We start from the raw sequence: 56,961 nt of genomic DNA on the forward strand, positions 1-56,961 counted from the left end.
TGGCGACAAATTCCTTGAGCAGCGGCGGTACGATCAACGTCCCGTAGTCGTCCATCACGCCAAGGCGAACCCGTCCGTCGGTGCCGTGCTCGCGCACCAGGCCGATCGCCTCAGCGTTGAGGCTCAATATCCGGCGGGCGTAGCCGAGCAGCCCCTCGCCGGCTGCGCTAAGGTCGACGCTGGATGTGCTGCGGTGAAACAGTTCAGCTTGCAGCCGCTCTTCCAGCCGCTTCACCTGCATGCTGACGGCGGATTGGGTCCGGTTCAGCGCCGAGGCGGCGCGGGTGAAGGAGCGATGGTCCGCCACCGCGACAAAGGCTTGCAGGAGATCAGGGTCCAGGATGGGTGCGCTCATAACAAGCCGTGATTTTATCGATCATATTTATTCCATTCCATGAATATCTCCTCGTCCCTAGATTGCGCAAGCGAAACACAGGGATCGAACGGGATGGGCGAAATCTGGGGGGTATTGGCCGCGGTGCTGTCGAGTGCGATCGGCGGAACCTCGATCGGAGCGACGCGGTTCCTGGTCGGCGCGATCGATCCATTGGCGATCGGTGCGTTCCGTTTTGGCATCGGCGTCCTCCTGCTGCTGCCGCTGGCACTGCTGCAACGTGGAAGCTGGCCGCCGCGGCGTGACTGGTTCGGCGTCGTCGGTCTCGGCCTGCTGTTCTTCGCGGCGTTTCCGATCCTGTTCAACGCCTCGCTGATCTTCACGACCGCGGCGCGGGGCGCGCTAGCGCTCTCGACCTTGCCGCTGCTGACCATGCTGGTCGGCGCAGCGCTCGGTGCCGAGCCACTCACCGCGCGCAAGGCCACAGGCGTGCTGATCACTATCCTGGGTGTCTCGATGGCCCTGCTCTCCGGCCTCGCCACTGCCCCGCCGGGCGCCTGGCGCGGCGATCTGCTGATGGTCGCGGCCGCACTGTGCATGGCGCTCTACAGCATCTGGTCGAAACCCTTCATCCGCCGCTCCGGCCCGATCCCCTTCACCACGCTCGCCATGGCGGCTGGTGCAGTGGTGCTGATCGCGGCCTCGCTGCTGCGCGGCAGTTTCGCGCCGGTCGCTGAGTTTGGCGCGCCGCAATGGTTCGGTGCGACCTATCTCGGCGCGTTCGGCGCGGCGCTCACCTTCTATCTCTGGGCTTTTGCGCTGGAGCGGACGACGCCGACCCGGGTGGCGATCTCGGTCACCGTCAATCCGATTGCGGCCTCGCTGGTCGGCGCGGTCCTGCTTGGCGAGCCGCTGAGCTGGAATCTGATGGCCGGCATCGTCACCGTGTTCGCCGGCATCTGGATCGCGACCACGCAGCGGCAACGGGCGCGCACGGCGGAGCCCGTCGTCGCGCCCGACGCGCGCTGACCCGCGGCAATGCTTGCCAGATCGACTTCAGCAAATCCGTGCTAGCCTGACCTCCGGTCCCAAGCGAATCCGAGGCGGCACCGCATTGAACATCTCCCTTTACGACATCTCCGTCTGGGTGCTGCCGCTGATCGTCGCCATCACCTTCCACGAGGCGGCGCACGGCTTCGTCGCGCACCGGCTCGGCGACGACACCGCCTGGAAGCTCGGCCGTGTCAGCTTCAACCCGCTGAAGCATATCGACCCGTTCGGCACGCTGATCCTGCCCGCGGTGCTGCTGTTCGCGCATTCGCCGTTCCTGTTCGGCTACGCCAAGCCGGTGCCGGTGAATTTCCGCAAGCTCAACCATCCCAAGCTCGACATGGTGTGGGTGGCGCTGGCCGGCCCGGTCACCAACATCATCCTGGCAACCGCGGCGGCGCTGGCATTCCACGCGCTGCCATTGGTTCCGGCAGATGCGGCAAAATGGACCGCGGACAATCTGAAAAACGCGTTCCTGATCAACATCGTGCTCGCGATCTTCAACATGATGCCGATCCCGCCGCTGGACGGCGGAAGGGTCGCGGTCGGGCTGCTGCCGCGGCCGCTGGCGATCCCGCTCGCCCGGCTGGAGCCCTACGGCATGCTGATCCTGATCGGGATGTTGATCCTGCTGCCCGTGATCGGCCGGCAGGTCGGCCTAAATCTTGATGTTATTTCAACGATACTGCGAACTCTGACCGGCTATGTAATCAACGCCCTTCTCCTTATTACCGGAAACACATAGCCTTGATTTGCGCATGACCCAATCAGAAACTCGGAACCCAATCTTCGGATGCGCGCGCAGGGACAGGAACGCTTCGAGGCCATGGTGATCAAAGCTGCCGATATGCTGATTGCACGACGCGCCGACACCCGCGCGCGGGCGGACTTTGCGACCTGGAAGATGATGGCCAAGCTAAACGGCGCTTCCGCTTTGCCGCCCGAGGCGCAGAATTTCCTGGCGATCTACAAGAAGCTGCTCGAACAGATGACCGACGCCGAGGCCAGCGAGGCGACCATCCAGGAGATGTACCGCACCTATTATGCGGAGATGGGCGGCGCCGGAAAGGCGCCCGAGGTTCCGGCGCGCACGCGCGAACCGGTCGCCGACACCGGCAACGTCACCGCGTTCCGCCGCCTGCCCGCCAAGAAGACGGTCTCGTCCGACCCGAACGCCAAGCGTCCGATGCCGGTGGCGCTGATCTTCGCCTGCCTCGTCGTGGTCTACGTCGCGATCCGCTACTACTGGAAATAGCGCCGCCCGCGCTTCATCCCAGCCCGATTCTTGATCGACGCGCGAACCCGCGGCATCGCGTCGCGCGGCATTGGCCATTCAATCGCCGCGCCGTGGAATATCGCGCGCGCTCGATCGAAGCAGCGCCCTAGGCGATGCGCCCGATGCCGGGCATAATGCGGAACTCAAAAAACAAAATCATACTGGAGGGAAGATGAAGCGTTCCATTGCAGCCCTGGTCGTGACCACGAGCCTCGTGTTCGCCGGAACGGCGTCGGCGCAGACGATGGACAAGGTCGCCAAGGTCGGCGCCCTCGGCGATCAGTCCGGTCTCTATCAGGATATCGGCGGTCCCGGCTCGACGGTCGCAGCGCAGATGGCGATCGAGGATTCCGGGCTGCTGGCCAAGGGCTGGAAGATCGATCTGATCTCGGCCGATCACCAGAACAAGCCCGATGTCGCGGTCAACATCGGCAAGCAGTGGATCGATGTCGAGAAGGTCGACGTGTTCGTCGATCTTGCGGCCTCCAATGTCGGGCTCGCGATCGCCAACCTCGCCAAGGAGAAGAACGTCGTCAATTTGAACTCGGGCTCCGCCTCGTCCGACCTCACGGGCGCGCAGTGCTCGCCGAACACGGTGCACTGGGTCTATGACACCTACATGCTCGCCAACGGCACCGGCAAGGCGCTGGTGAAATCCGGCGGCGACACCTGGTTCTTCCTCACCGCGGACTATGCGTTCGGCCAGGCACTGGAGCGCGACACCTCGAATGTCGTCACCGCGAATGGCGGCAAGGTGCTCGGCAGCGTCAAGCATCCGCTCAACAACGCGGACTTCTCGTCCTTCCTGCTGCAGGCGCAAAGCTCGAAGGCCAAGATCGTCGGCCTCGCCAATGCCGGCGGCGACACCACCAACGCGATCAAGCAGGCGGCTGAATTCGGCATCGTCTCGGGCGGCCAGCGGCTCGCCGGCATGCTGCTGTTCATCACCGACATCAACGCGCTCGGCCTCAACGTCGCGCAGGGGCTGAACTTCACCGAGACATTCTACTGGGACATGAACGACCAGACCCGCGCCTTCACCAAGCGCTTCATGGAGCGCTTCAAGAAGAACCCGCCGACCATGGTGCAGGCCGGCGTCTATTCGTCGCTGATCCACTATTTCAAGGCGCTGGAGGCGCTCGGCGGCAATCCGCATGACGGCCGCGCCGTGGTCGCCAAGATGAAGGAGCTGCCGACCGACGATCCGCTGTTCGGCAAGGGCTCGATCCGCGTCGACGGCCGCAAGATCCACCCCGCCTATCTGTTCGAGGTGAAGAAGCCTTCGGAGTCGAAATATCCGTGGGACTATTACAAGCTGATCGCGACGATCCCGGCGGATGAAGCCTGGCTGCCGCTCGAGAAGAGCGTCTGCCCGCTGGTGAAGAAGAGCTAAGTACCCGTCATTCCGGGGCTCGCCAACGGGTCCGCGCCAAGTGCGGTCCGATCGGCGAACCCGGAATGACGACGGCTACTTCTTGGGCTTGTTGAATGTGACGGGAAGCGTGAAGGAGAACTGGTCCTCGGTCAGTCCCGCCGGCGGCGCCGGCACCGGATCGGAGCGGTGGACCATCGAGACCGCAGCGTCGTCGAACGCGGCATCCCCGGACGTTTCCATCACGGCTACGGACAAGACCTTGCCGAGACGGTTGAGCACCAGGGCAAGCTTCACCTTGCCCTCCTTGGTCTTGCTGTTCTCCGGGAATTTCTTGTGCAGGTCGAGATAGGCGCTGATCTTCTTGCCCCATTTGGCCGTCAGCGCGAACTTGTCCTTGCCGATCCCGGGATTGGGCGCCTTGGTCGTCTCCGACTGACGCGAAGCGTCTTCCAGCTTGGTCGGCGATTGGTCTTGGTGCTGCTCGGCGGCCTCGCTCGTCTCGGTCTGAACCTTGGCGACCTGCGCCTCGTCCTCCTTCGGCTTCTTGCTGTTGTCTTCCGTGACGAGGCGATCGGCGTCCTCAGTTTCGGTCGGCTTGGCCTGCGGAAGGTCGGTCTCCTTGACCTCCGCCTTCTGCTGGGTCATTTCCGGCGACGCTTCCTGCGCTCGGTCCTCCGGTCCAGGGGGCGCCGGGTTATCCTCGTCGGTTGCGGAGGCAAGCTCGACGGCGTACTCCGCGCCGGCAGCGCCAAGCCCCTCATCGCCGTCGTCGCCGCGCAGATTCGTCAGCGCCAGCGCAGCGCCGCCGAGATGCAGCCCGACCGCCGTCACTGCGGCGATCACCCAGAGCCGCTTCGACGTCCGCAGATCGAGATCGGGGTTGGTGGACATCGCGGTTCGCCGTCAGGGTTTGGCCGGTTCGGCCTGCGCCGTCCCGGGCGCGCCCGGCACGCCCTCGAGCGTGACCAGCTTCACATGCGTGTAGCCGCCGGCACGCAGCAGCTCCATGACGCCCATCAGCTCGCCATAGGGCACCGTGCGATCGGCGCGCAGGAACACGTATTTGTCCCGGCTCATGTCGGGCACCGCATCGAGCGAATTGATCAGGTCGGCCCGCTTCACCGCGCTCTCCCCGATCGCCAGCGTCAGGTCCGGCTTGATGCTGAGATAGGTCGGCTTGTCCGGCTTCTTCTGCGGCGTCGCGCTGGAGGTCGGCAGATCGATCGGCAGGTCGACGGTCGAGAGCGGCGCCGCAACCATGAAGATGATCAGCAGCACCAGCATCACGTCGATGAACGGCGTGACGTTGATCTCGTGGGATTCCGCGAAATCGTCGTCGTCGTCGCTCTCGGAGATCGAGACTGCCATCGCCTACTCCGCCGCGGCGGCGCGCCCATGCGCGCTGCGCGGAACCTCGCCGGGAATGCTGCCATGGGTGCGATCGAGATCGCGCGACAGCAGCCGTCCCGCGGCGCCCGAAGCGCGGTTGACGAGCTCGAGATAGACCTTCGTGACGCGCGAGAAATGGTTGTAGATGATGACCGCGGGGATCGCCGCGACGAGGCCGATCGCGGTTGCGAGCAGCGCTTCGGCGATGCCCGGCGCCACAACGGCAAGGTTCGTCGTCTGCGACTTCGAAATGCCGATGAAGCTGTTCATGATGCCCCACACGGTGCCGAACAGACCGACGAACGGCGACGTTGCGCCGATGGTCGCAAGCAGGCCCGTGCCGATGCGGATCTTGCGGGCTTCGGCGCGCACGATCTCGGCAAAGCTCGACGCAGCGCGCTCCTTGATGCCGGCGTCGCTGGAGATGCCCGCCGACAGGCGCCCTTCACGCATTGCGGCGCCAATGAATGACGACAGCACAGTACCCTTGGCGCCGAGCGCGAACTGCGCTTCCGCCAGCGACCGCGATTCAGCGATCTTGGCGAGCGCGCTGCGCAGCTTGCTTTGCGCGACGGTCAGCTCGACCATCTTGGCAATGAACACCGTCCAGGTCACGAGCGATGCGAACGCAAGGCCGAGCATCACCGCTTTCACGATGATGTCGGCGTTCAAGAACATGTTCCACGGCGACAATTCGTGCAGGCCGGTGCTGGTCGATTTCAGCACCTTGCCATCGCCGCCCGCGGGCGCGGCCGGCGACGCATCGAGTGCCGCCGGTGTCGGAGCCGCGGCCGGGACCGGTGCGGCCTGTGCCTGCGGCGCGGCGGGCGCCGGCTGGGCTACCGGCGCGGCCTGGGCAGCCGCAGGCTGGGCGGTTGCAGGCTGCGCCGCCTGCGGTTGCGCCACGGGTGCGGGCTGAGGCCGGGTCACGGGTGCGGGCTGCGCGACAGGCGCCGTTTGCTGCTGCGCCGAGGACGGCGCGGCCAGCATCAGCATCGCCAGCGAGGCGATCATGGCGGATGCAGCGGGGAACTTGAATGTCATCATCAGTTACACTTCAGCCCAGTGACGGATCAGGTTGTGATAAATCCCGGTCAATTTGACCGTTTCAGGGTCATCGCGCCCCAGCCGCTCCACCAGAGCCTGGATCGCGGTATCGAGATCAAAGATCAGGCTGCGCGCGTGGGCATCCCGTACCATGCTCTGCAGCCAGAAAAAAGACGCTACCCGCACGCCCCGCGTGACCGGCGTGACCAGATGCAAGCTGGAAGCAGGATAAACCACCAGATCGCCCGCCGGCAGCTTGATTTCATGCGATCCGTAGAGATCCTCGATGACGAGCTCGCCGCCATCATAGTCTTCCGGCTCCGATAAAAACAGCGTGACCGACAGGTCGGTGCGGATCCGCAAGCCCGTCAGCCGGTCGCCCCGCACCGCATTGTCGACGTGCAGGCCGAAATGGTGCCCGTCGCTCGCGGCGTAGCGGTTGAACAAGGGTGGAAAGATTCTAAGTGGGATCGCGGCCGAGATGAACTGCGGGCTCGCCGACAGCGCGGTCAGGATCCGGTTGCCGAGTTGCCGCGCGACCTCGCTGTCGGGCGGCAGTTGCTCGTTGCGCTTGACCATCGCGGACGCAGCACCGGCGGTCGAGCGGCCGTCTTCCCATTCGGCTTGCTCCATGATGCGGCGGAAGTCCGCCACATCGGCCTTGCTCAATACGTTGGGAATACAGACCAGCATCTTGTGCCGCGAGGCCTCCGTCAGTAACGCGCAGAGATAACCAGATACGCGGCGCGTCCCGGCGCCTCGAGCACGAACGGTGCTGCGCTCTGGTACAGCGCGTCGTAGTAGCGCTTGTCGAAGATGTTGTTGACGAACAGCTTCATGGTCCAGTGCTTGTCGATCTTTGCCTCGGCAAACGCGTCGAAGCGCCAGTAGCTCGGGATCGAGGTGCCCTGGTTGGCGGCAAGGAAGGTGCCGCCATAGACCTTGGAGCGATACACCGCCTGCCCGCCCAGCTCCCACATGTCGGTGAGCTGGTACTTGGTCAGCATGCTGAACGACTGATGTGCCACGTTAGCGAGCGGCAAGCCGACGTTCGAGGTGTACAGAGTCGTGTTCGCAGGCGGAATATTCGATTTGGTCACTTCCGACTGCATGAGCACGAGGCCGCCGAACACGCTCCACTTGTCGGTGATCTTGCCGCCCACTCCGAGATCGATGCCGCGGATGCGATAAGCCGCGCCGGCGCTGATGCAGGAGACGCTTCCGGTCGTACCAGCTGGATAGGGACATGCGGCGGTTGCGGTCGCCGCGGTGACGTTCATGGATTCGCGCGCGTTTTCCTTCTCGGTCTGGAACAGCGCCGCCGTCACCAGCAAATGGCGATCGAACAACTCCCACTTGGTGCCGACTTCAATCGCCTTGTTCTTTTCCGGCCCGAATATCTGGCTTGGATTGCCATTGAGAACCGGCGCGAGACCACCATACTGAATGCTCGAGCCGTCAAACTCCGCGCCGACCGGGTTGGATGACGTGGCATAGGCGGCATAGACGCTCCCGTTCGGCAACGGCTTGAGTGTCAGACCGAGGTTGAAGTTCGGCATGCCATAGTCTTGCTGCTGCTGACCGAAGACGTTGGCGACACCATTGACCGTACCATAGCCGGTGGTCTTGATGTTGTAATCGTCATAGCGGACGCCGCCGTTGAGGATCACGAGATCGTTGTAGTTGGCGCTGTCCATGACATAGACACTCTTGGTGTCGATGGTGAGTTTGGTTGGCAGCCCGGACAGTCCCGACGGAATCGGGAACGGAATGTTGGTGTATTGCGGATTGAACACGCTGACGCCAGCGAGCGATCCGCCGCCGTTGAAACCGCCAGGCAGCGCTTCCGAGTTCAGACCAAGATACTTGTCGATCGAGGACCTTTCGTTGTCATACTCGAATCCGGCAAGCGCCGTGTGCTTGAAGCCGGCGCCGTCGTTGAACTTGTAGGTTGCCTCGGTCTGGTTGGCGAACACGTCCGTGACCTGGAAACGGCTCTGCGGATTCGTGGTCAGCGTCGAGGCCGAAAGCGGCGTGGCCAGCACCGGCGATTCCGGCAGCGTGCCGACGTAGTTCTGGGTCGAGCGCGATTCCCGGATCTTGTTGCTGATCACGAGGTCCGGCGTGACCTGCACCTCGGCGTTGATCGTGCCGATGTCCTGCCCGGTCCTGAAGAAGTCGCGGTTGACGAAGCCGTAGAAATTGTTGCGGTTGACGCCGAAATCCGGGAACGGGCCGCCGGCCGTGCTCGCGGTGCTCGGCCGGTAGTAGGGCACGCCGAAATCCGGGATACCGGTGAGCTCGGTGTGGATGTAGTTGCCGGTGATCTTCACCGCATCGACCGGCTTCCATGTTCCGGCGACGAACGCGCCATCGCGATTGTCGGTGACATAGCTGCGGCCGGCGACGCCGGCATCCTGGAACAGGCCGCCGGCGCGGATCGCCAGCGTCGGGCTGATCACCTGGTTGACATCGAGCGTCACCCGCTTGGTGCGATCGGTGCCGAACGAGGTGTCCATGTTGTAGAAGCTGTTCTCCGTCGTCGCCTGCTTGGTGACGATGTTGATCGCGCCGCCGGTTGTGCCGCGGCCTGCGAAGGACGAGCCCGGGCCGCGCAGGATCTCGACCTGCTCGGTGAAGAAGTTCTCGCGGACGCTGACGCCGGCGTCGCGCACACCGTCGATGAAGATGTCGTTGCGGGCGTCGAAGCCGCGGATGAAGAAGCGGTCGCCGAACGCGTTGCCGCCCTCGCCCGTGCCGAGCGTCACGCCGGCCGTCGACAGGATCGCCGACTTCAGCGAGGTCGCGTTCTTGTCCTCGAGCACGTCCTTGGTCAGCACCGTGACCGACTTCGGCGTGTTCAGGATCGGCTCGGGATACTTCCCGGATGCCTGGAGACGGTCGCCCTTGTACGGCGCGGCCGGATCCGCGTAGCGATCGCGGTCGGCGGGAAGACCGCCGGCATTGGGAAACGGCACCGGCGCCTGCTGGGCCTGCTGATTGCTGCGGCGCGCGGCGCGGCGCAGCGCGTTGCGGGCGCGAACCTGGTCCGATGTGGGCTTTGAGGAGACGGGCCGCGGGCGCGCGACCGGGGCATCGACATTCACCGGCGGCAGATTGGTCTGCTGCGCTTCGGCCCCCGAAAACGACGCCACCGCGATCAGGCTCGCGACGGCGGAGACCTTTGCGGCGGAATAACCCGTATCGTCAGCCGAACCGATCGCCGCTTCGAAGCGCAGCGATCTCGGCGCCTTCACATTGCTCATTGTCTTGCACGCCCCCAGAAAGCAAATTCGTCGCGAAATCACCTGCGATGAACTGTCTCCTCCGGTTATCGAGCGTGAGCTTTTTTATCAATGCGATCAGCACCACAGTTTGCTTGAATCGCCCCAGTTCAAAGGGATTCTAATCTACGGTTTGAAATCGTTCTAAACTCTAGTTTTTAAGCGTTCTAATGACCGTTCTAAATTGCTGCCGACAATCACTCGGCGCTTGGCGGCTTCATCAGCGAAAACAGCTCGTCGATGGTCCGCTGCGCGACCTGCCGCACCTGGTCGCTGTTCTCGAGGCCGGCGATATTGACGCCGTTGACGACCGCTTTGATCTCATCGCGGAAGTCGGTGAGAAAGCGCAGCGGATCACGCTGCTCGTTGGCGACGCGCGCGATCAATCCGGTGACCAGGATCTGGCAAGCCATCATGCGTCCGTTCAACTCATCCATCGCGGCCCTCATCCTTTCGCATCGTCGCTGCGCGATATGAACGACATCCCGCGGCGTTTCAACCGCGTCGCGCAAACCGCAAGCTGATGAAGGGATCGAGCGCAGGAGTGCGCGCGACGCGACGCGCGCTATTTCGCGGCGATGGGCTCGGCGCCCTCGCCGAGCGCCTTGATGCGATCCTTGACCTCGCGAAGCGTGGCGAGGCCACTCTCGACATGCTTGTCCGATACGTCACGCAGCACGTCGCCGGCGATCGCATCGCGCAGACTGTCAAGATCGTCGACGAGGCGGCGCCCGGTCCTGGTCAGGAATAGACGATTGGCGCGGCGATCCCTGGGGTCGGGACGGCGTTCGAGCAAGCCATGCTCGACAAGCCGGTCAAGCAGCCGCACCAGCGAGATCGGCTGCAATTCGAGCACATCGGCAAGATCGACCTGGGATAGTCCTTCCTGCTCGCGCAGGCGGAAGAGCACGATCCATTGGGCGCGCGTGGTGCCTCGCGCCTTGGCGCGATGATCGATATAATTGCGCAGCAGCCTGGAACTCTCGACGAGCTGCGCAATGAATTGGCGTTTGAGATCGAGCGACATAGGGGTCCTCGGTGCGTTTCACAGCCGGAATGTTTCTGCTCGTTTCTGACCTAAACCTTTCCAAATGTTTAGGATTCTCAAGCCTTGGTGTGTTTACACATTAAGTGCACGCATATTATATCCGCAAGCTCTGTGAACCGTTTCGATCACCCTTTATTGTTACGTCGAACCCAAGAGTCCGCATGTCAAAGTCACGCACCATCGGTTGGGTTTTAGTGATCGCTGCGGTTGGCGCGGCTGGTTATTTCGGCTGGCAAAAATACTCCGACAACAAGCTGGCGGCCGAGGCCGCGCAGAAGCGTGCCGCCCAGCAGCGCCCCGCCGTTCCGGTCAATATCTCGCCGGTCGAGAAGGCCGACTTCCCGGTCTACCTGACCGGTCTCGGCACGGTGCAGGCGTTCAACACCGTCCAGGTCCGCACACGGGTCGACGGCCAGATCACCAAGGTCGCTTTCAAGGAAGGCCAGTTCGTCAAGGCGGGCGACACGCTGGTTGAGATCGATCCGCGGCCCTATCAGGCGACGCTCGACCAGGCCAAGGCCAAGAAGGCCCAGGACGAGGCCAACCTCGCCAACGCCAATCTCGATCTGCAGCGCTACACCAAGCTCGGCGAGTTCGCGACGCGCCAGCAGCTCGACACCCAGCGCTCCACCGTGGCCCAGCTCACGGCGCAGATCACCGCCGACGACGCCGCGATCTTCAACGCGCAGACCCAGGTCGACTACGCCACCGTGAAGTCGCCGATCGACGGCATCGTCGGCCTGCGACTGGTCGATATCGGCAACATCGTCAACGCCTCGGCCCAGACCGGCATCGTGACGATCACCCAGATCGAGCCGATCACCGTGATCTTCACCGCGCCGGAAGACCAGCTGCCCGATATCAAGGCGGCATTGGCCGTGGCGCCGCCCAAGACCATTGCCCTGACCACCGACGGCAAACGGGTGCTGTCGACCGGAACCCTGGCGCTGATCAACAATCAGGTCGACACCACAAGCGGGACTGTCCGGCTGAAGGCGGTGTTTGATAACAAGGACCATGCGCTGTGGCCGGGCCAGTCGGTCTCGACCCGGCTCCTGGTCCGGACATTGAAGGATGCCACCGTCGTGCCGGATGACGCGGTGCAGCATGGCACCGAGGGCCTCTACGCGTATTCAGTCAATCAGGAGAACAAGGCCGAGCTTCGCAAGCTCAAGGTCAGCCAGTCGATCGACGGCAAATCGGTGATCGAAGAAGGCCTGTCGCCGGGACAGCAGGTGATCACCGCGGGCCAATACAAGGTCTCGCCGGGAACCCTGGTGACGACGGCGGTGGCGAGCTCGGACCAGTCCCAGTCGAAGGTTACGCAGGAATGAGCGACGGAATATCCGCACCATTCATTCGCTTCCCCATCGGCACCTCGCTGCTGATGGCCGGCATCCTGTTTGTCGGCCTCGTCGCCTACCCCCTGCTTCCAGTGGCGCCGCTGCCGCAAGTCGACTTCCCGACCATCCAGATCACCGCGTCGCTGCCGGGCGGCAGCCCGGAGACCATGGCAAGTTCGGTCGCCCAGCCGCTGGAGCGCCAGTTCGCGCAGATCCCCGGCATCGCGCAGATGACCTCGACGAGTTATCTCGGCACGGCATCGGTCACGATCCAGTTCGACCTCAACCGCTCGATCGACGGCGCCGCCAATGACGTGCAGGCCGCCATCAATGCCGCCAGCGGCCAGTTGCCGAAGAACCTTCCCTCGCCGCCGACCTATCGTAAGGTCAATCCGGCGGACGCGCCGATCATGCTGCTGTCGGCCACCTCGGACACGCTGCCGCTGACGACGGTCAGCGATTCCGTCGACGCGCAGCTTGCCCAGCAGATCAGCCAGATCTCCGGCGTTGCGCAGGTCATCATCGGCGGCCAGCAGAAGCCCTCGGTCCGCGTCCAGATCGACCCGGCCAAGCTGGTCGCGAAAGGCCTGTCGCTGGAGGATGTCCGCGCCGCGATCAACATCGCAACCGTCGACAGCCCGAAGGGCAATATCGACGGCGCCACCCGCGCCTACACCATCTATGCCAACGACCAGTTGCTCACGGCGGAGCCCTGGAACGACGTCATCATCGCGTACCGCAATGGCGGGCCCTTGCGGATCCGCGACATCGGCCAGGCCGTGACCGGGCCGGAGGACGCCAAGCAGGCCGCCTGGGCCAACGGCAAGCGCGGCGTGTTCCTCGTCGTCTTCAAACAGCCCGGCGCCAACGTCATCGACACCGTCGACAAGATCAAGGCGGCGCTGCCGCGGCTGGTCGCGGCCATTCCGCCGGCGGTCAAGATCGAGGTCATCTCCGACCGCACCACCACGATCCGCGCCGCGGTGGAGGACGTCCAGTTCACCCTCATGCTGACCATCTTCCTGGTCGTGATGGTGATCTTCGTCTTCCTGCGCAGCTTCTGGGCCACCGTGATCCCCGCCGTGACGGTGCCGCTGGCGCTGCTCGGCGCCTGCGCGCTGATGTGGATCTTCGGCTACACGCTCGACAATCTGTCGCTGATGGCGCTCACGATCGCGGTCGGCTTCGTGGTCGACGATGCCATCGTGATGCTGGAGAACATCAGCCGCTACATCGAGGAAGGCGAGCGGCCGATGGCGGCCGCCTTCAAGGGTTCCAAGGAAATCGGCTTCACTATCGTCTCGATCAGCATCTCGCTGGTCGCGGTGCTGATTCCGTTGCTGCTGATGGGCGGCATCATCGGCCGCCTGTTCCGCGAATTCGCTGTGGTGCTGGCGATGACCATCTTCGTCTCGATGTTCGTGTCGCTGACGCTGACCCCGATGATGGCTTCGCGCTTCCTGCGCGCCCACAACGAGGAGCGGCACGGCCGTCTCTACAAGCTCAGCGAGCGCGGCTTCGACGCCATGCTGCGCGGCTATCAGAGCGGGCTCGACCTTGCACTGCGCTGGAAGTTCACCACCCTGATGATCTTCTTCGCGACGCTCGCGCTGTCGATCTACATGTTCGTCATCATCCCGAAGGGCTTCTTCCCGCAGCAGGACGTCGGCCTGATCACCGCGACCTCGGAAGCCAACCAGGACATCTCGTTCGCCGAGATGAAGGGGAAGCAGGAGCAGCTCAGCAAGATCGTCATGCAGGATCCCGGCGTGGCGACGGTGGCGATGGCGATCGGCGGCAGCGGCCGGGCCGGCAACAACGGCAACATGTTCATCACGCTCAAGCCGCTGAACGAGCGCGATGCCAACGCGCAGCAGATCATCGCCCGGCTGCGGCCGAAGCTGGAGAAGGTGCTCGGTGCCCGGCTGTTCATGCAGGCCGCGCAGGACGTCCGCCTCGGCGGTCGCCCGACCCGAACCCAGTTCGAGTTCACCTTGCAGGATGCCAACCTTGCCGAGCTGAACGAATGGGCGCCGAAGATCCTCGGCAAGATGCAGACGCTGCCGCAGCTGCGCGACGTCGCCACCGACCAGCAGACCAACGGCACCACCGTCGAGCTGAAGATCAACCGCGACACCGCCTCGCGCTATGGCATCCAGCCGCAGCTGATCGACGACACGCTCTATGACGCGTTCGGCCAGCGCCAGGTGACGCAGTACTTCACCCAGCTCAACAGCTACCACGTCATTCTCGAGGTGCTGCCGGAGCTGCAGGGCTCGATCGATACGCTGAACAACATCTACATCAAGTCGCCGCTGACCGGCGAACAGGTGCCGCTGTCGACCTTTGCGAAGTGGACCACCGTGCCGGTGCGGCCGCTGTCGATCAGCCACCAGGGCCAGTTCCCGGCGATCACCATCTCGTTCAACCTGGCGCAGGGTGTCGCGCTCGGCCAGGCGACCGAGGCAGTGCAGAAGGCCATGATCGACCTCGGCGCACCGCCGACCCTGAGCTCGAGCTTCCAGGGCACCGCGCAGGCATTCCAGCAATCGCTGTCGAGCGTGCCGCTGCTGATCCTGGCGGCGCTCGTGGTCGTCTACCTGATCCTGGGTATTCTCTACGAGAGCTACATCCACCCGATCACCATTCTGTCGACGCTGCCCTCGGCCGGCGTCGGCGCGCTGGCGATCCTGATGGCCGCGGGCTTCGACTTCTCGCTGATCGCGCTGATCGGCATCATCCTGCTGATCGGCATCGTGAAGAAGAACGGCATCATGATGGTCGACTTCGCGATCGCCGCCGAGCGCGATCAGCACATGGAGCCGGTGGCGGCGATCCGTCAGGCCGCCCTGCTCCGCTTCCGCCCGATCATGATGACGACGATGGCCGCCATGCTCGGCGGCGTGCCGCTGATGCTCGGGACCGGCACCGGCTCCGAAATCCGCCAACCGCTCGGCTACGCTATGGTCGGCGGCCTGATCGTCAGCCAGGCGCTGACGCTGTTCACGACGCCGGTGGTTTATCTCTATCTCGACAGGCTCTCCAACGCGTTCGCGAACTGGGGCCGCTCGCCACGTGCCGGCCACGACGCCGACGATGGCGACGACCGATCGGTCAAGCAGGCCGCTGAGTGACTTGACATTTGCCGCCATACCGGCACATCCGAAAGATGTTCATTTCGGAGCCGGTATCGTGAGGATTGTCGCAAAGTCGTTTTTCGTCCTGCTCACCGTGTTCGGCGCAGCCGGCTTCGGCCACGCCCAGACGCCGAAGGGCAAGACTACGCCCGCGCCGGTTCCGGCAGCTGCTCCCGCCGCGCCGCAAGGTGATGCATCCGGCAACAATACCGGCTGGGTCGCGCGCTGCACCAGCGCGAGCCGCGACGCGCCGCTCGAATGCGCCATGGAGCAGACCGCTGTTCTCACCAAGACCGGCCAGCTCATCGTGCTGGTCAACATCCGCGTTCCCGGCGACACCCGCACGCCGGTTGCGCTGATCCAGCTTCCGCTCGGCCTGAACCTGCCGGTCGGCGCCAAGCTGCAGGTCGACGAAGGCAAAGCGGTCGACGTGCCGATCCAGACCTGCGAGGCGCGCGGCTGCTACATCAACGCGCCGATCGCGCCCGATGTCCTGACCCAGCTTAAATCGGGCAAGCAGCTCAAGGTGTCGTTCCAGAATCTCGGCAAGGAAACCATCAGCATCCCGATGCCGCTCGGCGACTTCGCGACGGTGTACGACAAGATCAAGTAGCGCAGCAAAGATCGCCGCCTGCGCTATCGCTCGCGCTTGTAGAGGAACGCGTTGTCCGCCTGCGGCATGCCGATCGTCTTGTAGAAGCTCATCGAGTCCGGCGCCGACAGCAACAGGCACATCGATTCAGGCCCGGCGTGGCGCCGCGTTTCCGCGATCAGGCGCTTGCCGATGCCGTGCCCCTGATACGCTCGATCGACCGCAAGGTCCGACAAATAGCAGCAATAGGCGAAATCGGTCAGCGCGCGCGAGACGCCGACGAGCCGGTGCGCCTTTCGCGCCGTCACGATCAGGTTGGCATTGGCGATCATGCGCGCCATCCGCTCGGTATCCGCCAGCGGACGCCGCTCGCCGAGCCCCGACTGGCGCAACACCTCGATGAACTCGTCGACGCCGATCGACGCTTCACGGGCATAAACAATCTCGTCCATCAGCTTAAACCTCTGTCGCAACAGGTCGCACCACGCGCGCGAGACCATGGTGGAATACGCTGCACCAATCCACCCTCGATGCTGTGGCGACGCAATCTGTGTCACGTCCGGCTCGCCATCGCGAGCAGACCGCAACGGGCAATCATCAGGATTTCAGAGGATGGTCGGGGCCATTGAGACAGATTGGCCGGGGAACCTGGACCCTCTAGGACTCTCAGTCAAGACGGCCGAAAACCTTTCTGCGCCAATTAGTTATTATTTTTGAGCAACTTGCGAGTTGGGCGCTATATTCGAGGTGTTACTACAACCCGTTACGAGCAGTCCCAGCATGTCACTTTCCACCAACGTCGTCCGCCGTCCAGGCAGCGCCATGTATTACGCGCGGATTGGCATTCCTCCTGACCTTCAGCGCTTCTATCCGTCCAAGGGCGGAAAGCAGGCCCACCGCCGGGAGCTATGGAGGTCGCTTGGGACGCGAGACCCCAAGGCAGCGCGGGACTTGGTCCTGCCGGTGCTCAGTGAGTGGCGACGGGAATTTGCCGCGCTGCGGGCGCGACGGGCACCCGGCGCGACGGACATTCAAGCTGGCGCCTGGGCGCACTATGAACGCGAGCTGACACTAGACGAGCGGCAGCGGGCCAATATGCCGACCACTGACAAGATCGAGGCCGCAAGACACCAGCCTCATCTACCCGGCTTCGATCTCCTCGTCATGCGCAACGCTGCAAGGAACGGTCGCGAGAACCGGGCCATCCAGCTTAGGACGTTGAGGGAGCATCTGGCATCCGGAGAGACGGCCCTGATCCATTGGGCGGCTGATGACCTGATCGAGCGCGAGAAGCTCCTGGTCGAGAAAGGCAGTCCGAAATACCGGGAGATTTGCAATCGGCTCCAGCGCGCCCAGGTCGAGGCGCTGGAACGTGCGGCTGAACGCGACGCCGGGGATTGGGCTGGCGTGCCGAAAGACCCGGACGTGAGACCCCCGGACCCGACGATGGGTAAGCAGTTCGCGGCGCCCGGCGAGACGATCATGGAGCTATACGACCGGTTCAAGGCCGAGCGCCTGGGCACGGCGCGGCCGGACACATGGAATCAGAACCGCAAGATAGTGAAGCTGTTCGCCGAGTATGTCGGCGAGACGTCCCACGTCTCGGTGATCACTCGAAAGACCGTTCGCAACTGGAAGCATGAATTGTCCGGCTGGCCTGTCAAGGCCGGCGAGATCGCAGCGTTCAAGGGCATGTCCTTCCGGAAGATCATCGAGGCCAACGCTTCGATCAAGAAGCCAACGATCAGCGACAAGACCAAAAACAAGTATCTGTCGGCGGTCGGCAGCTTTTCGACCTGGCTGCTGCAGAACGAATTCATCGAGGCCGACGTCATGGCCGGGATGTATTTGGTGCTCGACAAGCGGAAGAAAGTCCGCCTCCCCTTCACAGCGGATCAACTCAAGACGATCTTCAACTCTCCCCTCTTCACGACCTGCATGGGTGACGATCGCGAGCACGAACCCGGCAACGTCGCTATCCGTGACTGGCGCTATTGGATTGGCTGGATCGGTCTCTACACCGGCGCGCGGCTGGGCGAGATCGCGCAGATGGCGACCGCCGATCTATTCCAAATTCATGACGTTTGGGTGTTTCATATTACGGAAGATGGCGAGGTCGATGACGATGGATCGCCGGTCAAGTCTGCCAAGACCAGAGGGTCCCAGCGCGTGGTCCCGGTCCATAGCGAACTGATCAAGCTGGGTCTGCTCGAATATCACACTGCGATGATCGCTCGGGGCGAGAAGCAGCTCTTCCCGGAGATCAAGCCGGACACACGCGGTTTCTTCTCTGGCGTGCCCTCGACCTTCTTCAATGACTACTTCCGTGCCATCGGTGTGAAGGTCGATCGCAAGGTCAACTTCCACAGCTTCCGGCATGGTATTGCCGACGCCTTCCGTGCGGCCGGATACATGGACGAGCAGTTCAATGTGCTGCTGGGCCACACCAAGGCGACGACGACAGGTAAGTATGGCATCCTGCCCCAGGGCATCTTGAGCCAGCGCGTCGAGATGATCGAGGCGGTTAGGTTCGAGTTCTAAACGAGGCTTGAAATGGTGCTGGGTCAGCAGCCACGGGTGTGGCCGTATTTCGCAATTTTGATCGGCGGGACGATCCTGGTCCTGCTTCTTTTTTGGGTGCGCTGGATTCCAGAGTCGAGTGAGCGCGAACTGACACTGCAGAACAATTTCAAGTATTGCCTGCAGTCGTTCAATGACTGGGACCGCTGCGAACGCGAACGGCGTCGGCAAGAGGCGGAATGGGACCGATACCGCCATTAGTTACAGGTTCTCTTAATGATCAAAATTCCCGACCAGCCCGATCCGCCATCGAACGTCTTCGCGCTGGCGACGCCATACCATTTGCTGCACAAGCTCTATTGGGAGATCGAGCAACTTCGCTCGTCTCTCGCCTCGAAGCGAAGTTTAGCCGAAACACACGCACCGGCTTATCACGCCTTCAACTGTGCCGTGACTTGCTGGTATTTGACGGATTGGGTTTGGGAGTCGGCGGAGGACTACCAACGGGAGCTCATGTGCTCCACCTATGAAACCAAACTCAAGACAGTCGAAGACTTCCAGGCCGCTATGCGGACCCGGCATCGCTCGCTCTACGTCTGTTGGCAGATCGCCAACGGCTCTAAGCACTTTCGGCTTAGAAAAACTGATCCTCAAATTAAGACCGATCAGGTTTGGGAGTATCGCCCAGCTAGGGCTGGGAGAACGCGAGCCGGTCAGAAAGCCGGATCATACGTGTATCGTTTGAGCCTGACCGATGGTGACCAGCGACGTGAGGCGCTGGAGATTTTTGAGGACGCGGTCAACGTATGGGAGCGCGAGCTTGGTGCTTGGTTCTTTATCGAGGGACGTTACGTAGGTCCTGATTGAGCCAGCGCGTGGCAGTAATCGAGGCGATGGCGTTCGCGCTATGAATTTGCACCTGCTAGCGAGTCCGATTGCGAGTCCCACAGTCTCTTTTGAACTTCCTGTTCTAGAGCCTTTAGGAGATCGCCTCCTTCCTTGACGAACCTGCGTCTGGTCTCCCAAATATTGAAGTTGGCTCGATCCTGTAACCAAAGCTCATGCTCGACAAGCGCACCATGGGTTAGCTCCGAGAGAGCATCGAACTTTGACTTTAGCTCCTCGCGTATGAATATGCTGTTCTTTCGAAAATACTGGTAGAAATCGACGTATGTGTTCCTCGCCACCCATGCGTTATGATGATTGATTGCACGGGTGTAGTAGTCGGTCTTCTTAGGTTCGCTTTTAATCTTTTCTTTTTCCCAGTTGTCGAGTGGGGACTTGTCCAAGAACTCGGAGAGATGCTCCGGTATCATCCGATCTAGATCGGGATATTGCTGCAGGGCTGAGGCTACGGACTGCACGTGCCCATGCGCCATCACGAGCTTGCTCCATACTTCCGGCAGCACGTCAAACTCTCGCTGGTAAAGCTTGGCGGTGCGATCCATTAACGAATTGATCTTGAACCGCAGCTCCTCAAGCTCCCTTTGCTGCTTGTGCTTATAGTCCTCCAATCGCTCATTGAATCTTGCAGTGAGCCACTTCTCGCTAAAGAGCTTGAAGAGCCAATATGCTGCTCCAACCACAGCCAGCACAACCGCAGCGCCACCGCCGAACAGAGCCAGAAGTTTAGTCAAGGTTTCCGTCATGATTCGCATTCAACCTGTGCGCGACAGGAAGGACAACAAAAAAGGCGCGGTTTCCCGCGCCTCTTTGGTATCGAGTTGACGGATTATCCTCGCTTCTTCGCGGTCCCCAGCTTGATCGCCTTCGCAAGTTCGCCAAGCATCCATTGCGCGGTTCGCTCTGCCCCTCCGGGAAGCAATGCTGCTGGTGCGGTGACATACTGGTCGTGCTCGAGGTAGACTAAAGTGCCATCGAAATACCAATCCGATGACACCCCAGACTTCAAGCTAACCACTCCCTCGCGATCAGTCATGCCATCTGCTCCAGATCGGCTAACATCACTTGCGCCCAGATGCTAGTCGGCCAGATGTCGCCGTGCTCGCCTAGTGCGATCTTCACCTGGTCACTGGTCATCTTGCCGGTCACTGGGCATGGATCGAGGGCCGCGAGCCGCTCGGCCAGCGCCGGTCGGTCGCCCAACAGCGGTCCAGCCGCGCGGTGGATCAGACCAACATCGCACTGGCCCGCGACCGGGATCAGGCGATCGACCATGGTGGTGTAGAGAACGGTCGGAAGAAACTCTTCGGTCATTTCGGCCTCATGGTGGTGATGCAGTTCACACGCATGCCATACGCGGAATCTGATCCGCAAGACGCTTAAGGTGTCTAATCTCTAGTGTTCTATTGACAAGCGCACCAAGGCGCGACTTTTGCATTCCATCGAAATCGACGCCTCAATCCACTCCTTGAGAGTCAAGTCCGGATGTATGACCGGTCCAGAAAGTTATCGGACTAGAATTGGTGACCTTCATTTCAGTCTCAGGTTAAGAGGAAGAAAATGCGGTGCTTTAGCGCGTTCTTGGTTGGACTGATCTTTTTTTCCCCGGCCTTCGTCGCAAAGGCGGCTCAGAAGACCGCTTTGGTTGGCGTGCCCATTGGAGCAACTGAAGGTCAGTTTCTTCCTGAATTTGAGGAGGGCAAATTTGAGTGCTCTCATAAAACGGAATATGCAGTTGAATGTAAGCGAGGGAAGGACATTCCTACAACTGGGCAGGGTGAACACCTCTACTATCTTTTAACTAAGCGCTCTCAACCTCCGCATGTTTTTTCAGTTCAGTACAATTTCGACAAGATCGACCTTAAACCGACCGACCTTATTGATCTGATCAATAAAGCTTACGCTGTGAGTCCTCTATTCTATGACCCGAAGGCAGGCTGCTTGGCAGCAGCTCGATGCCATGTTTTCTGGGGGTTAGACGATGGCATCGGCTTGGCACTGAATTTAGATGGTCCCTCTGCAAACGGTATTTATCATTATGAATTGAAGCTTGCGCATATAGCCACGGTCGCACAAGAGATGGATGTCGAGAATCCATTTGATGCAGCTGCAAAGGAAATGGATCGACTGAAGAATGCTTTAGAGCCTACAAAAAAGGAATCGGATGAACTCAGGCAGCGTTAGCTTTTGATTCTATCGCAAATATGGTGCGAGCGTGTGGCTCAAAGTCCGCCGGGAGCCGGATTCTGGCAGAACGGGTCACGCAACTTTGTCCCGCGGAAACGGCGCGCTGATCCAAGGCCGGTAATCGTGATGTCCCCAGCGCCAGAGGCGGTGGGCGTCCTTGGAGACGTTAATGCGCGGCCCGTTGAGAAGACGGGGCGGAGGGGATACCGGACGCAGGATGCGGAAGGGAGGCTTGAACAGTGAGGCGCCGTCGAGCAATGGATGTAGTCCCAATGCCTCGCCCACGTTGCACGGCCCCCTGCAGAGCCTCTTCTGATATCCGTTGGATCGCTCACGGATCGCGCGCTCGTACACCTTGCGGCGCTCGGCCATAATATCGTCGCCGACCACGGGGACGCCCGCGCGGATCAATATCGAGCTTGCCTGGCCTTTGTCACCACAGACAAGGTCGATGCTCCGCATGTTCCTATAGCCATTGCCCCACTTTTCCCGGCCACCATGGACGTACACGTGGCCTCCGGCTAGTCGCTGCGAATCGCTGTGGTGGGTGGGCCCGTCACCTTCATGGCAGGCCTCGGCCTCGACGATCATGATCGCGGTGTCTTCGCTACCGTTGCTCTGGTGCAGAACACATCCGATCAGGCGCGGTGCCACCTCAACAGCGGAGCCCGCAAAGAAGCCTTCATCCTCCTCGATAGGCACGTATCTGGCTCCGAAGTATTCGAACACGCGTGCCCCATTCAATTGAATGTCGGCTTCTCGCTGGCCTTTTCAACCGTCATGTCGGGTTGGACAAAACCGCCGGTAGTGATTGTGACCTTCTCACCTGTTCTCGCCAAACCGGTACAGGTTCGGGGGTCGCTTGGGCCGACGCCTTCACGGGCATATTGGCGGGCCAAAGGGCTATCGAGATCGCTCTTACAGCTGACACTGTTGATGCCGTAGTTACTCACGATCGCTTGCGCGAACGGCTGAAATTCGAGATCGCTGGCTCCGAAAAAGCATTTGCTGAAATTCAGTTGCTCGATCTTTTCATCCTTCCCAAAGATCGCCTCCGCACAAACCTTGTTGCTGCCCTTGGGGTTGAAAATCGCTTTGTTAGACTGCTGGAAGAGACCCATGGAGTTCGCCAATCGGCAGGATGCCTCCTTCGAGCCATTGCACGGGTTTGCTTTCGGATCGGCGCTCTCGAATTTTACGGCAAAATCATTGTTGGCGAGTCCTTCGATGTCGCTTCTAGTCATGCCGATGAAGAGACCTCGAAATTTCGTTGAGGTCGTCGCCTCAGGAGATTTTTGAGCCACTTGGGGACGCGGGACGGACGGCACGGTTGCCGCAGGCTCCTGAACTTTGACGGCTTCTGCGTTCTGGGAAGTACCCACATCGGACTTTGTGAAAGTGGTTGGCGAACTACTACTAGACGGCGGGGAGACCGCGCTTTGCGTTGGCATGTCGGCACGGGGGGAAGGGATTGAAGCCCCGGGAGCTTGCGAAGCGGCAGCGATCGAGGGACCACATTTTACATATTCCACCCGGAATTTTCCCTCTTGAATCTCCAGGCGCGCTGGGTCGAGTAGTCTCACAGCGTACGTCTTGATCTTGTACCCCTCGCGCGTGCCAGCCTCGCCATCATCGTACCAGCGATCCCGAAACACGTAGCTGCCATCGGGAGCGCGCCCGATCGAGACGTGCACTGATTCCGTGTCGGCGTAGCCGCCGAAGTCCAGCCGCTTGCCGGGAATGAAAGCCATGATTTCGCCGGCAGTATTGCCGGACAAACGGGCCAAGCCAAACTTGGCGACAGCGGCGCAGGCGGTTCTTTCGGTGCCGGGCAGGTTCTTGTTCACGGCAGCCCAGGCGCCCCCGAACGGCGATTCCTCGGCGCGGGCGGAGAGATCTGTCGCGCTCAGCGCGAGCATAACGAATAGAACGCCCGTCACTGCCGTTCGTATTGTCAACATCCTTCTTACCCCAAGTCAGCAAAAATCTGATGGTCTGCAATCATGTGTTTGGCCGCGCAAGCCACGGGCGCGGAAGCTTAGTCCAACGCTCTCGGGGCCAAGTCACCATTTCCATGGCCGCGCGCATTGAATCCTCAAGAGTATCGGCCTCCCCAGCGGCGAGTGTTCGTGAAACGGGCCACCCTCTCGAAAGCGACCAAATACCTCGAATCCGCATATTCGAGGATAGCCGCTGCTGGCCGGAATGTCGTAGGCGAGAAGCTCCACGCGCTCTCCGCCGGCATCGACAAACATGTGAAAGGCTAGTCCGGGCCCCTTCGGCTCGCGTTTCCATCCAATCGTTTTCACTGCGCCCCCGTCGTCTACACCGAAAATTGTGATGTTGTGGCGGTTGTGGCGCCGCTTACAATCCGGAATACCGTACCGCCTCGATCATTTCGACGCGCTGATTAAGCGTGAACGGAGGAAGAATTCCGTAGATTCCGGTCGTCGTCTCCTCTGTGTGGCCCAAGAGCACATTGAATTGCTCATCCACATAACGATGGCTTTGAAGTAGTTATTGAAGAACTTGGAGGCCACACCGAAGTACCCCCGAGTGTCCCGCTTCAACTGGGGAAATAGCCGCTGTTCGCCACGTGCTAGTGAGGGGGCCGCAACAGGCGGTTAAGTCGGTGATCCCGCTGGGAATCTGAGGTTTGGCTGGGGAACCTGGATTCGAACCAAGACAAACAGAGTCAGAGTCTGTTGTGCTACCGTTACACCATTCCCCAAGAATTGTCCGTGGTATCAACAGCTTAGCTGAATGACTGGACATCTCGGTGCAGCGGGTTCGCCTGCCAAATCAGCGCCCGCGCGAGAGCGACCTTCTACCCGCTTGGTCCCACGCTTGGCAAGCATTGTTGGCGGGGGATCGACGTAAAATCGCGGGCTGTGGCCGCGAATGAAGTCGCGTTCCCTCTCCCGCCTGCGACGCGGAAGCGTCAGTTGCAGAAGCCCGCAAAGGCCATATGCGACAGTCTTGGTCGAGGGAGACTTGGGGCGAGGGATATTCGCACAATTTCGGAATATTAGAAGTATGCCCCTGAGTTGCCCGACATGTCAAGTTGCTTTTGGCCGGACAGTTGCTTGGCCGGACGTTGCCGTGTCGAAGGCCGTCCCCGCCGGCTCCTTTGCATGGGGTTGTTTTCGATATTTTAGCAGCGCCCGCTCGCGCCTTCGCGCGAGATCGAGCCGCGGCGTCATGTTGAGCGCCTATCGCAGGCCTCAGTACAGCCCGCCCGTCCCTGACCGCATCACGGCACGATCCGCGTCCGGCGGGATTGCCTGCTGGGTCCCGTCGATCACATCGGTGCCGGCGACCAGCGTCGGATCATAATACGGCGGCGCCTGGCCCGGCTTGAAGGCTTCGAGCACCACGCCCCGGTTCTGACCGGGCGTGGCGCGCAGGCCGGACTTGGCATCGACCAGGACCAGCCGGATGCCGACCGGCTGCTTGAAAGGGGTGGGTGGCTTGTCGGCCAGCGCGAGCTTGAGGAAGTCGCGCGCGATCGGCGCCGCGGTATGGCCGGCCTGCGCGTTGCGGCCGAGCGAGCGCGGCTTGTCGTAGCCGACATAGAGACCGACCACGAGGTCCGGCGAGAAGCCGACGAACCAGAGGTCCTTGGCCTCGTTCGAGGTGCCGGTCTTGCCGGCGAGCGGCTTGCCGACGTCCTTCAGCGCGGTGCCGGTACCGGCCTGGATCACGCCTTCCATCAGCGAGGTGATCTGGTACGCGGTCATCGCGTCGAGCACGCGTTCGCGGCGGTCGACGAGCTGCGGCTCGGGCTGGCTCTTCCAGCCTTCCGGCGCGTCGCAGCCGCGGCATTCGCGCTGATCGTGCCTGAAGATGGTGTGGCCGTAGCGGTCCTGGATGCGGTCGATCAGGGTCGGCTTCACGCGGACGCCGCCATTGGCGATCATCGAATAGGCCGTGGCCATCCGCATCACCGTGGTCTCGCCGGCGCCGAGCGAATAGGCGAGATAGTTCGGCAGCTCGTCATAGACGCCATAGCGCTTGGCGTATTCGCTGATCAGCGGCATGCCGATCTCCTGCGCGAGCCGCACCGTCACCGTGTTGCGCGATAGCCGCAGCGCATTACGCAGGGTCATCGGCCCCATATACTTGCCGGCATCGAAGTTTTCCGGGCGCCAGATGTTGCCCTGCCCCTGATCGATCTCGATCGGCGCGTCCATCAGCACGCTCGACCCGGTGTAGCCGTTGTCGAGCGCCGTCGAATAGACGATCGGCTTGAAGGTCGAGCCGGGCTGCCGGTAGGCCTGCGTCGCGCGGTTGAACTGGCTCTGGTCGAACGAAAAGCCGCCGACCATCGCGAGCACACGGCCGGTGTGCGGATCCATCGCCACCATCGCGCCCGACAGTTCCGGGATCTGGCGCAGCCGGTACTGGCCTTCGATGCGCTGGCCGTCCTTGCTGTAGAACGGATCGGCGTAGATCACGTCGCCGGGTTGCAGCACCTGCGCCACCGAGGTCGGCGTCTTGCCCTTGTACGGGCCGGACAGTGCCCGCGCCCATCGCACGCCTTCCAGCGTGACGATGCCGGTCTCGCGCTGCTTGCTGATGGCGCCGCCGAGTTCGCGGCCGGGCTGGAAGCCGATCCGCGCCGACTGGTCGTTGCTCTCCAGCACCACTGCCATCCGCCACGGCGAGATGTCCGAGAGCGACTTGATCTCGGCGAGCGGGACACCCCAGTCACTGGTGAGGTCGAGCTTCTGGATCGCGCCGCGATAGCCCTGCTGCTCGTCATAGTTCACGAGCCCCGCCACCATGCTCTTGCGCGCCATCACCTGGACCTTGGGATCCAGCGTGGTGCGCACCGACAGGCCGCCCTCGTAGAGCTTCTTCTCGCCGTAGCGCTCGAAGATGTCGCGGCGGACCTCTTCCGAGAAATATTCGCCGGCGAAGGTGTGCGCGCCGTTGCTGCGGTTGGTGACGGTCAGCGGATCCTTGCGCGCCTTGTCGGCGTCGGCAGCGGTGATCCAGCCGTTCTCCTGCAGGCGGTCGATCACATAGTTGCGGCGCTCGACCGCGCGCGCATGGTTGCGCACCGGATGCAGGCTGGCCGGCATTTTCGGCAGCGCCGCCAGATAGGCCGCTTCGGCCACCGTCAGTTCATTGACGGACTTGTCGAAATAAACCAGCGACGCCGCCGCGATGCCGTAGGCGCCGAGGCCGAGATAGATTTCGTTGAGATAGAGCTCGAGGATCTTGTCCTTGGAATAGGCCCGCTCGATTCGCATCGCCAGCAGGGCTTCCTTGATCTTGCGGGTGAACGACACCTCGTTGGTCAAAAGGAAGTTCTTGGCGACCTGCTGGGTGATCGTCGAAGCACCCTGCGGACGGCGGTTGGAACCGAAATTCTGGATGTAGGCGACGCCGGCGCGCGCCATACCGGTGTAGTCGACGCCGCCGTGCTCGTAGAAATTCTTGTCCTCGGCCGCGAGGAACGCGTTGATCACGAGCTTCGGCACGGCCTGGATCGGCAGATAGAGCCGACGCTCCTTGGCGAACTCGCCCAGCAGCGATCCGTCCGCCGCGTGCACGCGGGTCATCACCGGCGGCTCGTAGTTCTGGAGCTGCGAATAGTCGGGCAGGTCCTTGGAAAAATGCCAGAACAGCCCTGCGACCGCGGCCAGACCGGCCAGGAACAGGATGGTTCCTGCGGTGAACAGGAACCCGAAGAACCGCAACAGAAATTTCATCGACCAGATTTTCCGTGGCGAATACGTCGCTCGTTCTGAGTGCGCTGCGTGCCACTTAGGCCGCCCGGTATATCGGTCGCACCATGGACCTGCAATTCAACACAGGAGAATTAAAGCGGGTCAGGCGTCAAACTTATGCCATAGAGCCCGGGTCGCGCGCGCAAGCCAAATCAGCTGTCCCCGATCCCGGCAATGCTCCGCAGAACTGCATCGGCCTTCCAGCCTCCCTCCCCCGATTCGTCCGCGCGTTCGCCGAACGCTGCTCCGGCCTGCAATCGCGGCGCTTGCGCGGCGAGCGCGCCGCGAAAGAAAAGCGCGGGTCCAGCCCACCGCTTCCACTACCTGGCTGCCGCTACGGGGGCTGCGGCATCAGAAACCGGTGGACAGTGCCGGCCGGGCCACCCGATTAACGACCCATTAACTATAACTACCCCAAGTTGTTGGGATACACGCGACTCGCGAGGGGCTGACTTGCATGGCACTGCGCGGATTTAAACGGCCGTTTGCCGTCGACCCGAATATCGTTGGATTTCCGAAACCACCCACATCGGCGATGGGCACCGAGGCCTTGGACCTCGTCTATCAGGCGGCGGATCTGTTCCGCAGCATCGAGGACAGGGCCCGCGCCGGCGAGGCCCGCGCCGAGGCCGCCGAACAGGCGCAGCTCGAAATCATCGCCGCCACCGAGCGCAAGCTGAGGGACGCGTCCCGGGCGCTGGAAGAGGCGCGGCGGCGTATCGAGTCGCAGCAGGAGCAGCTCGATGCCGCCGAATTCCGCGCCCAGGCCGCCGAAGCCGAGGCACGCGAAGCCAGGCAATCGCTGGCCCTGATCGAGGATGCGATCCGCCGGCGCTTGCTGCTGACCGGCGGGCACGACGACGCCAGATCGAGCGCGGTCGCCTAAGGCGAGATCGATCCGCGGCGGGCCCTGCCCGGCCGCCGCACGATCGCACAACGACAATCAGTAGCCGGCCGCCAGCCCTGAATTGCGGCGCGGGTCGTTCGCGCCATAGAAGCGATTGTTGCCGACCGGCTCGCCACCCAGCGACGGCGCGCCGATGACGATCACACCGCGAGGTGGTTGGCCGGCTGCGGCGGCCCGAATTTGTGGCCCATGCCCTCCAGCATCTTCCGCGTATCCGGCGACAGCGTGTAATCCTCGAGGTTGGTGGCCTCCGGAAGCCACTGCTGGTGGAAGCGCGGCATGTCCACGGCCTCCTGCGCGTTCATGCCGTAGTCGATGGCGTTGATCATCGTCGGCAGCACGGCCGTGATGATGCGGCTGGCGCCGGGCGTGCCCAGCACCATGACCGGCTTGCCGTCCCTGCTGACGATGGTCGGGCTCATCGACGACAGCGGGCGTTTGCCCGGGACGATCGAATTGGCCTCAGCCTGCACCAGGTCGTACAGATTCGGCACGCCGATCTTGGCGGTGAAGTCGTCCATCTCGTCGTTCAGCAGCACGCCGGTCTTGGCCGCGGTCACCTTGGCGCCGAACCAATCGTTGAGCGTGTAGGTGACCGACACCGCGTTGCCGTCCTTGTCGGCGATCGAATAGTGCGTGGTGTTGCTGCCTTCGTGCGGCGGCACGCCGGCGATGACTTTGCCGTCCTTATCGAGATACATGTTGGCGGTGGCACCCTTCGGTGCGGTTTCGCGGAAGTCGAGGAAGGTCTTGCGGCCATCGGCAAGCTGGATGGTCATGAACCCGCCGCCACCGAGATTGCCGGCGGCGGGATACACCACCGCAAGCGCGTAACCGACCGCAACCGCCGCTCCGATTGCGTTGCCGCCGCGCTTCAAGACCTCGATGCCGACCTGGGTCGCGAGATGCTGCGCGGAGACCACCATGCCGTTCTCGGCGGCGACCGGCGCAACCGACGCGGCGCGCGCGGGAGCAGCCGACGCGATGCCGATCGAAACTATCGCGGCGACGACCTACCGCGCGCGCACCGTTGAATTTTGCATGGAGGCCTCCCGGGACTTACGCCGACCATCGCGGCTTTATGATGCGATCTTGGCGCGCAAACCTAGCAGGCCGCTCGCGCGCGCACTATAGGCCCGCGCGGCCCTCACCGCGCGTCCGCAGCCGGCTGTGGCGTCTGCCGTAGGCCGCATAGATCACCAGCCCGATCACGAGCCACACCGCGAGCCTGATCCAGGTGTCGAGCGGCAGGCCGAACATCAGGAACAGCGAGGTTCCGGCGGCAGCCGGGGCTACCAGCCAGATTGCCGGAGCCTTGAACGGGCGCGGCAATTGCGGATCGCGGATGCGCAGCACCAGCGTTCCGATCGAGACCACGGTGAATGCGAACAGCGTGCCGATCGAGACGAGCTCGCCGACCAGCCCGATCGGCAGCAGGCCGCCGAGAATGGCGGCAACGGTGCCGGCAAAGATGGTCGAGACGTAGGGGGTCTGGAAGCGCGGATGGATCTTTGCGGCAAAACCCGGTAGCAGCCCGTCATGCGCCATGGCACGGAAGATCCGCGGCTGCGCCAGCAGCATGATGAGGATCACCGATGTCAGCCCGAACAGGATGCCGAGCTTGATGAACGGACCGAGCCAGCCGATGCCAATCGCATCGATGCCGACGGCGATCGGATCCGGCACGCTGAGCTTGTCGTACGGCACGATCCCTGTCAGCACGAAGCCGACCGCGACATAGAGCGCGGCGCAGATCACGAGCGATCCGAGAATACCGATCGGCATGTCGCGCTCCGGCGACTTCGCCTCCTGCGCCGCGGTCGAGATCGCATCGAAGCCGATATAGGCGAAGAACACCACCGCCGCGCCGCGGACCACGCCGGACCAGCCGAATGCGCCGGGACCGGCATTCGGCGGGATCAGCGTGCCCTCCGGATTGCCCGCCGTCACCCAGTTCGCCAGCGAGACCGAGGAGGCCGCGGCGGCGAGAAACAATGCGATGACGACGAGCTTCACCACGACGACGAAGCCGGTGAAGCGCGCGGACTCGCGAATGCCGACCACGAGCAGCGTAGTGACGAAGGCGATGATCGCCATCGCCGGGATGTTGATGACCGCGCCGGTCGACGACCACGCCCCGGTGTTGACGTCGTAGGCGAGCGGCGCCGAGGTGAATTGCTGCGGCAGGTTGATGCCGAAATCGCGCATGAAGCTGACGAAATAGCCGGACCATCCGACCGAGACCGCGATCGCACCGACGGCATATTCGAGGATCAGGTCCCAGCCGATGATCCAGGCGATCAACTCGCCGAGCGTGGCATAGGCGTAGGTATAGGCGCTGCCGCAGATCGGCACGGTCGATGCCATCTCGGCGTAGCACAGACCGGCGAAGGCGCAGGCGACCGCGCCGAGCATGAAGGAGAGCGTGACGGCGGGACCGGCATTGGCGGCGGCCGCGTGTCCCGTCAGCACGAAGATGCCGGCGCCGATGATGCCGCCGATGCCGAGCGTGACCAGTTGCAACGCCGAGAGCGAGCGTTTGAAGACGGGCGTCTCCGCGTCGCCGTCGGCGCGTGCCGCCTCTCGCAACAGTTCGGAGGTCGATTTTCGATCCCAGAAGCCGGCCAGGATGTCGGTCACGCCAAATGGCCCTCCGCCGCTCGGGCCCTGCGGGACCCGCCACGATCGGCGGACTATAACGCGGCGGACGTCCAGTCGTTCGCACGCCGGGTGACGGCCGGTGCCCTTATCCACCGCCAAGCAGCGGGGCGGGCCCTACTGGCAGGGATGGCGGCGTCCGTCGCGGCCAAGGAAGGTCCCGGACGCCGGATCGAACGAGCGGTAGCGAGCGCAGGATGAGGACGGCGCCGGCGGCATGGCGCCATAGGCGTTCGCCGGGTTGCCGCTGCGTTGCCCCGCCGCCTGGGCCTCACCCCATGGCGTCAAGGCGCCGCCGTTGATGGCGCTGCGCCCGGGATTTTGCGCATCAAACAACGCCGGCTCCGAAATCTGGGCAACGACCGGTGAAAACGTCATCCCTGCAAGCACGATGGCGGTTGCAACCGCCCTCAATCCGGACATGCGACCACTCCTGTCGATCAATGGAAACCTGTCGAAGGCCGGCCGAGCCGCCCCAAAACCATATGGTGGCGGCGCCTCCCCGGGCACAGGCGCCACGGCGTCACGATGCTGCGAGCTGGCCGGCCGTGGCTCGCCACTCAGTGGTTATGCACGTCGGGCCGCGGGTCGGAGACGAACCCGTCGCGGTTCGGCATCTTGACGGCGGCGAGCGACTTGGCGTCGAGCACGGCATTGGCGGGGACGACGCCGTTGAGGCTGAGGATGTAGGCGGACACCGCGTAGACGTCCTCATTGCTCAGCGATTGCGGCGCGTTCTGCGGCATCGCGCGGCGGATGTAATCGAACAGGGTCGAGGCATAAGGCCAGTAGCTGCCGACGGTGCGGATTGGTTTTGGGCTGGCCAGCGTGCCCTGTCCGCCGACCAGGCGGTCGCCGACGCCGCCCTGCCCGTTGTCGCCATGGCATGCCGCACATTGCTCGGCGAACACGGTGCGGCCGCGCTCGACGCTCCCGCTGCCCGGCGGCAGGTTGGAGCCATCGCGGCCGATATCGATGTTCCAGCCCGCGATCTCGGCAGGCGTTGCCGGACGCCCGATGCCATAGCGATCGTCGGCCTGCGCGGCAGCGGCAAGCATCGCAATCGCACCTACGACGAACGCCGCCTTCAGGTTACGCCTGGGCATTGGTCACCTCGCCATTTGCATCGATGCGCCAGGGCCAGATAGCGTTGTTGTGGTAGAACGAGTTGAGACCGCGCACCTTGACCAATTCCGCCAGCGTCGGCTGGGTGTATCCGGTCTCGTCGATGGCGCGGCTCTGGATCACGGCGGGCGTGCCGTCCCAGTGCCAGGGCAAACGGAAACGCGTGAGTGCACGCGTCAGCACCGGCTCCTGCAACTCGGCCTGCTGCCAGCTCTTGCCCTCGTCGAGCGAGATCTCGACGCTCGTGATCTTGCCGTGGCCGCTCCAGGCGATCCCGGTGATCTCGTGAAAGCCGTGCGTGGTCAGCTTCTGCCCGCCGGACGGCCGCGTGATGATCGACTTGGCCTCCATGTAGAAGGTGAATTCGCGCGACGTGCCGTCTGGCATCGGGTCGGTGTATTTCGAGGTCTCCTCGCGCGAATAGGCCGGCTCGGCGGTGACCTTGAGCCGGCGCAGCCACTTCACGTTCATGTTGCCCTCGAAGCCGGGTAGCAACAGGCGCAGCGGATAGCCCTGCTGCGGACGCAGCCGCTCGCCGTTCTGGCTGTAGACCAGCATGGCGTCGTCGAGGCATTTCTCGATCGGGATCGAGCGCGTCAGCGCGGCGGCATCGGCGCCTTCGGCGACGATCCATTTGGCGCCCGGCTGCAAGCCTGCTTCGTCGAGCACCGTCTTCAGCGGCACGCCGGTCCATTCGGCGCAGCTCAGGAGGCCGACGAGGTCGGAGGCCGTCTTGCCATAGGGCTTGGTGTAGACCGGATTGCCGGAGCACTCCAGGAAGTGGATGCGCGATTGCGACGGAAAGCGGCGGATGTCCTCCATCGTGAACACCAGCGGGCGATCGACCATGCCGTGCAGCATCAGCCGGTGCTCGGCCGGATCGATGGTCGGCACGCCGCCATGGTGGCGTTCGTAGAACAGGCCGTTCGGCGTGATGATGCCGTCGAGCTCCTGCAACGGCGTGCGGCCCGACGCCGAGATATATTGCGGCAGCGTCTTCGAGATATTCTTGACGACGCCCTTCTCGTGCACCGATGGCGTGCCATAGGGCTGGCTTCCCATCGGGTCGCCGGGCGCTTTCATCCACTCCGGCACGTTGGGCGGAAGATTATTCTCCTGCTCGGCAAGCGCAGGAGAACCGGCAACTCCCGCCATCGCGGAGCCTCCGGCCAATGCTGCACCCGCCTGAAGAAATCGCCTGCGAGACGCCTCTCGCACGCGCTTGTCCGTCGTATGTTCGCTCATCGACGTTTTCCTCTGACGTTACCAGAGCATGATCCGGAAAAGCGCGAAGCGGTTTTCCCTCGCGACAAACGCAAAGCGTTTGCGCGGAGATCATGCCAGGACAACAATCCAAAGCGCGATGACGATTCATCGTGCTCTGGTGCAGCCTAACACCAAACGCCCGAGACGAGGCAATGGTCGCGAGTGCAGAGCTGCCATCAACTGCCCGCGACGACGGGCAATTTGTCGATCGAGCGGATGCCGGGGCGGCCGCGCCAGTGGATGTGCTCGGGCTTCACCGCGAGCCGGAGATCGGGCCAGCGCGTGAACAGCGCTTGTAGCGCAGATGCCGCCTCGATTCGTGCCAGCTGGTGGCCGAGGCAGAAATGGATTCCGGTCCCGAACGAGATATGCCGGTTCGGCTTGCGTGCGAGATCCATTCGTTCGGGATGCTCATGCGCCGTGGGATCGATATTGGCGGCCGCGATCATCGCCATCACCCGCTCGCCCTTCTTCAGATGAACGCCGCCGAATTCGACGTCGCGCCTGACGTAGCGCGGCTTGGTGAACTGCACCGGCGAGACGAAGCGCAGAAATTCCTCGACCGCGAGGCCGAGGCGGCTCCAGTCAGCCGTGAGCCAGTCGCGCCGCGCAGGGTCCTTGAGCAACTCGAACACCGATCCGCTGATCAGATGCGTCGTCGTTTCCGACCCCGCGCCGAGCAGCAGGAACACCATCGACACCATTTCGTCCGGTGTGATGCGACCGCCTTCCTTCTCGACCTGCACCAGTTCCGCGATCAGCCCCTCACCGCCTCGCTCGCGCGCGAACTGCAATTGCTGCGCGAGGTACTTTCGCATCTTCGACAGCGAACCCATCATTCGCAGGAAGCTGATCGGGCCTCGTAGCTGCGTCATCGCATTGGCCCAGGCGATGAATGTCGGCCGGTCGGCCAGCGGCAAGCCGAGCAGCTCGCAAATCACCGAGACCGGCAGGATGCGGGCATAGCGCGGGATCAGGTCGGCCGGGCTTCCCGCGGCGAACAATTCGTCGGCGAGGCGATCGGCGATGCCGCGGATGTGCGGCTCCATGTCGAGCACCGCGCGGCGGCGGAATGCCTCGTCCACGATGCTGCGCAGCCTCGTGTGATCCGGCTCGTCCATCGTCAGCATGTTGTTGGCGACGGCGGTGACCGACTTCGGCATCCACCAGCGCAGGCCGGCAACCTCGCCGTCCTCCTTGCGCAACGTAAAGGTCGCGCTCTCCTTCAGCATCACGGAGGCGGCATCGTAGGTCGTCGTCAGCCAGACCCGGCCGACAATTGGAAACCTGACCTCGACGACCTCGCCGCGAGCACGCAGCATCGCAATGCCGGCGGCAGGATCCCGGTTGAATGTTTCGCTGGAAAAATCCGGCTGCGATGCCATGGCGCCACCTCATGCCGCCGTTCGCGCATCCGGAACATGGTGCGAAATGCCGTGTATGCAAGGCCGGGCGCGTTTGCCCCTGCGGGAACCAGCGGCGCAGCGTGGCCGCTGCTCGCCGGTCGTTCCATATGACAGCTCACATCCGTTCGCCGGGCAATCGGCTGGCTTGCTTCACCCAGGCGGTGAACTGGGCTTCGTCGAGCTCGTCGTTCTCGTGAATGTTGAGATAACGCGTATGCTGCTGCTTGGACTCGCCCGGCGGCACGGGACGCAGCAATGCGCCGCGAAAGAACGCCACCTTGATGTAGCGGGTGAAGACATGGATGCCGAGGAACCAGCCTTCGCCTGCGACGCCGTAGAGCGGCGAGTTCCACTTCACCGCCTTGTGCACGCCGGGGACGGTCCGCACGATGAGCGCGTCAAGCTTGCGTCCGACCTCGCTTTTCCACCCCGGCATCGCCGCGATATAGGCTTGCACGGGCGCGTCACCAACTCCCATTGCGATCTGCGGATTGCCGCCCGCGAGCAGACGCGGCTTTGCAGCTCCGCGCGTCGCGGCTGCCTTCTTTGCGCTCTTCTTGGCGCTCTTCGCCGACTTCTTGGAAGTCTTGCCAACCATTGTGCCTGTTTCCACCGGTTCACGTCCCGCGCGCTGCGCAGCGTTCGCCCTCTCGACCCGGATCATACGATTGTGGGTCGATGTTGTCGTCAGTGCCCGCGCCTGTATGTGGCGGCGTATCGACGCGCGCGATCGGTCTGCTTGCCGCAGTCCGGCGTCTAGTCGACCACCGCCGGCGTGCCGTGGGTGTGGAACGACTCGATCGTCTTCAACCCCCAGGCCTGGCCCTTCTTGCGCTCCTCCTCGGTCCACACGATCGGCTTCCAGTCCGGCGCCAGGATCAGGCGGGCTCCGGCATTGGCGACCTCGACGCGGTTGCCGCCGGGTTCATAGACATAGAGGAAGAAAGTCTGCTGGATCGCGTGCTTGTGCGGACCGGTCTCGATATGCACCCCGTGCTCGAGGAAGATATCGGCGGCTCGCAGGATCTCCTCGCGGCTGTCCAGCGCATAGGTCACATGGTGAAACCGGCCGCGCTTGCCGTAGTGGTCGCGCGTATAGGCGAAGTCGTAGCTCTTGTTCGACATCGTCATCCACATCGCGGCTTCCGTGCCGTCGTTGAGCACGATCTGCTCGGTGGTGCGGCATCCCAGGTAGTTCTCGAAGAAAAGGCGATTGGCCTTGATGTCGACCGCGAGGCAATTGAGATGGTCGAGCCGGCGGACGTTGACGCCACGGGCCGGAAAGCGCTGCGCCTGGTTCTTCAACGCGGGCTTCAGCCCGGCCGGCGCCTCGTACCATTCCGTCTCGTAGTAGAGCTCGATGACGTGGCCGTCGGGATCGCGGCAGCGAAATGCCGGTCCCTGCCCCATGTCGCCGTCGATCCAGCCGATATCGAAGCCCGAGCCCTTCAGTGCGGCGACGCGGCGCTCGAGCGCCTGCGGGCTGCGCGCCCGCAGCGCCATGTGCTCCATGCCCGAGGTGTTCGATGCGGTCAGCTTCAGCGAATAGCGCTCATAGTCGTCCCAGCCGCGCAGATAGACCGACTCGCCCTCTCGGCCGCTGACCGTCATGCCCATGACGTCGACGAAGAACGTCAGGCTCTCGTCCGGCTTCGGCGTCAGCAGCTCCATGTGCCCGAGATGAGCGAGATCGAAGATCGGTTCCGGCTGCATGGGACGGTCTCCTCGCACGGCGCCACCGACGTCTTTCCGCTCGGGCGAGCGATGCCGGCGCGATTTGTACTAGTGTACAAAGGATTAGGTCCCGTCAACAAATTATTGGCACCGGCAATCGCAGCCCGCGGTTGAGACCACCCTCCGCGCCTACCCCTTGGACGCTATCACCGGCGCCGCATCGTGCGGCCGGGACATGGTCGCCGACACCGTCAGCGCGACGGCAAGCGCGCACACCATGCAGAGCTTCATCCGCGCCGTGCGGCGATCGGTCATCGGCAGGAAGAAGAAGAACGCGATGGCCAGAACGAGAAGCGCATTCACGAGATAGTACATGGCGGGGCCCTCTTGTTGCGTATCAACAAGATGCCCGGCGCTCGCGCGGCATTCCGTGGCCGGAATCACATAGAGAAAGCCGCCGGCGGTCAGGCGACCGAGACGGCATCCTCGCGATGCGAGGACAGCAGCCTGCGGATCTCGACATCCGGCACCGGCCGGCTGAACAGGTAGCCCTGCATCTCCGTACAGCCGAGGGTCCGAAGCAGACTGCGCTGCTGCTCGGTCTCGACGCCCTCGGCGGTCGTCGTCATGTCGCTCGCGGCGGCAATGTTCACGACGGCCTGAACGATCGTGGACGACGCGCCGGTCCCGGCGAGATCCTTGATGAAGGCGCGGTCGATCTTGATCTTGTCGAACGGGAAGCGCTGCAGATAGCTCAGCGACGAATAGCCGGTGCCGAAATCGTCGAGCGCGATGCGCACGCCAAGCTCGCGCAGCTGATGCAGGATATCGAGCGCAGCCTCGTCGTCGCGGATCAGCACCGCCTCGGTGATCTCGAGCTCGAGCCGCGCCGGCGCGAGCCCCGACGCCGCCAGCGCGGCGGCAACGTTCAGCGCCAGCGTCTGGCTCTTGAACTGGATCGGCGACACGTTGACCGCGACATGGATATGATCCGGCCAGTTCACGGCTTCCCGGCACGCGGTGTTGAGCACCCAGTGCCCGAGATCGTTGATCAAGCCGGTGTCCTCGGCGACCGGGATGAAATCCGCGGGCGAGATGGTGCCGCGTTCGGGATGACGCCAGCGCAGCAGTGCCTCGCAGCAGCTGACCCGGCCGTCCCCGAGATGGAGCAGCGGCTGATAATGCAGCTCGAAGCTGCCCTCGACGATGGCCTGGCGCAATTCGAGCTCCAGGCTGCGCCGCGCCTTGGCCCGCGCGTCCATGCCGGCCTCGAAGAAGCGGTAGGTGCGGCGGCCGTCGCTCTTGGCGCCATAGAGCGCAAGGTCGGCGTTGCGCAGCAATTGATCGAGGTCGAGCCCGTCGGAGGGTGCAACCGCGATGCCGATGCTGGCATCCGTCGTGATCAGGTGTCCGCTGCAATCGATCGGCTGGCGGATGCTCTGGTAGATCGCGGCCAGCAGCTGCATGGTCTGGGTCTGATCGCGGACCGCGGTCTGGATCACGGCAAACTCGTCGCCGCCGAGCCGCGCCGCGACATCGGTTCCCCCGAGGCAGGAGCGCAGACGATCGGCGATTGCTCTCAGCAGTTCGTCGCCGATCTGATGGCCGAGCGCGTCGTTGACGGCTTTGAACTCGTCGATATCGATATACATGACCGCGAGTTGGTCATCCGGCCCGATCGTTCTCAGCGCCTGCTCGAGGCGCTGGCGGAACAGCACACGGTTGGGCAGATCGGTGAGCGCATCGTAATGCGCCATGTAGGCGATCTTGTTTTCGGTGCGGGTGCGTTCGGTGACATCCTCGATGGTCGCCACCCATCCACCGTCCGGCAGCGGCTTGTTGACGATCTCGATCGCACGGCCGCCCGGTGCCTCTGTCAGCTGACGCGTCGCCTTGCCCAGCTTCACATTGCGGATGATGGCATCGCAGAACGCGTCGACGTCGCCGTCGAACGAGCCGGTCTCCTGCCGGTGCGCGATCAGCCGCTGCATGGTGCAGCCCGGTTTCGCCACGTCGGGCGAAAGCCCGAACATCTCGATGTAGGGACTGTTGCAGATGATGATGCGCGCCGACGCATCGTAGAGCACGAGCCCCTGCGGAATGTTGTTCACGGCGGTCATGAGATTGCGGCGCTCGGTGGCGAGCCGCTCATCCGAGGCCTGGTGTCGCTTAAGCAGCAGGAAGACGATCACGGCCATGATCGCAAACGCCGCCATCAGCAGGCCTTCGCGCTCGCTCCATTGTGCGGTCGCGCTTCCGAGCAGGCTGCCGACAAGCAGGCCGGCACAGAATGCCATCCCCTTGGTCGAACCGGCGTCGGCATGTTCTGGCGATGAATTGCGGTGTTCGATGCGCACGCTGATCTCTCCCGAGCGCGGCATCGTTACGCAGCACTGATGGAAAGGTCGTTACAACTCGCAGTTAGCAATCGGTTACACGATACCTGGAGCCAACGCGCAACACATCGCGCCGAACCTCCGTAAAGCTACGGAGCCGCCGATGTACTCCTCCAAGATGGTGAATCCCGTATTAACGGGTAAACCGCGAAACCGACGCTTCTGTGCCGGAAGGCGACGATTTCGCCGCCGATGCACGCGACGGGGCACAATCTCACGTCACGATAGAAACAAATCGTCACCGGGAAGGTGTAGATTTAGCCGATGCCGAACCCCGGCGACTTAACGGTTTTTCCAATCCCGGGCGGGCATATTGGTCCGGACATTTAGATTTCGAGAACGAGCCAGGCTGGAACTGTGACACCTTTCGGACGTGTGATCTCTGTGCGCGGCTCGCAGGCCCGGGTGGGGCTGCTGGCGGGCGGCCAGATGCAACTTTCAGAAATGCGCGCGACCGTCGGCCGGTTCGTCAGCATCCGCTGCGCGAGCTCGGTCATCGTCGCCATGATCACCGAAGTCACGTGCGAGAACCTGCCGGCGTCCGACCAATACATGGCGACCGCCTCGGTCGACCTGCTCGGCGAAATCCTCGGCGGCGACCGCCCGAAATTCCAGCGCGGCGTCACCCACTATCCGACCATCGGCGACAGCACCGATCTGATCACCAACCAGGAGCTGCGCACGGTCTATGCGCCGAGCGGCTCGGACCAGATCAATGTCGGCACGCTGCAGCAGGATCGCTCGGTCATAGCCTATGTCGATGTCGAGGAAATGCTCTCCAAGCACTTCGCGGTGCTCGGCTCGACCGGCGTCGGCAAATCCACCGGCGTGTCGCTGCTGCTCAACGAGATCCTGAAGTCGCGGCCGAACCTGCGCATCTTCCTGCTCGACGTCCACAATGAATACGGCCGCTGCTTCGGCGAGCGCGCGCAGGTGCTCAATCCGCGCAACCTGAAGCTGCCGTTCTGGCTGTTCAACTTCGAAGAGATTGTCGACGTGCTGTTCGGCGGCCGGCCCGGCGTGCCCGAAGAGCTCGACATCCTCGCCGAAGTGATCCCGATGGCGAAGGGCATCTACACGCAGTACCAGAATTCCGACCGGGTCGGTCTCGGACTGAAGCGCATCGACCCGAAGCAGGTCGGCTATACCGTCGACACGCCGGTGCCCTATCGCCTGGTCGACCTGATCTCGCTGATCGACGAGCGCATGGGCAAGCTTGAGAACCGCTCCTCGCGCATCATCTATCACAAGCTGATCTCGCGCATCGACGCGGTGCGCAACGATCCGCGCTACGCCTTCATGTTCGACAATGCCAATGTCGGCGGCGATACCATGGCCGAGGTGATCAGCCATCTGTTCCGCCTGCCCGCCAACGGCAAGCCGATGACCATCATGCAGCTCGCGGGCTTCCCGGCCGAAGTCGTCGATTCCGTGGTGTCGGTGCTGTGCCGCATGGCGTTCGATTTCGGGCTGTGGAGCGACGGCGTCTCGCCGATGCTGTTCGTCTGCGAGGAAGCCCACCGTTACGCCTCCGCCGACCGCAATATCGGCTTCGGGCCGACCCGCAAGGCGGTGTCGCGCATCGCCAAGGAAGGCCGCAAATACGGCGTCTATCTCGGCCTGATCACCCAGCGCCCGGCCGAGCTCGACGCGACCATCATCTCCCAGTGCAACACGCTGTTCACGATGCGCCTTGCCAACGACCGCGACCAGGCGCTGCTGCGCTCCGCGGTGTCGGATGCCGCCGCCAATCTGCTGTCGTTCGTGCCCTCGCTCGGCACCCGCGAAGTGCTGGCGTTCGGCGAAGGCGTGGCGCTGCCGACCCGGCTGCGCTTCAAGGAGGTGCCGCCGCACCAGCTGCCGCGCGGCGAGGCCACCATCGCAACGGTGCCGTCGGTCACCGCCGGCCACGACATGCATTTCGTCAGCGCCGTGCTGGAGCGCTGGCGCGGCGCCACCTCGCATCGCGATTCGCCGAGCGGCGACGCCAATTTCAACAATCCGCCGCCGGCGCGCACCATGGCGCCCGCCGAGGCGCCGATGCTGCAGCCGTCGCTCGGTCTCGATCCGGATCGCTTCTCGCTGCTGAAGAAGCCGCTGCGCTAGCCGCATTTCGCCAAGGCGCGCCGATGCGCCTTGCGCCCGACCCATCATCCTCTATGGTTTGCCGTGACGCCGCCTCCATGCGGCATGCCGGAACCATCTCATGACGCAGCCGACCGCCAAACGCTTCGCAACGCCCGCTCTCGACAAGCTCCCCGAGGATATCCGCACCCGCATCCTGGCGGTGCAGGAAAAATCCGGCTTCGTGCCGAACGTCTTCCTCACGCTGGCCTATCGCCCCGACGAGTTTCGCGCCTTCTTTGCCTATCACGACGCGCTGATGGAAAAGGACTCCGGCCTCTCCAAGGCCGAGCGCGAGATGATCGTGGTGGCGACCAGCGCCGCCAACCAGTGCCAGTACTGCGTGATCGCCCATGGCGCCATCCTGCGCATCCGCGCCAAGAATCCGCAGATCGCGGACCAGATCGCGATCAACTACCGCAAGGCCGACATCACGCCGCGGCAGCGCGCGATGCTCGATTTCGCCATGAAGGTGAGCCGCACGGCCGAGGAGGTCTCGGAGGCGGACTTCGCCGCGCTCGCCGCCCACGGCTTCAGCGACGACGATGTCTGGGACATCGCCGCGGTCGCGGCCTTCTTCGCGCTCTCCAACCGGCTCGCGAACGTCACCGGGATGCGGCCGAACGACGAGTTCTACATGCTCGGCCGGCCGCCGAAGTAGAAGTAGAGGACGCCTTGGCAGACTGGAGCGAGATCATCCTGCGTCTCGGCGCCGCCACGCTGGCGGGCGGCGCGATCGGGCTCGACCGCGACCTGCGCGGCAAGCCGATCGGCCTGAAGACGCTCGGCCTCGTCAGCCTCTCAACCGCCACGGTTGTACTGCTGGCCTTGCATGGGGTCGATCCCGGGAAATTCACCGATGCCGTCAGCCGCGTGGTCCAGGGCGTGCTGACCGGCATCGGCTTTCTCGGCGCCGGCGTGATCGTCCGGCGGGGCGACCAATATCACGTCCATGGCCTGACCAGCGCCGCATGCGCGTTCTTCGCCGCATGCGTCGGGATTGTCTGCGGCGCCGGGCATTGGCCGATCGTCCTCACCGCGCTCGTGCTGGCATTCCTGCTGCTGACCTTCGGCAAGCGGACCGAGCGGTGGCTCCACCACGCGCTCGGCGGCAAGGAAGATCAGCACAGGCCGGAGGCCTCTCCCGGTCAGTCGTCGGATGCCGGCCCGCACCAGCCGGGCAAATAAACCGCGTCCTTGCCGCGGCCGAGCGCCAGGCCCTTCTCCAGCGCCTTGGCGAAATTGTTCTCCACCGTCTTGCGCGGGATGTGGCGACGCAGGAAATCGGCCCACAGGAATTCGCTGAACGGCGTCGTGTCCTTGGCGAAACCGCCGGCCCGGCGCATTTCACCGGCGAGGCTGCGGAACGGATCGTCCTTGAGTTGATTGATCGATTTCGGAATGTCCCTGAAGTGGCAGCGCTCGCCCTTGGAATTGTAGGGATAGACCCAGCGCTTGTTGTCCATCACGCCCCAGAAAACGTCACGCTCGACCATCGTGAGATCGCCGATCACCGTGACCAGGATGTCCTTGACGCCTTCCTCGTGCAGCGCCCGCGCCATGTGATGGTGGTCGACCACGTAGTAGCGATCGTCGGGTCCGTGGACGACCGGGATCATGTGCTTGCCCAGCAGTTCGGCGCGCTTCTTGTCCGAGCTGTGCTCGCGCCAGCGCTTCCGCTTCTCCTTCACCTCGTGCATGCCGACCGTCATCTGGGTCGGTCGCAACGACAGGATCGGGACCGGTTTGACGTAAGGCTCGCGCGTATGGGCCATGAATTGTACTCCCGTTTGACCGGCACTCCGGAATGGGTTCCATTATGACATGATGTCTCAGGCAGACGGAAGAGCCGGTTCGGCGGAATGACTTTGAGAGCAAGCGAACGCGTGAAGGCGCGCACGGTCCGCCTCGGCTACCGCGAGGTCGTGACCGAGGGGTTGGAGCTCAGTTTCTGGGCGGACATCAGCCACCGCTGCATGACGGCATCGTGGCCGGCCTTTATCGGCGGTGCAGCATTGGTGTTCATGACCTTCAACGGCGTCTTCGCGCTGCTCTACTGGCTCGGCGATCACCCGATCGCCAACGTGCCTGACGGCCAATACATCGACTTCCTCTATTTCAGCATCGAAACACTCTCGACCGCCGGCTACGGCGACATGCACCCGCAGACCCATTACGGGCACTTCATCGCCGCCATCGAGTTCTTCACCGGCATCTTCTCGATGTCGCTGATGACCGGACTGATCTTCGCCCATTTCTCGCGGCCGAGCGCGCGCCTGCTGTTCGCCGACAACCCGGTGATCTCGGACCATGAGGGCGAACGGACGCTGATGATCCGCCTTGCCAACGAGCGACACAACATCATCGCCAACGCGACCGCGCGACTGTGGCTGTTCAAGAACGACCTCAGCAAGGAAGGCATGGCCTATCGCCGGTTCTTCGAGCTGCCGCTCGCACGCAGCGAAAGCCCGGCATTGGCACTGAGCTGGACCCTGTTTCATGTGATCGACAAGGACAGCCCGCTGCACGGCCTCAATGCGGAAGACCTGGAAGCCATCAATGCCGGGCTCGGCCTCATCGTATCGGGCTATGACGACGTTGCAGCGCAAACTGTGCACGCGCGAAAATCCTACGAACATTCCGACATCCGTTTCGGACATCGCTATGCCGAAATCCTGCGCGACCGACGATGGCCGTCTCAAGATCGACTACAGCCGGTTCCACGAGACGATCGAAGCATGAATACCACCTCTGCGGGTATCAAGATTTTAGGTGTGAAACGCACCGAACATGCTAAACAAGAGTGGCGACGCGACCGGACTGACAACAGTGAAGACGCAGCGGCCAATTTCCTCGGATGACGAGCACGTGGTGCTCAAATTCCGGCCGCGTACCTCGGCGCAGCCGCCCGGCAAGCGCGAGGACCCGATCCGATCGACCCGCCCGGCTTCCGTCGCTCGCGTTTCCGTCGCCAACGACCTCTCCCGCTACGAGAAGCCGCGCGAGGAGCCGGATGACTTCCGCCAGCGCATGCTCGCCAACATCGCCGCCTTTGCCTTCACCGTGGCGCTCACTGCGATCGGCATCTGGCTTGCCATGAGCATCGCCGATTTGCGCAAGACCCAGGATTGCGTGCTGATGGGCCGCCGGGATTGCGCGAAGATTACGGTGATGCCGCACACCTAGGCTGGCCGGAACCGTGCCCAAAAACCGTCCTTGCGAGGCCGGCCAAGCTCCATTGAACTAACGGCCCTGCTCCGATATACGGGCACACGACTCCCGGCAGCAGCAATAGGGCATTCCGGGGCAACGCGCCCACCTCCTCCGAGCCGACCCGGAATTACCTTCAATATATCAAAGGCTTAATGATGTCCTCCACATTCGAGCAGATCGCCAACATTATCGCGGAGACCTGCGACATCCCGCGCGATACGATCAAGCCGGAGAGCCACGCGATCGACGATCTGGGGATCGACAGCCTCGACTTCCTGGACATCGCCTTTGCCATCGACAAGGCCTTCGGGATCAAGATGCCGCTCGAGAAGTGGACCCAGGAGGTCAACGACGGCAAGGCCACGACGGAGCAGTACTTCGTGTTGCAGAATCTCGCCGACCGCATCGACGAGCTGGTCGCGGCCAAGAACGCGGGCGCGGGCTCGGCCTCGTAATCGCTCGTCATGCAGCTTGAAACTTTTCAGCTGATCGATCGGATCGTCGACCTCAACCTCGACGCAAGGACCATTGTTGTCGAGGCGGATGTCCCGCCGGACAGCCATTCGGTGTTCACCGGACATTTCCCGGGCTACCCGATCATGCCCGGCGTGCTGCTCACCGAAGCGATGGCGCAGAGCTCGGGCTGGCTGATCCTCGGTCTGACAAAGTTCGAGCGCATGCCTTTCCTCGCCATGGTCAAGGAAGCCAAGATGCGTGGGTTCGTCAGCCCCGGCTCGACACTGACGATCGAAGCCAAGATCGAGCATGAAGGTTCAGGCTTCACCGTGACCTCGGCGAAGGTCCGCGTCGGCAAGGAGCTCAAATGCAATGCCGAGCTGACCTTCCGTCATATCCCCTTCCCCAGCCCGGACTTGCGCGTGCACATGGATGCGATGGCCACCAAGATCGGGTTTCCGCAGCAGGCAATGAGTAATGGCTGAGAAGGAAGTCTGGATCACCGGCGTCGGTCTGCTCTCCTCGCTTGGCGAGGGGCTGGATGCGCATTGGCAGGCGCTCGGTGAAAAGCGCGTCAATGCCGACGACAAGCGCCTCGCGCCATACGTGATCCATCCGATCGCGCCAGTGAGCTTCGACGCCCAGATCCCGAAGAAGGGCGATCAGCGTCAGATGGAGACGTGGCAGCGCATCGGCACCTATGCCGCCGGGCTGGCGCTTGATTCCGCTGGCGTCAAAGGCAATCAGGAAATCCTGTCGCGGATGGACATGATCATCGCTGCCGGTGGCGGCGAGCGTGACCTCAATGTCGACCTCGCGATCATGAACGCCGATGCGCAGGGCAAGCTGCCGCCCGCTTTGCTCAACGAGAAACTGATGAACGAGCTGCGCCCGACGCTGTTCCTGGCGCAGCTCTCCAACCTGCTCGCCGGCAACATCGCGATCGTTCACGGCGTGTGCGGGACGTCGCGCACCTTCATGGGCGAGGAAGCCTCGAGCATCGACGCCGCGCGGATCGCGGTCGCACGCATCGGCGCCGGACAGAGCGACATCGCGCTGGTCGGCGCGGCGCACAACGGCGATCGCGGCGACCTCTTGATGCTTTATTCGTTCGGCGACTTCGCCCTCAAGGATCAATACGCGCCGGTCTGGGCCCGGAGGAACCACCCGGGCTTTGCGATCGGCTCAGCCGGCGCCTTCCTGGTGATGGAATCGCGCGAGCACGCCGAGGCGCGCGGTGCCAAGCCGTACGCCAGGCTGACCAAGGTGGTCGCCGATCTTGCCAAGCGCAAGCAACCCGGCGCTGTGACGAAGTCGCTGCAGACGATGTGGCCGCAGCTCGGGGTCAGCAACGACAACGCCGTGTTGATCACGGGCGCGACCGGCGCCGAGCCTGCGACTGCCGAAGAGCGCGAATTCCTCGGCCAGCATCCCGGCCTTGCCGTGCGCGCCACCGGCACGACCTTTGGGCACACCATGGAGGCCCAGTTCCCGCTCGGGCTCGCGCTGGCCGCGCTGTCGATTTCCCGCGGCGCGCTCTATCCGGCCAACGACCCGACCGGGCTGGAGGTTGAAAAGACCGCAGCGCCAACCCAGATTGTCGTGTTGGGGGTCGGCCACTGGCAGGGCGAAGGCATGGCATTGGTCGAGGCCGTCAAGTAATTCGGCGCAAGCACCGACGGGGACACCATGACAGCACCACGCGATAAATTCGGCCGACCGATCGTCGTCGTGACCGGCATGGGAATCGTGACGTCGCTCGGCGGCGGCAAGACCGACAATTGGAAGCGCCTCTCCGCGGGCGAGTCTGGCATCAAGACCGTGACGCGCTTCCCGCTCGACAGTCTGAAGACGACGATGGCCGGCGCCGTCGATTTCGTCACCGTCGATCCGTTCTCCTCGACCAGCCTGTCGCAGCGTCTCGCCGAGATCGCGACTGAAGAGGCGCTGGAGCAGTCCGGCATCGGCAGCAAGGGCGACTTCCCCGGTCCGCTGTTTCTCGCGGTCGCGCCGATCGAGACCGAGTGGCCGCAGCGGCTCGAAATCGCGCGCGAGGTTCCGACCAAGGACTTTGGCATCATCGACTATCTGGCGACCTGCAGCGGCGGCAAGTTTGCGCACTTCCACCGGCGCTTCACCTTCGGTTCGGTCGCGCTCCACCTCGCCGAGACTTTCGGCACCAAGGGGTCGCCGATCTCGCTCTCGACGGCTTGCGCATCCGGCGCGACCGCGATCCAGCTCGGCGTCGAGGCGATCCGCCGCGGCGAAACCGATGCAACGCTGTGCGTCGCGACCGACGGCTCGGTCAATCCCGAAGCCATGGTGCGCTTCTCGCTGCTCTCGGCTCTCTCGACCCAGAACGATCCGCCCCAGGGCGCCTCAAAGCCGTTCTCGAAGAACCGCGACGGCTTCGTGATGGCCGAAGGCGCCGGCGCGCTGGTGCTGGAGAGCTACGAGGCCGCGATGGCGCGCGGCGCGCGCATCCTGGGCGTAGTCGCCGGCTGCGGCGAGCTCACCGACTCCTTCCATCGCACCCGCTCTGCCCCCGACGGCAAGCCGGCGATCGGCTGCGTGCGCAAGACGCTCGCGGATGCCGGGATGGAGCCCGAGCAGATCGACCACATCAACGCGCACGGCACCTCGACGCCGGAAAACGACAAGATGGAATATCTTGCCACCTCGGCAGTGTTCGGCGAACACACCAAAAACATCCCGGTGTCGTCGAACAAATCGATGGTCGGCCACACCATCTCGGCCGCCGGCGCAGTCGAGGCGATCTTCTCGCTGCTCACGCTCGAGCATCAGCGGATCCCGCCGACGATCAACTACGAGGTGCCCGATCCCGCGATCCCGTTCGACGTGGTCGGCAACAAGGCGCGCGACGCCAAGGTGACCGCCGTCATGTCGAACTCGTTCGGATTTGGCGGACAGAACGCTTCGCTGATCCTGACGCGCGAGCCGGCTTAACGCCCTCGCCTCGATGAAACGCCTGATCCTCCGCACCAGGGCGCAGCTGCGTGACGCTGCCAAGCCCGTGGCCAACGTCGCCATCGGCGCGTTGACCACCGGCCTCCTGCGCACCACGCGCTATTTCGATCCGGAGAAGACCGCACGATTCTTCGGCCACGCCGCGCATTTCATCGGCCGCCGGCTGCGTGAAGATCGCATCGGCCGCGAGAACCTCAAGGCGGCCTTTCCGGAAAAGTCACCGGAGGAGATCGAGACGATCCTGACCGGGGTCTGGCACAATCTTGGACGCATCGGCGCCGAATTCGCGCATATCGACCGCATCTGGGACCATGATCCCCAGAATCCCGACAGACCGGGCCGCGTCGAATTCTCGGCGCGCAGCAAGCAGCTGTTCGACCAGTTACGCGACGACGGCAAGCCGGCGCTGTTCTTCGCTGCGCATCTCGGCAACTGGGAGCTCTCGCCAATTGCCGCGGCGGCGCATGGGCTCGACGCGACCATCCTGTTCCGGCGGCCGAACATCGAGGCTGCCGATCGCGCCATCGAGCGCATCCGGGCCGTCAATTTGGGCACGCTGGTTCCGGCCGGCCGCGATGCGCCGCTCAAGCTGGCGCAAGCGCTGAAGAACGGCCAGCACGTCGCGATGCTGGTCGACCAGTATTTGACCAACGGTGTTCCCGTCACTTTCTTCGGCCGCAAGACGACCGCGAACCCGCTGCTGGCGCGGCTGCGCCGGCAGATCGATTGTCCGATCCACGGCACGCGGATCATCCGCCTGCCCGACGGCCGCTTCCGCGGCGAGGTCACCGAGGAAGTGAAACCGGTGTTCGACGCATCCGGCCAGATCGACATCCAGGGCACGATGCAGGCGATCACCGACATCGTGGAGGGCTGGGTCCGCGAGTATCCGGATCAGTGGCTCTGGCTGCACCGGCGCTGGCGGTAGGCCGGGACTGTCATTCCGGGGCGATGCGAAGCATCGAACCCTCAGGTGCGCAATTGCGCACCGAGAATCTCGAGATTCCCCGATGCACAATTGTGCATCTGAGGTCTGGTCCTTCGGACCATCCCGGAATGACGCTTCGCGTCATTTCCCGGTCTTCACCCGCGTCCACAGGCGGTTGATGATCCGCTGCGTCGCAGGATCGCGCGCCGTGATGACGAACAGCTTCTTCTGCATCGCCTCGTCGGGATAGATGTTCTTGTCGTTGAAGATCTTCGGATCGATCAGCTTCTGGCTCGCCAGATTGCCGTTGGCGTAGGACAGGAAGTTCGAATTCTTCGCCGCGACCTCGGGACGGTAGAGGTAGTTGATCAGCTCATAGGCCTCCGTGACGTTCTTGGCATCGGCGGGGATCGCGAGATTGTCGAAGAACATCTGCGCGCCCTCCTTCGGGATCGTGTAGCCGATCTCGACACCGGTTTTTGCCTCCGCCGCCCGGCTGCGCGCCTGCATAATGTCGCCGGACCATCCGACCACGAAGCAGATCTCGCCCGAGGCCAGCGCGCTGAGATATTCGGACGAATGGAATTTGCGCACGTAGGGCCGGATCTTGATGACGAGATCGGCGGCCTTCTCGAGGTCCGCCTGCTTGGTCGAGTTCGGATCGAGACCGAGATAGCTCAGCGCCGCCGGCAAGATGTCGTCGGCGGAGTCCAGCATGTGGATACCGCAATCCTTGAATTTGGCGAGGTTCTCCGGCTTGAACACCATGTCCCAGCTGTCGATCTTCGCGTCAGGCCCGAGGATCTTCTCCGCCATCTTCACATTGTAGCCGATGCCGGTGGTGCCCCACATGTAGTTGGCGCCGTAGGTATTGCCGGGATCGTAAGTCGCGAGCTGACCCGTCACGACGGGCCATGCATTGGCAAGGTTCGGCAGCTTCGACTTGTCGAGCTTGAGGAACACCTTCGCGGTGATCTGGCGCTGCAGGAAGTAGCCGGTCGGCACCACGACGTCGTAGCCCGACTTGCCCGCGAGCAGCCGCGTCTCCAGCGTCTCGTTGGCGTCGAACGTGTCGTAGACGACCTTGATGCCGGTTTCCTTGGTGAAGTCCTCGAGGACTCCCGGCGCCATGTAGTTCGACCAATTGTAGAAGTTGACCGTACGCTCCTCCGCGCTGGCGGACGCGGCGAACAACAGAACCGTGGCGATCGTACCGACGAGGCTGACGAGACGACGGCTCTGCTTCTGCATTCTGGTCTACCTCTTGCGACGATGGACGGCGTCGGACAACCGCTCAAGCGCGGTGTCAAGCGTCGAGTCCTTCTTGGCGAAACAGAACCGCACCACCGACGTCACCGCATCCTGCTCGTAAAACGCAGACACTGGAATAGCCGCGACTTTGTAGTCCTGCACAATTCGCCAGCAGAACTCCGCATCGGTCTCGTTGAGGCCGAGCGGCGACAGATCGACGGTTAGGAAGTAGGTCCCCTGCGACTTCAGCACCGGAAAGCCGATGCTCTCCAATCCCTTGGTCAGACGGTCGCGGCTCCGCGCCATGTCCTTGCGCATGTCGAAGAAATAGTCGTCCGGCTTGCCGAGGCCATACGCCACCGCGGCCTGCAGATTGGGCGCGGTCGTGAATGTGAGGAACTGGTGCACCTTCGCGGCGACGCGCAGCAGCGGCGGCGCGGCGCAGACGAAGCCGATCTTCCATCCGGTCAGCGAGAAGATCTTGCCGGCGCTGCCGACCTTGATGGTGCGGTCGCGCATGCCGGGGATCGTGATCAGCGGGATGTGCTCGCGGCCGTCGAACACGACGTGCTCCCAGACCTCGTCGCAGATCGCGACCACGTCGAACTCCTGGCAGAACCGCGCCAGCAGTTCGAGGTCCTCGCGCGGATAGACCACCGCCGCCGGGTTGAGCGGATTGTTGAACAGCACCGCCTTGGTCTTGTGGTTGAAGACGCTGCGCAGCATCTCCTCGTTCAGCCGCCACTCCGGCGGCTCGAGCCGCAACAGCCGCGGAATGCCGCCGGCCTGGCGGATGATCGGCAGATAGGAATCATAGACCGGCTGGAAGCACACCACCTCGTCGCCGGGCTCGACCACGGAGAGGATCGAGGAGGTCAGCGCCTCGGTGCCCCCTGAGGTGACCATCACCTCGGTCATCGGATCGAGCTTGAGCCCGTGCCAGTGGCCGTAATGCGATGCGATCGCCTGACGCAGTTCCGGAATGCCCATCATCGACGGATACTGGTTGTAGCCGTTGATGGACGCATCCGCGGCGGCGCGGCGGATATCCTCCGGTCCGGGATCGTCGGGAAAGCCCTGGCCGAGATTGATGGCGTTGTTGTCGCGCGCAGCCTGCGACATCGCCTCGAAGATGGTGACAGGAAGGTCCGCGAAGACCTTGTTCATGGAGGTCATGTCAGGGATCAGCCGCCCGTCTTGGTCGGCAATCCTGCCGCCTTCCAGCCGATGATGCCGCCTGCAAGATGCTTGTCATAGGGCAGGCCCGCGGCCTGGGCGGCCAGCGAGGCTGTCACCGAGCGCTTGCCGGAGCGGCAGGCGAACACCACCTGCTTGCCTTTCGGATCGGGAATCGCCGCCGGATCGAACGTCGACAGCGGCACCACGACGCCGTCGGGATAGGCCTCGACGGCAACCTCGTTGGGCTCGCGGACGTCGACCAGGAGATAGCGGCCTTCCGCTATGCCCTTCGACACCTCGTCCGGAAACAAATCTTCCACCTTGTGGTCCGCCACGGAAATATCCTCCCGATTATTCGATTGGCGAGCTCGCGCGGCCCGCCGGTCCGGGCCGCAAAGTCGCCTCTCACGCTGAGAAAATCAAGCGTCCGAAACGGGTTAGATGCCGCGCCGAAACGCGGGATCGAGGATCCTAAATGGTGACCTGCGTGCCGACCTCGACGACCCGCCCGGTCGGGATCTGGAAATAGTCGGTGGCATCGTTCGAGGAGCGGCTGAGCGCGATGAACAGATGGTCCTGCCAGCTCGGCATGCCCGAATGCGCCGCCGGCTTCAGCGCGCGGCGGGACAGGAAGAACGAGGTCGACATGATGTCGAACTGCCAGCCGAGCTTGCGGGCGATCGCCAGCGTCTTCGGCACGTTCGGCTGTTCCATGAAGCCGAACTTCAGCGTCACCTTGGAGAAGGTCTCGGTCAGCTGCTCCATCCGCACCCGCTCGGACGGATCGATGCGCGGCGTCGGTGCGGTCTCGATGGTGAGGATGACGTTCTTCTCGTGCAGCACCTTGTAGTGCTTGAGGCTGTGCATCAGCGCGGTCGGCGCGCTGACGGGATCGCTGGTCAGGAACACCGCGGTGCCGGAGACGCGCTGCGGCGGCCGCTTCTCCAGCATCGCGACGAGATCGGCGAGCGGGAATTCCAGCTTGCGCGACTTCTCGAACAGCAGCCGGCTGCCGCGCCGCCAGGTGTACATCACCACGATCATGGCGCCGCCGAGCGCCAGCGGCACCCAGCCGCCCTCGAACACCTTGAGCAGATTGGCGGCCAGGAACGTGATGTCGAGGAACAGGAACGGCGCAACCAGCGCGGCGGCAGCAACCGGCGACCATCTCCAGACCCGCCAGATCACCACAAAGCCCATCATCGCCGTCACCACCATGGTGCCGGTCACCGAGATGCCGTAGGCCGACGCCAGTGCGCTGGAGGAGCGGAACATCAGCACCAGCACGATGACCGCGATGAACAGGAAGCGGTTGATGCGCGGCATGTAGATCTGGCCGGAATGGGCTTCCGAGGTGTGGCGGATCTCGAACCGCGGCAGCAGGCCGAGCTGGATCGCCTGGCGCGTCAGCGAATAGGCGCCGGTGATGACGGCCTGGCTCGCGATCACGGTCGCCAGGGTCGCCAGCGCGACCATCGGGATCAGCGCCCAGTCCGGGAACATCAGGAAGAACGGGTTTTCGATGCCCTGGGGATTACCGATCAAGAGCGCGCCCTGCCCGAGATAGTTCAGTGCCAGCGACGGCAGCACGATGAACAGCCACGCGGTCTGGATCGGGCGTTTGCCGAAATGGCCGAGGTCGGCATAGAGCGCCTCCGCGCCGGTCACGGCGAGGAACACTGCGCCGAGCGTGATGAAGCCGATCACGCCATGATGCAGCATGAACGACACTGCAAGGATCGGATTGAGAGCGTAGAGCACCTCGGGATGCCGCACGATCTGGGGCAGCGCCGCGATCGCGATCACGGCGAACCAGACGCACATTACCGGGCCGAAGAAGGCCGCGACTCGCGCGGTGCCGCGCGACTGCACCGCGAACAAGACGACCAGGATCACCACCGTAAGCGGGACGACATAGGGATCGAATGTCGAGGTGACGAGCTTGATGCCTTCGATCGCCGACAGCACCGAGAGCGCCGGCGTGATCACGGCATCGCCATAGAACAGCGCGCCACTGATGATGCCGAGCAGCACTATGGCGCCGGCGCCCTTGGTGGCCACGCGCTGCGCCAGCGCCATCAGCGCCAGCGTGCCGCCTTCGCCATTGTTGTCGGCGCGGAGCAGGATCACGACGTATTTCAGCGTGACGACCACGATCAGCGCCCACAGGATCAGCGACACCACGCCGAGCACCGCATGCACCGTCACACCGCCCTCGCCGCCGGCCGCCGCCACGACGGCTTCGCGCAGCGCGTACAGCGGGCTGGTGCCGATGTCGCCATAGACGACGCCGATGCTGCCGAGCATCAGCGCCTTGAAGGTGGCGGTCGAATGCGCCTCGCCATGGCCATTTGCCGCGGGCGTTTCCGCCGCGGTGATCGCACTCTCGGATGACATGGGAAGTTGCGCCTCTGTCTTCTGCCGCACTGCACAATGCCGGGTTGCAGGCCTATACTCCCGGCAGGAATGCATAGGTTAGCACGGATTCAGGCCTCCACTATGCGTAACACGCATAGATCACGGCTTTTCAACGCCGGAATTCGCTTTTTGGCTCAAATAGTTACCTGGGTACCCACTTCAACCACCCGGCCGGTCGGGATCTGGAAATAGTCGGTGGCATCGTTGGCGGACCGGCTCATCGCGATGAACAGATGGTCCTGCCACTGCGGCATCCCGGACTGGGCCGACGGCTTCAGCGAACGGCGCGACACGAAGAAGGAGGTCGACATGATGTCGAACTGCCAGCCGAGCTTGCGCGCGACCGCCAGCGCCTTCGGCACGTTTGGCGATTCCATGTAGCCGAAGCGCAGCCGCACCGCGGTGAACTTGTCGCTGACCTTCTCCATGTTGACGCGCTCCGACAGGTCGACGCGCGGCGTCGGCGCGGTCTCGATGGTCAGGATCACGTTGTGCTCGTGCAGCACCTTGTTGTGCTTGAGATTGTGCAGCAGCGCGGTCGGCACGAAGCTGGGGTCGCTGGTCAGGAACACCGCGGTGCCCTTGACGATGTGCGGCGGCCGCTTCTCCAGGCTGTGGATCAGGTCGCGCAGCGGCACCTCGATGCGGCGGGTCTTGGCGATCAGGATCGCGGCACCGCGGCGCCAGGTCCAGATCATCGTCGCCATCACGACGCCGAACAGCAACGGCACCCAGGCGCCCTCGAACAGCTTCAACAGATTGGCGCTGAAGAAGGTCATGTCGACGATCACAAACGGCAGGATCAACGCGGCGGCCGACGCCACGCGCCAGTTCCACAGCTTCCAGATCACGATGAAGCCCATGATGCCGTCGGCGACCATCGTGGTGGAGACGGCGATGCCGTAGGCCGAGGCGAGCCCGCTCGAGGTGCGGAACAGCAGCACCAGCAGCAGCACGCCGATCAGGAGTAACCGGTTGACACGCGGCAGATAGATCTGCCCGGCATGGGTCTCCGAGGTGTAGCGGACCTCGAAGCGCGGCAACAGGCCAAGCTGCACCGCCTGGCTGATCAGCGAATAGGCGCCGGTGATGACCGCCTGGCTCGCGATTACGGTCGCCGCAGTGGCGAGCCCGACCAGCGGCAGCAGCAGCACGTCCGGCACCATCCGATAGAACGAGTTCTCGATCGCAGCGGGATCGGACAACACCAGCGCGCCCTGCCCGAAATAGTTCAGCAACAGCGAGGGCAGCACGAAGAACAGCCAGCCGGACTGGATCGGCTTGCGGCCGAAATGCCCGAGATCGGCGTACAGCGCCTCGCCGCCAGTCACCGCGAGGAACACCGCGCCCAGCGTCACCAGACCGACGGTGCCGTGGGTCAGCATGAACTGGATCGCGTAGTACGGATTGATCGCCGCCAGCACCGACGGATCGTCCATGATGTGGACGAGCCCCATCACCGCGAGCGAGGCAAACCACACCACCACGACCGGCCCGAACGCGGAGGCGACGCGCGCAGTGCCGGTGCGCTGCACCGAGAACAGCACGACGAGGATCAGGATCGTCAGCGGCACCACATAGTGCTCAAGATGCGGCGTCGCGAGCTTGAGGCCTTCGACCGCCGACAGCACCGAGATCGCCGGCGTGATCATGGAATCGCCGATGAACATCGAGGCGCCGACCACGCCGAGCGCAAGCAGAGGCCAGCTGCGCCGTCCGATCGCGCGCTGGCCGAGCGCCATCAGCGAGAGCGTGCCGCCCTCGCCATTGTTGTCGGCGCGCAGCAGCAGCAGCACGTATTTCGCGGTGACGACGGTGAACAGCGCCCACAGGATCAGGCTGAGCACCCCTAACACCATGATGCGCGTGACCGGCTGGCCGTGCGCGGCGCCGCCGACCGCCTCGCGGAATGCGTAGAGCGGCGAAGTTCCGATATCGCCGAACACCACCCCGATGCTGCCCAGCGTCAGGGCCCAGAAGCTGGAGGTGCCTTTGCCGCGCCCCTCCTGGGCTTCGGTGGTTGAGACGCTGACAGCCATGGCGAGGTTGGAACGCCCGATCAGTTGATTTGATGCGCGCGGCTATCGACGCTTCCGCCTCACCTGTCAACCGAGCACAAGGTCACTCTTGCGGTAGCATGGTAACCCGGAGCTACGGCTTCAGATCCGGCGGCAATGGCGGATTTTCCCGCATCAACGTGATGGTCACGCGACGGTTCGCCGGCAGCGTCGGATCGTCGGGAAACAGCGGCTGGCCGTCGGCTTTGCCGGAAACCGCGAAAATGTGCGACGGCGGCAGCCCTTCCCGCTCCAGGATCTGCCGCACCGCGTTGGCGCGGTCGGCGGACAGATCGAAGGCGTCGTAATCGCTGCGCGCCGGCACGAAGCCTGCGGCTGTATGCCCCACGATCGCGATCCGCAGCGGCGTCGCCTTCAACGGCGCGGCGAGCTTCTGGATCAGCCGGCGGGTGCGCTCATAAGGCTCCCTGGAACCGTCGGCGAACATCGAGCGGCCGTCCTGGTCGACGATCTCGAGGTTGAGCCCCTCCTTGGTCTCCTCGAACATGATGTTCTTGGAGATCTCGGTCAGTTCCGGCATGTCCTGCAGCGCCTGCCGCAGCGAGGCGGAGGCGAGCGCGAATTCGCGGTCGATCTTCAGCCGCGCGCCGTTGATCTGGCTGCGCTCCTTTTCGTCCGGCGTCGGATTGGCCGAGGAATCCTCCGGCGAGATGTGCTCGACATTCTTCAGCTTCGGCCGGGTCGGCAGACCGTCGGACTCGACGATGCCGGAATAGCGCACATTGGTCTGCACGCCGAAAGCGTCGCGCATCGAGCCGGCGACGATCTTCAGCTTGTTGTTGTCCATGGTCGAGAACGCGACGAGCATCACGAAGAAGCTCATCATCAGGCCCATCAGGTCGGCGAAGGTCACGAACCAGCCGTGACCTCCGGTATGGGCGTCGCCGCGCTTTTTCTTGGCCATTGTCGCGTTTTTCCGGCTGCGTTTCTCGAAAGCGCCGGCCGATCAGGCCGGAACCGGCTCGCCTTCCTCGTGGCGATGCTTCTCCGGCAGATAGGCCAGCAGCATCTCGCGCACCAGCGCCGGGCTCTTGGAATCGCGGATCATCAGGATGCCGTCGATGATCAGCGTGCGGTTGGTCTCCTCGTCGAGCAGCTTGCCGTGCAGCTTGTCGGCGATCGGCAGACAGAACAGGTTGGCGACCAGCGCGCCATACAGCGTCGCGAGCAGCGCGGTCGCCATGAACGGGCCGAGCTTGGAGGGGTCGGTCATGTTGGCGAACATCTGCACCATGCCGATCAGCGTGCCGATCATGCCGAAGGCCGGCGCGCAGTCGCCGATCGCGCGATAGATCTTGCTGCCCTCGTCGAGGTGCATCAGGAAGTTGTCGCGGTCGCGCTCCATGTTGTCGCGGATGAATTCGAGGTCGTAGCCGTCGGCGACGTAGCGGATGCCCTTGGCGAGGAACGGCTCGTCGGTCTCGACCTTCTCAAGGCCGACCGGGCCCTGCTTGCGGGCAATCTCGGCGATGCGAGCGAGCTCCTCGACGAGGTCGCGCGCCGACAGCCGGCTCATCGTGAAGGCAAACTTGGCGCCGAGCGGCAGGCCATGCAGCATCACGCCGAGCGGAAAGCGGATCATCGTCGCTGCAATCGAACCGCCGAAGATGATGATCATGGCATGTTCGGAAATGAACATGTGCAGGTCGCCGCCCATGAACATCATCACCG

The 56,961-nt window shown here is 63.4% G+C and carries 53 protein-coding genes, 1 tRNA gene and 3 pseudogenes (2 of these 57 only partly in view); 23 read left to right on the forward strand and 34 right to left on the reverse strand.

The window, feature by feature from the left end; all coding sequences use genetic code 11:
* Positions 1-355 carry the 5' portion of a LysR substrate-binding domain-containing protein gene (locus QDT69_RS25035; RefSeq protein WP_279709137.1) on the reverse strand. The gene continues 515 nt to the left of window position 1, outside the view, so only the first 355 of its 870 coding nucleotides appear in the window; it begins with the start codon at positions 353-355; its stop codon lies beyond the left edge, outside the window.
* A gap of 93 nt (positions 356-448) precedes the next feature.
* Here QDT69_RS25035 and QDT69_RS25040 point away from each other — a divergent pair, with 93 nt between their 5' ends.
* The 4 genes from QDT69_RS25040 (at position 449) to QDT69_RS25055 (ending at position 4,053) form a co-directional block, all read left to right on the forward strand.
* Positions 449-1,363, forward strand: a complete 915-nt coding sequence (locus tag QDT69_RS25040) for a DMT family transporter (RefSeq protein ID WP_279709138.1) — start codon at positions 449-451, stop codon at positions 1,361-1,363.
* Positions 1,364-1,448: 85 nt separating this feature from the next.
* The gene (locus tag QDT69_RS25045; protein WP_279709139.1) at positions 1,449-2,129 is read left to right on the forward strand and encodes a site-2 protease family protein; all 681 of its coding nucleotides are present in this window, start codon (positions 1,449-1,451) and stop codon (positions 2,127-2,129) included.
* Between the two features lie 102 nt (positions 2,130-2,231).
* Positions 2,232-2,639: a hypothetical protein gene (locus QDT69_RS25050; protein ID WP_279709197.1), complete on the forward strand. Its 408-nt coding sequence runs from the start codon at positions 2,232-2,234 to the stop codon at positions 2,637-2,639.
* A 193-nt stretch (positions 2,640-2,832) separates the two neighbouring features.
* Positions 2,833-4,053, forward strand: coding sequence for an ABC transporter substrate-binding protein (locus QDT69_RS25055; protein WP_279709140.1), 1,221 nt, complete (start codon positions 2,833-2,835; stop codon positions 4,051-4,053).
* Positions 4,054-4,128: 75 nt separating this feature from the next.
* On the opposite strand, the gene QDT69_RS25060 is transcribed toward QDT69_RS25055, so the two are convergent.
* The 7 genes from QDT69_RS25060 to QDT69_RS25090 form a co-directional block, all read right to left on the reverse strand.
* Positions 4,129-4,926, reverse strand: coding sequence for a TonB family protein (locus tag QDT69_RS25060; RefSeq protein WP_095734127.1), 798 nt, complete (start codon positions 4,924-4,926; stop codon positions 4,129-4,131).
* A 12-nt stretch (positions 4,927-4,938) separates the two neighbouring features.
* On the reverse strand, positions 4,939-5,403 hold the full coding sequence (exbD, locus tag QDT69_RS25065) for a TonB system transport protein ExbD (protein ID WP_279709141.1): 465 nt from the start codon (positions 5,401-5,403) through the stop codon (positions 4,939-4,941).
* A 3-nt stretch (positions 5,404-5,406) separates the two neighbouring features.
* Complete coding sequence (exbB, locus tag QDT69_RS25070) at positions 5,407-6,471, reverse strand: tonB-system energizer ExbB (RefSeq protein ID WP_279709142.1); 1,065 nt, start codon at positions 6,469-6,471, stop codon at positions 5,407-5,409.
* Positions 6,472-6,474: 3 nt separating this feature from the next.
* Positions 6,475-7,164: a Fe2+-dependent dioxygenase gene (locus QDT69_RS25075; protein WP_279709143.1), complete on the reverse strand. Its 690-nt coding sequence runs from the start codon at positions 7,162-7,164 to the stop codon at positions 6,475-6,477.
* A gap of 20 nt (positions 7,165-7,184) precedes the next feature.
* On the reverse strand, positions 7,185-9,737 hold the full coding sequence (locus QDT69_RS25080) for a TonB-dependent receptor (RefSeq protein WP_279709144.1): 2,553 nt from the start codon (positions 9,735-9,737) through the stop codon (positions 7,185-7,187).
* 215 nt (positions 9,738-9,952) lie between these two features.
* The gene (locus QDT69_RS25085; protein ID WP_279709145.1) at positions 9,953-10,192 is read right to left on the reverse strand and encodes a hypothetical protein; all 240 of its coding nucleotides are present in this window, start codon (positions 10,190-10,192) and stop codon (positions 9,953-9,955) included.
* 128 nt (positions 10,193-10,320) lie between these two features.
* Positions 10,321-10,782 (reverse strand): MarR family transcriptional regulator, encoded by a 462-nt coding sequence (locus tag QDT69_RS25090; protein ID WP_279709146.1) that lies wholly within the window; start codon positions 10,780-10,782, stop codon positions 10,321-10,323.
* A gap of 182 nt (positions 10,783-10,964) precedes the next feature.
* On the opposite strand from QDT69_RS25090, the gene QDT69_RS25095 reads away from it, so the two are divergent.
* The 3 genes from QDT69_RS25095 (at position 10,965) to QDT69_RS25105 (ending at position 15,896) form a co-directional block, all read left to right on the forward strand.
* A complete protein-coding gene (locus QDT69_RS25095) occupies positions 10,965-12,137 on the forward strand; it encodes an efflux RND transporter periplasmic adaptor subunit (protein ID WP_279709147.1) in 1,173 nt (390 codons plus the stop codon).
* The gene (locus tag QDT69_RS25100; RefSeq protein ID WP_279709148.1) at positions 12,134-15,280 is read left to right on the forward strand and encodes a multidrug efflux RND transporter permease subunit; all 3,147 of its coding nucleotides are present in this window, start codon (positions 12,134-12,136) and stop codon (positions 15,278-15,280) included. The genes QDT69_RS25095 and QDT69_RS25100 overlap by 4 nt, the downstream gene beginning before the upstream one ends.
* A 97-nt stretch (positions 15,281-15,377) precedes the next feature.
* Positions 15,378-15,896: an invasion associated locus B family protein gene (locus QDT69_RS25105; RefSeq protein WP_279709198.1), complete on the forward strand. Its 519-nt coding sequence runs from the start codon at positions 15,378-15,380 to the stop codon at positions 15,894-15,896.
* 23 nt (positions 15,897-15,919) lie between these two features.
* Here the strand turns inward: QDT69_RS25105 and QDT69_RS25110 are convergent, their stop codons facing one another.
* The gene (locus QDT69_RS25110) at positions 15,920-16,327 is read right to left on the reverse strand and encodes a GNAT family N-acetyltransferase (RefSeq protein WP_279709149.1); all 408 of its coding nucleotides are present in this window, start codon (positions 16,325-16,327) and stop codon (positions 15,920-15,922) included.
* Positions 16,328-16,655: 328 nt separating this feature from the next.
* On the opposite strand from QDT69_RS25110, the gene QDT69_RS25115 reads away from it, so the two are divergent.
* The 3 genes from QDT69_RS25115 to QDT69_RS25125 are packed head-to-tail and all read left to right on the forward strand — an operon-like array spanning position 16,656 to position 19,262.
* Complete coding sequence (locus QDT69_RS25115) at positions 16,656-18,416, forward strand: site-specific integrase (RefSeq protein ID WP_279709150.1); 1,761 nt, start codon at positions 16,656-16,658, stop codon at positions 18,414-18,416.
* Positions 18,417-18,428: 12 nt separating this feature from the next.
* Positions 18,429-18,656 (forward strand): hypothetical protein, encoded by a 228-nt coding sequence (locus tag QDT69_RS25120; protein ID WP_279709151.1) that lies wholly within the window; start codon positions 18,429-18,431, stop codon positions 18,654-18,656.
* A 15-nt stretch (positions 18,657-18,671) separates the two neighbouring features.
* Positions 18,672-19,262, forward strand: a complete 591-nt coding sequence (locus QDT69_RS25125) for a hypothetical protein (protein ID WP_279709152.1) — start codon at positions 18,672-18,674, stop codon at positions 19,260-19,262.
* 38 nt (positions 19,263-19,300) lie between these two features.
* Here the strand turns inward: QDT69_RS25125 and QDT69_RS25130 are convergent, their stop codons facing one another.
* The 3 genes from QDT69_RS25130 to QDT69_RS25140 form a co-directional block, all read right to left on the reverse strand.
* Positions 19,301-20,044, reverse strand: a complete 744-nt coding sequence (locus QDT69_RS25130; RefSeq protein ID WP_279709153.1) for a hypothetical protein — start codon at positions 20,042-20,044, stop codon at positions 19,301-19,303.
* 83 nt (positions 20,045-20,127) lie between these two features.
* Positions 20,128-20,334, reverse strand: a complete 207-nt coding sequence (locus QDT69_RS25135; RefSeq protein WP_279709154.1) for a hypothetical protein — start codon at positions 20,332-20,334, stop codon at positions 20,128-20,130.
* Positions 20,331-20,612, reverse strand: coding sequence for a hypothetical protein (locus tag QDT69_RS25140; protein ID WP_279709155.1), 282 nt, complete (start codon positions 20,610-20,612; stop codon positions 20,331-20,333). The genes QDT69_RS25135 and QDT69_RS25140 overlap by 4 nt, the downstream gene beginning before the upstream one ends.
* 267 nt (positions 20,613-20,879) lie before the next feature.
* On the opposite strand from QDT69_RS25140, the gene QDT69_RS25145 reads away from it, so the two are divergent.
* Positions 20,880-21,482 carry a hypothetical protein gene (locus QDT69_RS25145; RefSeq protein ID WP_279709156.1) on the forward strand — a complete coding sequence of 201 codons (603 nt, stop codon included), beginning with the start codon at positions 20,880-20,882 and terminating at the stop codon, positions 21,480-21,482.
* Between the two features lie 75 nt (positions 21,483-21,557).
* Here QDT69_RS25145 and QDT69_RS25150 read toward each other — a convergent pair whose 3' ends face one another.
* The 4 genes from QDT69_RS25150 to QDT69_RS25165 form a co-directional block, all read right to left on the reverse strand.
* Positions 21,558-22,214, reverse strand: a complete 657-nt coding sequence (locus tag QDT69_RS25150) for a DNA-3-methyladenine glycosylase (RefSeq protein WP_279709157.1) — start codon at positions 22,212-22,214, stop codon at positions 21,558-21,560.
* A gap of 11 nt (positions 22,215-22,225) precedes the next feature.
* Entirely contained in the window at positions 22,226-23,446 is a 1,221-nt protein-coding gene (locus QDT69_RS25155) for a hypothetical protein (RefSeq protein WP_279709158.1), read from the reverse strand.
* Positions 23,447-24,142: 696 nt separating this feature from the next.
* A tRNA-Gln gene (locus tag QDT69_RS25160) sits at positions 24,143-24,216 on the reverse strand.
* Between the two features lie 493 nt (positions 24,217-24,709).
* Positions 24,710-27,205, reverse strand: coding sequence for a penicillin-binding protein 1A (locus QDT69_RS25165; protein WP_279709160.1), 2,496 nt, complete (start codon positions 27,203-27,205; stop codon positions 24,710-24,712).
* Between the two features lie 568 nt (positions 27,206-27,773).
* Here QDT69_RS25165 and QDT69_RS25170 point away from each other — a divergent pair.
* Positions 27,774-28,109: a hypothetical protein gene (locus QDT69_RS25170; protein ID WP_279709162.1), complete on the forward strand. Its 336-nt coding sequence runs from the start codon at positions 27,774-27,776 to the stop codon at positions 28,107-28,109.
* A gap of 203 nt (positions 28,110-28,312) precedes the next feature.
* Here QDT69_RS25170 and QDT69_RS25175 read toward each other — a convergent pair.
* Positions 28,313-29,122 (reverse strand): annotated as a pseudogene (locus QDT69_RS25175) (gamma-glutamyltransferase); the annotation flags it as partial.
* Between QDT69_RS25175 and QDT69_RS25180 the strand changes: the two are divergent.
* Positions 29,055-29,264 (forward strand): hypothetical protein, encoded by a 210-nt coding sequence (locus QDT69_RS25180; RefSeq protein ID WP_279709163.1) that lies wholly within the window; start codon positions 29,055-29,057, stop codon positions 29,262-29,264. The pseudogene QDT69_RS25175 and the gene QDT69_RS25180 sit on opposite strands and share 68 nt — an antisense overlap.
* On the opposite strand, the gene QDT69_RS25185 is transcribed toward QDT69_RS25180, so the two are convergent.
* The 9 genes and pseudogenes from QDT69_RS25185 to QDT69_RS25225 form a co-directional block, all read right to left on the reverse strand.
* Positions 29,259-30,770: an amino acid permease gene (locus QDT69_RS25185; RefSeq protein ID WP_279709164.1), complete on the reverse strand. Its 1,512-nt coding sequence runs from the start codon at positions 30,768-30,770 to the stop codon at positions 29,259-29,261. The genes QDT69_RS25180 and QDT69_RS25185 overlap by 6 nt on opposite strands.
* 135 nt (positions 30,771-30,905) lie before the next feature.
* Positions 30,906-31,211 carry a BA14K family protein gene (locus QDT69_RS25190; protein WP_279709165.1) on the reverse strand — a complete coding sequence of 102 codons (306 nt, stop codon included), beginning with the start codon at positions 31,209-31,211 and terminating at the stop codon, positions 30,906-30,908.
* Positions 31,212-31,348: 137 nt separating this feature from the next.
* Positions 31,349-31,846 carry a cytochrome c gene (locus QDT69_RS25195; protein WP_279709200.1) on the reverse strand — a complete coding sequence of 166 codons (498 nt, stop codon included), beginning with the start codon at positions 31,844-31,846 and terminating at the stop codon, positions 31,349-31,351.
* Positions 31,847-31,880: 34 nt separating this feature from the next.
* Positions 31,881-33,068: a sulfite dehydrogenase gene (gene soxC / locus QDT69_RS25200; RefSeq protein WP_279709166.1), complete on the reverse strand. Its 1,188-nt coding sequence runs from the start codon at positions 33,066-33,068 to the stop codon at positions 31,881-31,883.
* Positions 33,069-33,364: 296 nt separating this feature from the next.
* A pseudogene (locus QDT69_RS25205) lies at positions 33,365-34,564 on the reverse strand (cytochrome P450); the annotation flags it as partial.
* Positions 34,565-34,700: 136 nt separating this feature from the next.
* The gene (locus QDT69_RS25210; RefSeq protein WP_279709168.1) at positions 34,701-35,183 is read right to left on the reverse strand and encodes a DUF1801 domain-containing protein; all 483 of its coding nucleotides are present in this window, start codon (positions 35,181-35,183) and stop codon (positions 34,701-34,703) included.
* Positions 35,184-35,341: 158 nt separating this feature from the next.
* Positions 35,342-36,298 carry a catechol 2,3-dioxygenase gene (locus QDT69_RS25215; protein ID WP_279709169.1) on the reverse strand — a complete coding sequence of 319 codons (957 nt, stop codon included), beginning with the start codon at positions 36,296-36,298 and terminating at the stop codon, positions 35,342-35,344.
* 150 nt (positions 36,299-36,448) lie between these two features.
* Positions 36,449-36,634, reverse strand: coding sequence for a hypothetical protein (locus QDT69_RS25220; RefSeq protein WP_279709171.1), 186 nt, complete (start codon positions 36,632-36,634; stop codon positions 36,449-36,451).
* Positions 36,635-36,723: 89 nt separating this feature from the next.
* A pseudogene (locus QDT69_RS25225) lies at positions 36,724-38,499 on the reverse strand (EAL domain-containing protein); the annotation flags it as partial.
* Positions 38,500-39,012: 513 nt separating this feature from the next.
* Here QDT69_RS25225 and QDT69_RS25230 point away from each other — a divergent pair.
* The 3 genes from QDT69_RS25230 (at position 39,013) to QDT69_RS25240 (ending at position 41,967) form a co-directional block, all read left to right on the forward strand.
* Positions 39,013-40,761, forward strand: a complete 1,749-nt coding sequence (locus QDT69_RS25230) for an ATP-binding protein (protein WP_279709172.1) — start codon at positions 39,013-39,015, stop codon at positions 40,759-40,761.
* Between the two features lie 100 nt (positions 40,762-40,861).
* Positions 40,862-41,440 carry a peroxidase-related enzyme gene (locus QDT69_RS25235; RefSeq protein ID WP_279709173.1) on the forward strand — a complete coding sequence of 193 codons (579 nt, stop codon included), beginning with the start codon at positions 40,862-40,864 and terminating at the stop codon, positions 41,438-41,440.
* Positions 41,441-41,454: 14 nt separating this feature from the next.
* A complete protein-coding gene (locus QDT69_RS25240) occupies positions 41,455-41,967 on the forward strand; it encodes an MgtC/SapB family protein (protein WP_279709174.1) in 513 nt (170 codons plus the stop codon).
* On the opposite strand, the gene QDT69_RS25245 is transcribed toward QDT69_RS25240, so the two are convergent.
* On the reverse strand, positions 41,928-42,554 hold the full coding sequence (locus QDT69_RS25245) for a ParB-like protein (protein ID WP_050418793.1): 627 nt from the start codon (positions 42,552-42,554) through the stop codon (positions 41,928-41,930). The genes QDT69_RS25240 and QDT69_RS25245 overlap by 40 nt on opposite strands.
* 87 nt (positions 42,555-42,641) lie before the next feature.
* Between QDT69_RS25245 and QDT69_RS25250 the strand changes: the two genes are divergently transcribed.
* The 7 genes from QDT69_RS25250 (at position 42,642) to QDT69_RS25280 (ending at position 48,364) form a co-directional block, all read left to right on the forward strand.
* Entirely contained in the window at positions 42,642-43,640 is a 999-nt protein-coding gene (locus QDT69_RS25250; protein WP_279709175.1) for an ion channel, read from the forward strand.
* The gene (locus tag QDT69_RS25255; RefSeq protein ID WP_279709176.1) at positions 43,609-43,965 is read left to right on the forward strand and encodes a hypothetical protein; all 357 of its coding nucleotides are present in this window, start codon (positions 43,609-43,611) and stop codon (positions 43,963-43,965) included. Before QDT69_RS25250 ends, QDT69_RS25255 begins: the two co-directional genes overlap by 32 nt.
* 182 nt (positions 43,966-44,147) lie before the next feature.
* Positions 44,148-44,447, forward strand: coding sequence for an acyl carrier protein (locus tag QDT69_RS25260; protein ID WP_050419055.1), 300 nt, complete (start codon positions 44,148-44,150; stop codon positions 44,445-44,447).
* A gap of 9 nt (positions 44,448-44,456) precedes the next feature.
* Positions 44,457-44,933, forward strand: a complete 477-nt coding sequence (locus tag QDT69_RS25265) for a beta-hydroxyacyl-ACP dehydratase (protein ID WP_279709177.1) — start codon at positions 44,457-44,459, stop codon at positions 44,931-44,933.
* Entirely contained in the window at positions 44,926-46,110 is a 1,185-nt protein-coding gene (locus tag QDT69_RS25270) for a beta-ketoacyl-ACP synthase (RefSeq protein ID WP_279709178.1), read from the forward strand. The genes QDT69_RS25265 and QDT69_RS25270 overlap by 8 nt, the downstream gene beginning before the upstream one ends.
* 27 nt (positions 46,111-46,137) lie before the next feature.
* Positions 46,138-47,415 carry a beta-ketoacyl-ACP synthase gene (locus QDT69_RS25275; RefSeq protein WP_279709179.1) on the forward strand — a complete coding sequence of 426 codons (1,278 nt, stop codon included), beginning with the start codon at positions 46,138-46,140 and terminating at the stop codon, positions 47,413-47,415.
* A 13-nt stretch (positions 47,416-47,428) separates the two neighbouring features.
* On the forward strand, positions 47,429-48,364 hold the full coding sequence (locus tag QDT69_RS25280; protein ID WP_279709180.1) for a lipid A biosynthesis lauroyl acyltransferase: 936 nt from the start codon (positions 47,429-47,431) through the stop codon (positions 48,362-48,364).
* Positions 48,365-48,505: 141 nt separating this feature from the next.
* Here the strand turns inward: QDT69_RS25280 and QDT69_RS25285 are convergent, their stop codons facing one another.
* The 7 genes from QDT69_RS25285 to QDT69_RS25315 all read right to left on the reverse strand — a co-directional run.
* Complete coding sequence (locus tag QDT69_RS25285) at positions 48,506-49,615, reverse strand: polyamine ABC transporter substrate-binding protein (protein ID WP_279709181.1); 1,110 nt, start codon at positions 49,613-49,615, stop codon at positions 48,506-48,508.
* 6 nt (positions 49,616-49,621) lie between these two features.
* Positions 49,622-50,791, reverse strand: coding sequence for an aminotransferase (locus tag QDT69_RS25290; RefSeq protein ID WP_167528890.1), 1,170 nt, complete (start codon positions 50,789-50,791; stop codon positions 49,622-49,624).
* Between the two features lie 8 nt (positions 50,792-50,799).
* Entirely contained in the window at positions 50,800-51,129 is a 330-nt protein-coding gene (locus tag QDT69_RS25295) for a rhodanese-like domain-containing protein (RefSeq protein ID WP_212022502.1), read from the reverse strand.
* A gap of 136 nt (positions 51,130-51,265) precedes the next feature.
* On the reverse strand, positions 51,266-53,191 hold the full coding sequence (locus QDT69_RS25300; protein WP_279709182.1) for a potassium transporter Kup: 1,926 nt from the start codon (positions 53,189-53,191) through the stop codon (positions 51,266-51,268).
* A gap of 155 nt (positions 53,192-53,346) precedes the next feature.
* Positions 53,347-55,251, reverse strand: a complete 1,905-nt coding sequence (locus QDT69_RS25305; protein WP_279709183.1) for a potassium transporter Kup — start codon at positions 55,249-55,251, stop codon at positions 53,347-53,349.
* Positions 55,252-55,363: 112 nt separating this feature from the next.
* Positions 55,364-56,194: a flagellar motor protein MotB gene (locus tag QDT69_RS25310; RefSeq protein ID WP_279709184.1), complete on the reverse strand. Its 831-nt coding sequence runs from the start codon at positions 56,192-56,194 to the stop codon at positions 55,364-55,366.
* A gap of 42 nt (positions 56,195-56,236) precedes the next feature.
* Positions 56,237-56,961 carry the 3' portion of a MotA/TolQ/ExbB proton channel family protein gene (locus tag QDT69_RS25315; RefSeq protein ID WP_050418782.1) on the reverse strand. 49 nt of this gene lie beyond the right edge of the window, so 725 of the gene's 774 nt are visible here — the last part of the coding sequence; its start codon lies off the right edge, out of view — the gene reads right to left on this strand; it ends in the stop codon at positions 56,237-56,239.

It is taken from the genome of Bradyrhizobium sp. CER78 (assembly GCF_029846235.1).
Classification (GTDB): Bacteria; Pseudomonadota; Alphaproteobacteria; order Rhizobiales; family Xanthobacteraceae; genus Bradyrhizobium.

What these genes read in the sequence shown, in the direction of transcription:
- QDT69_RS25285 (WP_279709181.1), bottom strand. Translation starts at nt 49,615, where the DNA reads ATGCAGAAGCAGAGCCGTCGTCTCGTCAGCCTCGTCGGTACGATCGCC.
- QDT69_RS25280 (WP_279709180.1), top strand. Translation starts at nt 47,429, where the DNA reads ATGAAACGCCTGATCCTCCGCACCAGGGCGCAGCTGCGTGACGCTGCC.
- QDT69_RS25075 (WP_279709143.1), bottom strand. Translation starts at nt 7,164, where the DNA reads ATGCTGGTCTGTATTCCCAACGTATTGAGCAAGGCCGATGTGGCGGAC.
- exbB (WP_279709142.1), bottom strand. Translation starts at nt 6,471, where the DNA reads ATGATGACATTCAAGTTCCCCGCTGCATCCGCCATGATCGCCTCGCTG.
- QDT69_RS25220 (WP_279709171.1), bottom strand. Translation starts at nt 36,634, where the DNA reads ATGTACTATCTCGTGAATGCGCTTCTCGTTCTGGCCATCGCGTTCTTC.
- QDT69_RS25290 (WP_167528890.1), bottom strand. Translation starts at nt 50,791, where the DNA reads ATGACCTCCATGAACAAGGTCTTCGCGGACCTTCCTGTCACCATCTTC.
- QDT69_RS25210 (WP_279709168.1), bottom strand. Translation starts at nt 35,183, where the DNA reads ATGGTTGGCAAGACTTCCAAGAAGTCGGCGAAGAGCGCCAAGAAGAGC.
- QDT69_RS25195 (WP_279709200.1), bottom strand. Translation starts at nt 31,846, where the DNA reads ATGCTTGCCGCTGCCGCGCAGGCCGACGATCGCTATGGCATCGGGCGT.
- QDT69_RS25040 (WP_279709138.1), top strand. Translation starts at nt 449, where the DNA reads ATGGGCGAAATCTGGGGGGTATTGGCCGCGGTGCTGTCGAGTGCGATC.
- QDT69_RS25250 (WP_279709175.1), top strand. Translation starts at nt 42,642, where the DNA reads ATGACTTTGAGAGCAAGCGAACGCGTGAAGGCGCGCACGGTCCGCCTC.
- QDT69_RS25310 (WP_279709184.1), bottom strand. Translation starts at nt 56,194, where the DNA reads ATGGCCAAGAAAAAGCGCGGCGACGCCCATACCGGAGGTCACGGCTGG.
- QDT69_RS25130 (WP_279709153.1), bottom strand. Translation starts at nt 20,044, where the DNA reads ATGACGGAAACCTTGACTAAACTTCTGGCTCTGTTCGGCGGTGGCGCT.
- QDT69_RS25165 (WP_279709160.1), bottom strand. Translation starts at nt 27,205, where the DNA reads ATGAAATTTCTGTTGCGGTTCTTCGGGTTCCTGTTCACCGCAGGAACC.
- QDT69_RS25125 (WP_279709152.1), top strand. Translation starts at nt 18,672, where the DNA reads ATGATCAAAATTCCCGACCAGCCCGATCCGCCATCGAACGTCTTCGCG.
- QDT69_RS25060 (WP_095734127.1), bottom strand. Translation starts at nt 4,926, where the DNA reads ATGTCCACCAACCCCGATCTCGATCTGCGGACGTCGAAGCGGCTCTGG.
- QDT69_RS25055 (WP_279709140.1), top strand. Translation starts at nt 2,833, where the DNA reads ATGAAGCGTTCCATTGCAGCCCTGGTCGTGACCACGAGCCTCGTGTTC.
- QDT69_RS25155 (WP_279709158.1), bottom strand. Translation starts at nt 23,446, where the DNA reads ATGTTGACAATACGAACGGCAGTGACGGGCGTTCTATTCGTTATGCTC.
- QDT69_RS25120 (WP_279709151.1), top strand. Translation starts at nt 18,429, where the DNA reads ATGGTGCTGGGTCAGCAGCCACGGGTGTGGCCGTATTTCGCAATTTTG.
- QDT69_RS25180 (WP_279709163.1), top strand. Translation starts at nt 29,055, where the DNA reads ATGCCGTTCTCGGCGGCGACCGGCGCAACCGACGCGGCGCGCGCGGGA.
- QDT69_RS25265 (WP_279709177.1), top strand. Translation starts at nt 44,457, where the DNA reads ATGCAGCTTGAAACTTTTCAGCTGATCGATCGGATCGTCGACCTCAAC.
- QDT69_RS25085 (WP_279709145.1), bottom strand. Translation starts at nt 10,192, where the DNA reads ATGGATGAGTTGAACGGACGCATGATGGCTTGCCAGATCCTGGTCACC.
- QDT69_RS25110 (WP_279709149.1), bottom strand. Translation starts at nt 16,327, where the DNA reads ATGGACGAGATTGTTTATGCCCGTGAAGCGTCGATCGGCGTCGACGAG.
- QDT69_RS25245 (WP_050418793.1), bottom strand. Translation starts at nt 42,554, where the DNA reads ATGGCCCATACGCGCGAGCCTTACGTCAAACCGGTCCCGATCCTGTCG.
- QDT69_RS25190 (WP_279709165.1), bottom strand. Translation starts at nt 31,211, where the DNA reads ATGTCCGGATTGAGGGCGGTTGCAACCGCCATCGTGCTTGCAGGGATG.
- exbD (WP_279709141.1), bottom strand. Translation starts at nt 5,403, where the DNA reads ATGGCAGTCTCGATCTCCGAGAGCGACGACGACGACGATTTCGCGGAA.
- QDT69_RS25275 (WP_279709179.1), top strand. Translation starts at nt 46,138, where the DNA reads ATGACAGCACCACGCGATAAATTCGGCCGACCGATCGTCGTCGTGACC.
- QDT69_RS25270 (WP_279709178.1), top strand. Translation starts at nt 44,926, where the DNA reads ATGGCTGAGAAGGAAGTCTGGATCACCGGCGTCGGTCTGCTCTCCTCG.
- QDT69_RS25135 (WP_279709154.1), bottom strand. Translation starts at nt 20,334, where the DNA reads ATGACTGATCGCGAGGGAGTGGTTAGCTTGAAGTCTGGGGTGTCATCG.
- QDT69_RS25080 (WP_279709144.1), bottom strand. Translation starts at nt 9,737, where the DNA reads ATGAGCAATGTGAAGGCGCCGAGATCGCTGCGCTTCGAAGCGGCGATC.
- soxC (WP_279709166.1), bottom strand. Translation starts at nt 33,068, where the DNA reads ATGGCGGGAGTTGCCGGTTCTCCTGCGCTTGCCGAGCAGGAGAATAAT.
- QDT69_RS25090 (WP_279709146.1), bottom strand. Translation starts at nt 10,782, where the DNA reads ATGTCGCTCGATCTCAAACGCCAATTCATTGCGCAGCTCGTCGAGAGT.
- QDT69_RS25100 (WP_279709148.1), top strand. Translation starts at nt 12,134, where the DNA reads ATGAGCGACGGAATATCCGCACCATTCATTCGCTTCCCCATCGGCACC.
- QDT69_RS25095 (WP_279709147.1), top strand. Translation starts at nt 10,965, where the DNA reads ATGTCAAAGTCACGCACCATCGGTTGGGTTTTAGTGATCGCTGCGGTT.
- QDT69_RS25260 (WP_050419055.1), top strand. Translation starts at nt 44,148, where the DNA reads ATGTCCTCCACATTCGAGCAGATCGCCAACATTATCGCGGAGACCTGC.
- QDT69_RS25305 (WP_279709183.1), bottom strand. Translation starts at nt 55,251, where the DNA reads ATGGCTGTCAGCGTCTCAACCACCGAAGCCCAGGAGGGGCGCGGCAAA.
- QDT69_RS25235 (WP_279709173.1), top strand. Translation starts at nt 40,862, where the DNA reads ATGACGCAGCCGACCGCCAAACGCTTCGCAACGCCCGCTCTCGACAAG.
- QDT69_RS25050 (WP_279709197.1), top strand. Translation starts at nt 2,232, where the DNA reads ATGCTGATTGCACGACGCGCCGACACCCGCGCGCGGGCGGACTTTGCG.
- QDT69_RS25300 (WP_279709182.1), bottom strand. Translation starts at nt 53,191, where the DNA reads ATGTCATCCGAGAGTGCGATCACCGCGGCGGAAACGCCCGCGGCAAAT.
- QDT69_RS25115 (WP_279709150.1), top strand. Translation starts at nt 16,656, where the DNA reads ATGTCACTTTCCACCAACGTCGTCCGCCGTCCAGGCAGCGCCATGTAT.
- QDT69_RS25140 (WP_279709155.1), bottom strand. Translation starts at nt 20,612, where the DNA reads ATGACCGAAGAGTTTCTTCCGACCGTTCTCTACACCACCATGGTCGAT.
- QDT69_RS25215 (WP_279709169.1), bottom strand. Translation starts at nt 36,298, where the DNA reads ATGCAGCCGGAACCGATCTTCGATCTCGCTCATCTCGGGCACATGGAG.